Genomic DNA, 53,920 nt, shown 5'->3' on the forward strand with positions numbered 1-53,920 from the left:
CACCTCGGCGAGGAGATCGAGGAAGCCGGCGGCGAATGCCTGCTCGACATGCGGGTCCGCCCCGGCGGCTCGCACCACCAGAAACTGGTCGTCCTCCGCCACCCCGGCCGCCCCGAGCTCGACATCGCCTACGTCGGCGGCATCGACCTGTGCCGCGGCCGCAATGACGACGCCCGCCACGACGGCGACCCGCAGGCCGTCCCCATGGCCGCCGCGTACGGACCGCACCCGCCCTGGCACGACGTCCAGCTCGCCCTCCGCGGCCCGGTCGTCGGCGACGTCGAAGCGGTCTTCCGGGAACGCTGGGACGACCCCGCGCCGCTGTCCCGCAGCCCCCTCACCCGCCTGCGGGAACTCGTCCACCACGAGGACACCCACGCCGACACCATGCCCCCGCAGCAACCCGACCCCGAACCCTGCGGCACCCACACCGTCCAGCTGCTGCGCACCTACCCCAACAGGCTGTTCCAGGGCTACGACTTCGCGCCCGACGGCGAACGCAGCATCGCCCGCGGCTACCTCAAGGCGCTCCGCCGCGCCCGGGCCCTGATCTACCTGGAGGACCAGTACCTGTGGTCCCCGCGCGTGGTCGCCTCCTTCGCCTGGGCGTTGCGCACCAACCCCCGGCTCCGGCTGATCGCCGTCATCCCGACCGTCCCCGAACAGGACGGCCGGCTCACCCTCCCCATGAACCTGATCGGACGCATCAAGGCCCTGGAGGGACTGCGCCGGGCGGGCGGCCCGCGCGTCGCGGTGTACGGCCTGGAGAACCACGCCGGAACCCCGGTGTACGTCCACGCCAAGGTGTGCGTCATCGACGACGTATGGGCGTCCGTCGGCTCCGACAACATCAACCTGCGCTCGTGGACCCACGACTCCGAACTCAGCTGTGCGGTACTGGACGAGGCGGGCGACCCCCGCCCGCCGCTCGACCCCGCCGGACTCGGCGACGGCGCCCGGGGCTTCGCCCGCCGGCTCCGCCTGGAACTCGCCCTCGAACACCTCGACCGGGCCGCCGGGGCCGACCCGGCGGCCGAGGAAGCGCTGTGCGACCCGGTCACCGCGTTCGGCGCCTTCGCCGCCTGCGCGGCAGCCCTGGACGCCTGGCACGCCGCAGGGTGCCGGGGCCCCCGCCCGCCCGGGCGGCTGCGCGGCTACCATCCGCCGCCGCTGTCCGCGCCCGAACGCGTCCTCGCCACGCCCCTGCACCGGTTGCTGGTCGACCCGGACGGCCGCCCGTTCCGGCTGCGCCGCCGCAACGCCTTCTGACCACCCCCCGGCAGGGCGGGTGCTCAGGGTGCGGTGACGAGCCTGCGCACCGCCTCCACCACGGCGGCCCGGTGCCGCGCGGTGCGTCCGGCGTCCCACGGGGCGTCTACGCCGTCCGGGGCGCCCGCGCCGTCCTGGGTGCCCGCGCCGTCCTGGGCGGGTCCGCCGGTAGCGGCGAACCAGGCCTGCGCCAGGCCGTTCACCAGCAGCAGCACGTCCACCGGGTCCATTTGCGGGTCGACCGCCCCCGACGCCTGCGCCGCCCTCACCTGCGCGGCCTTGACGCGGTAGGCCTCGCTCTCCGCGGCGGCGGGCGCGGGGCGCTCCAGCTGCCTCCACAGCACCAGGCGCATCAGTTCGGGACGGGCGACGAGGTGGTCGAAGACGGCGCCGGCGTATTCCGGGAGGTCGCCGGCGGTGAACGGCACCGATTCGGCGCCCAGCTCCATGGCGCGGGTCAGCACCGCGTCGAACAGCTGCTCCTTGTTGCCGTAGTAGACGTAGATCAGCCGCTTGTTCGCCCGCGCGGACTCGGCGATGCGGTCGACCCGCGCGCCGGCGATCCCGTACTGGGCGAACTCTGTGAAAGCGGCGTCGAGGAGCCGTGCCCTGGTCGCGCTGGAGTCCCTTGCCATGCGTGCGAGCCTAGCAAGTAACTATCCGGTTATTGACAACGGGCAGGCGGTTCCTGCATGGTCTAACCAGTTAGTTACTTAGTTGCCTTCTGTGTAGGGAGCACCACCATGGAGATCCGCCAGCTCGGCACCCAGGGCCTGGAAGTCGGCGCCCAGGGCCTCGGCTGCATGGGCATGAGCGCCCACTACGGGGCCACGGACGACACCGAGTCCCTGGCCACCATCGACCGGGCGCTCGAACTCGGCGTCACGCTGTTCGACACCGCCGAGGGCTACGGCCCCTTCCGGAACGAGCAGCTCCTCGGCAAGGCCTTCGCGGGCCGGCGCGACGCGGCCGTCATCGCCACCAAGACCGGTGTCGCCTTCGGCGACGACGGCACGCTCCTCGGCCTCGACGGCAGCCCCGGCTACGTCCGCCGCTCCGCCGAACGCTCCCTGCGCCACCTGGGCACCGACCACATCGACCTGTACTACCTCCACCGCGTCGACCCCACCGTCCCGGTCGAGGAGACGGTGGGGGCGATGGCCGAACTCGTCACCGCGGGCAAGGTCCGCCACATCGGCCTCTGCGAGGCCGCCGCCACCACCATCCGGCGCGCCCACGCCGTCCACCCGCTGACGGCCGTGCAGACCGAGTACAGCCTCTTCGAGCGCGGCATCGAGCACGACGGGGTGCTGGAAACCCTCACCGAGCTCGGCATCGGCCTGGTCCCCTACGCGCCGCTCGGCCGGGGGTTCCTCTCCGGGGCGATCAGCGATCCCGCCGACTTCGCCCCCGACGACTTCCGCCGCACCGACCCCCGCTTCCAGGGGGACAACTTCACCCGGAACCTCGCCCTGGTGGAAGAGGTCCGGCGCCTGGCCGCCGACAAGGGGGTGACCCCCTCGCAACTGGCCCTCGCATGGGTCCTGCGCGACGGCGCCGTACCCATCCCCGGTACCAAGCGGCGCACGTACCTGGAGGAGAACGCCGCGGCGGGCGCCGTCACGCTCACGGCCGGCGAGCTCGCCGCGATCGACGCCGTCGCCCCCCACGGAGCCGTGTCCGGGGACCGCTACGCGCCCGAGCTGATGACCACCCTGGGCGGCTGAGCGGGCTACAGGCTGAGCGCGTCCTCCGCGGTGCCCAGCCACGGCGTGACCGAGTTCTTGTCGGGGGAGACGTTGAAGCCGGGTGTCGCCGCCTTGAGCGGCGTCTGCACCAGGTCGGACTCGGTGTTCATGGTCATGGCGATCGAGTCCACCGTCTTGCCGGTGCCGTCGGCCGGCCCGCCCATCAGCCCCGCGTACGCCGACGCGCCGGGAGCCAGCCGGATCGCGTCCTCGATGCCGGGGGCCGTGCCGCGCTCCGTGGCCTGCCCGTCCAGGTCGCCGAAGGTCACCACCGGGTGGCCCAGCACGCGGCACGCCTTGCCGCTCTTGTTGGTGATCTTCAGCAGGTAGCTGCTGGTCGTGGGCTCGGCCAGGCTCGCGGAGAACTTCACGTCGAACGTGCTGCACGGGAACACGTCGTGGTCGGGGTCGGCGGGCGTCGCCGTACCCGGCGCGGGCGGCGTCGGCGCGGGCTCGGACGGGGTCGCGACGCCCGACGGGGCGGCGGTGGGCACCGGCGACTTGCCGCCGGTCGGCGACTTGCCCCCGCCCCCGCCCGCGGCGTCGTCCCCCGTGGGGCCGCAGGCGGTCAGGACCGCCAGGGCGGACACGGAGACGAGGACGGCGGCGGTTCTGCGTACGGTGCTCATGGTGTCGCTCCCCGGACGGCGGCGCGGACGCGCCGGACTGAGCACCAGGGTCCCGCAGGAGCTTCACGGTTTCGTGACGGTGCGTCGCCGAATCCACCACGGTCCCCCGGGGCGGCGCCGGCCGCCGGGCCGGGCGGGGACGCCCCCACCGTGGAACGATCGGCACATGACTGAGAGCGCGAGCCCGTACATCGCTTCGCCCCGGGTCACGGTCCTGGGCGTCCAGGCCGGCGATCCGCCGTTCCGGATCGTGGAGATCGACGGGGAGGTGGTCAGTACGGCGACCTCGATGACGGACGTCATCCTGGTGGCGGCGGCCGCGGGAATCACCATCCACGACCTCGACGACCCGGAGACGGTCCGCTGGGTCGGCGGCGGAAAGTTCACGTGGCACCCGCGCTAGCGACTCCGCCCCGCCCAGCCCCACGGGGCTCCGCCCCGCACCCCGCGCCTCAACCGCCGGCGATGCTCGATCTTCCGGGGCGGGGCCGGCTTGCGGAGCTCTTCGAGCCCGGGCGGGGCCGGCCCGCGGGGCCTTCGAGCCCGAGCGGCGATTGAGCGGGTCGCGGCGGAGCCGTGGCTGCGCGGGCAGCGCTCCCGCCGCGCCCCCCGGGCTCAAGCGCCGGCTGGGCCGGGGGCCGGGCGGAGGTGCTTGCGCCGGCGCGGGGCTGGGGCCCGGGCCGGGGTGGTTGCGCCCTCGGGCGGAAGAGGGGCGTCCGGGGGGTTCTCTGCATACTGCTGGGCATGACCGCCCCGCTCGCCACCCGCGTCCACCTGATGATCACCTGCGTGCTGGTGGTCTGCGGCATGGTCGGCGGCGCGAGTGCAGGGCTGTACCTCGGTGGCCGGGCCACCGCCGTGGCCGCCGGAACGGCGGCCGGGCTCGGTGCCGCGCTCGGTTCGTTCCTGGCCCGCCGCCAGGTGGTCGCCTTCCTCCGCCCCGACCGCGAGACCGCGCGCGTCGACGGATACGCGGAAGGCATAGCCGACGCCGTCCTCGTCGGCATCGCCACGTACCTGGCGGCGGTCTTCCCCGCCACGCCGGACGGCGTGACCGAGGCCGAGCGCGACGTCCGCCGCAGCATCGCCTACCGGCTCGCCGCCCACGACGGCCTGCCCCTCCCCGTGCGGGTCTCCGCGGCCGCGGCCCTCGAAGCCGTCGACCGCGGAGTGGACGAGGAGAAGGCCCAAGCGGCCGTGAAGGCCCTCTCCCTCGCCGTCTACCAGCAGCGCGTCCGCGGCCGCCGCTGACACCGCCCCCGAGAAGCCCCCGCCGGACCGTCGCCGGGCTACCCGTCCGCGACGGCCCGCAGCGGGCCGAGCGCGGCCGCCCTCCTGGCCGGCACCACCGCCGCGACCGCGCCCGTCGCCAGCGACAGTACGCACACCAGCAGCAGCGTCCCCCAGGGCAGGGCGAACGCGTACTCCGCGACCGCGCCGTTGGCGAGGGCGCCCACCGCCCACGCCCCGAACACCCCGGCGGCCAGACCCAGCAGCGTGCCGAACGCGGCCACCGTCAGGGCCTCCAGCCGCACCATCCGCCGGATCCCCGACCGGTCCATGCCGATGGCCCTCAGCACCCCGATCTCCCGCGTCCGTTCCGCCACCGACATGGCCAGGGTGTTGACGATGCCCAGCGAGGTGATCACCACGCCGATGACGAGCAGCCCGTACATCAGGCTCAGCAGGTCGCCCACGGTCCCGGCCGCCTCACGGACCAGCTCGGCCCGGCTCTGCACCTTCAGCAGCGGGTTGCCGCCCACCGCCGCACGCAGCCGCTCCGACACCTCCGCCCCGGAGGTACTCCCGTCGGTGCGTACCAGGATTCGCTGCACGGCGCCGGGCGAGTGGCCGGCGCGCTGCACCTCGGCGCGCCCGCCCAGTACGTCATGCGCCACCGGATTGTCCCGGTACACGCCGACCACGGTGTACTGACGCGGCTCCCGGTCGCGCCCGAGGCGGCCTTCGAGCCGCCCGCCGGTGCGCAGGCCCTGCTCCCGGGCCACCGTCTCGGACACGGCGATCCGCCCCGGCCCGAGGTCCGCGGCGGAGCCGCTGCGGAACGTGAGCCTCATGACCGCGTCGACGGACGCAGGGTCGACCCCGGAGACGCTCCGGACGTGGCCGCCGGTGATCAGCGTGGAGTCGGCGACGGGCGCGGCGGTCCGCACGCCGGCGGTCCGGGCCACCCGCTCGACGACGTCCGGGGCGATCCCGGCCGTGGGCGTGGGCGAGCGAGTGCCGATCACGTGGTCGGCGGTCAGCCCGGCGGCGGCCTGCCGGTCCAGGGCCTGTCCGGTGGAGTGCCCGATGACGGCGAGCCCGGCGACCAGCGCGGTGCTGACCATCAGGGAGGAGGCGGTGGCGGCGGTGCGCCGGGGGTCGCGCAGCGCGTTCTCCCGGGCGAGCCGGCCCACGGCACCGGCACGGCGGGTCAGCGGACCGGTCAGGCGGATCACCGGGCCGGCGGCGAGCGGCGCCAGCAGGATCATCGCGACGGCCAGCACCCCGCAGCCCAGCAGGGCGTGTTCCAGGTTCTCCTCCGAGGCGTCCTCGGCGCTGCCGGCCAGCGACACCAGCAGCCCGGCACCGAGGACGAGCAGGGCCAGTCCCACGGCGCCGCGCGCCCGTGACGGGCCGGGAGCCGGGGCCGCTCCCGCCGAGCGCATCGCCTCCACCGGCGGTACCTTCGCCGCGCGGCGCGAGGGCAGCCACGCCGCGACCACGGTCACGCCCACACCGACGGCCAGCGAAGCGAGGACCGGGCCCGGCCCGATCACCAGCGGCCCGCGGGGCAGGGTGCCCTCCCCGCCGCCGAGCAGCCCGGGCAGTACGGCGGCGATCCCGAGGCCGAGGAGGAAGCCGGTCACGGAAGCGGCGAGGCCCAGCAGCGCGGCCTCGGCGAGCACGCTGCCGGCCACCTGGCGGCGGGAGGCGCCGAGGGCCCGCAGCAGGGCGATCTCGCGGGTCCGGCGGGTCACCAGCATCGTGAAGGTGTTGACGATCAGGAACGAGCCGATGAAGAGGGAGACCCCGGCGAAGACCAGCGGTACCTTCGTGTGCCCGCGGGTCAGGGCGTCCAGGTACACGCCCTGCTGGGCGGCGAGCGCGGCGGCGGTGACGGCTTCGGCCCGGTCGGCGGGCAGGACGGCGGCGACCCGGCGGGAGAGTTCATACGGGTCGGTGCCGGGCGCGGCGGACAGGTCGATGCCGGTGAAGCGGCCGGGGGCGGCGAACAGCCGCTGGGCGGTGGCCAGGTCGAACAGGGCGAGGGTGCCGCCCGAGGTCACCCGCGTGTCCGTGGTGTCCACGATGCCGACCAGCCGTTTGCGCATCGCGGGGCCGTCCGTGGCCAGGGTGATCGTGTCGCCGGTCCCGAACCCTCCGGCGGCGGCGGTGCCGCGGTCCACGGCGAGTTCGCCGGCGTCGCGCGGGGCGCGACCCTCGACCAGGGGGTGCCGCGCGTCCGCGCCGTCCGGCCCCGGCACGTAGGCGCCGGCCACGTTCGCCCAGGCCCTGCCGGCCCGGAGCGGGGTGCCGTCGGCCGCGGCCAGGGTGGCGGAGCCGTCGGCGGACGGGCGTACGGCGGCGACGCCCGGCACGGCCGCCAGCTTCCGTGCGAGCGCGGCGTCCAGCGCGGAGCCGCGGTCCGCGGCGGTGGACGACCCGGGCGGCGGGTCCTTGGGGGCGACGCTGACCGCGGTGTCCCCGAGGTCCTTCGACGCCGCGGCGCGGTAGGCGGCGGCGGAGGAGTCCGCGAAGACGAGGGTGCCGGAGACGAAGGCGACTCCGAGACAGGCCGCCAGGAGGGTCATGGCCAGGCGGGCCTTGTGCGCGAGGAGGTTGCGCAGGGCTGTTCGCAGCATGGGGCTTCCGGTGCGTGGGATGGGGGATGGGGATGGGGGAGTGGGACGGGGAGGAGGGGCCGGCGGGGACTGGCCGGGCCGGCCGGGCAAGGCCGGGCGGGGCAAGGACGGGCGGGGCCGGGTCGGCCGGGCGCGGGACGCGGTCAGCGGGCGGGATCCCGGGCCTCGAACCGGAGCATCCGGTCGAGTACGGCGCCGGAGTCCGGCGCGTGCAGCTCGTCGACGACACGGCCGTCGGCGAGGAACACCACCCGGTCCGCGTAAGCGGCCGCCACCGGGTCGTGGGTGACCATGACCACGGTCTGGCCCAACTCCCGTACCGAGTCCCGGAGGAAACCGAGCACCTCGGCGCCGGACCGGGAGTCCAGGTTCCCGGTCGGCTCGTCCGCGAAGACGATCTCGGGCCTGGAGATCAGCGCGCGGGCCACGGCGACCCGCTGCTGCTGGCCGCCGGACAGCTCGGCCGGCCGGTGGCCGAGCCGGCCCGCCAGCCCGACGGTGGCGACGACGGCGTCCAGCCAGGCCGGGTCGGGGCGCCGGCCGGCGATCCGCAGCGGCAGGACGACGTTCTCCAGTGCGGTGAGGGTGGGCAGCAGGTTGAAGCCCTGGAACACGAACCCGACCCGGTCCCGCCGGAGGGCGGTCAGCTCGCGGTCGTTCAGCCGGGACAGTTCGGTGTCCCCGACGCGGGCCGATCCGGAGGTCACCGCCTCCAGCCCGGCCAGGCAGTGCATCAGCGTGGACTTGCCGGAACCGGAGGGGCCCATCACGGCCGTGAAACGGGCCCGGGCGAACTCGACGGTCACCCCGTCGAGGGCGGTGACCCGCGCCTCACCCTTCCCGTACACCTTGGACAGGGCCGTGGCGCGGGCGGCGGCGGCCGGTCCAGGACCGGCGGAGGCACCGCCGGGGGAAAGCGGGGCAGAGAGCTGTGACATGGGTCCTCCGGCTGGGGTGCGAGGGCCCGCGAGCAGCGTCCCGGGCCGCGGAACCCACTCATCCTCACCGCGCTCACCTGCGGAAACATCGCCCTGTGGGTTGGCTCTGACCTCTGCCGAAGGTCGGTCCCGGCCGGGCCCGCCTCTGCCTTCCGACCCGTGCCGGCCGGGCGGTCCTCTGCCTTCGGACAGAGGGCCGTGAGGTAGGCCGTGCGGCCAGGCAGTGCGGTCGACCCGTGCGGCCAGGCCGTGCCCCGGCCCGTGCGGTCGGCGCGCGCCGTCGGTACGGCCGGCGCTGTCCGGTCAGGCCGCCGGGCCGGCCCGGTCGGCGCGCGCTCGGCCCGCCTGGTCCGCCCGGCCGGCCCACGCTGTCGGCACGGGTGCCGCTGCCGGTCGGCCTGCCTGGTCGGCCCGCTGGGAAGGCCCGGTCGGTCCCGCCGCCGTCCGGCGGTTGGCACGCCGGGTCGGCCCGTCCGGTCGGTCCGTGCCGTCGGTTCGTACGGTCAGCCCGCCAGGCCGGCGCGGTGGGCGAGCAACGCCGCCTGCACCCGGCTCGCCGAGCCCGTCTTCTCCAGGACCGCCCCGACATGGGTCTTCACCGTGCCGATACCGATCCCCAGCCGCCCGGCGATGTCCTGGTTGGACAGCCCCTCGCCCAGCATCTCGAGGACCTCGCGCTCGCGGGCGGTCAGCCGGGCGATCCGTTCGTCCCCGGCCGCCGCGGCCGCGGGATCGGTGGGTCCCGGCCCGCCGCCGCCCAGCATCCGGGCGATCACCGTCCCGGTGACGCCCGGGGACAGCACTGAGTCGCCGGCGGCGGCCGCCCGTACCGCGCTGATCAGCTCCTGGGGGCCCTCGTCCTTCAGCAGGAAGCCGGCGGCGCCCTCCCGCAGCGCCCGCAGGACGTTGTCCTCGTCGCCGAAGGTCGTCAGCATCACCACGCGCGGCGCGGGATCCAGGGCGAGCAGCGGCGCGATCGCGGCGAGTCCGTCGCACACCGGCATCCGGACGTCCACCAGCGCCACGTCGGGGCGGTGGGCGGCGGCCAGCTCGACGGCCTGCCGCCCGTCGGCGGCCTCGGCGACGACGTCGATGCCCTCGGCGTGCCGGAGGATCAGGCGGACCCCGTGCCGGATCATCGCCTCGTCGTCGGCGAGCAGGACACGGATCGGCTGGGCGGGGCGGGTCACGGGGTCTCCCAGGGAGTGGTGTCACGGACCGACGGGACGCCGAACCGGTCGATGGCGATGAGCCGTTGCGCGGCGTCGAAGCAGTAGCGGGCGATGGTGAGCCCGTCGGCGTGGCTCTCGGTCGCCCCGTTGAACGGGTAGACGCAGCCGGCCGTACCCGCTGGGCGGGGCGGCTCGCGGCCCGCGGCGGCGGCCCGGACCGCCCGGTTGTCGAGCACGCCCAGCCCGGCCACCTGCTGGTACGTCATGCCGACGCGGGGGAGCGGGCGCGGCCCGGCCTCCGGGTCCGGGGCCACGGCGTACACGAAGGCCGCGCCGAGGACCATGAGCACGGACACCGCGACCAGCCCGGCCGCACGGCTCAGCAGCTCGGCGCTCCGACGCGGCCCGTCCGCCGGTTCCGCTTCCGGCTTGGCTTCCGGTCCGGGCCCCGGGCCGGGTGCCGCCGCCGAGCTGAGATCTGTGGCCGTACCGGCCGTGGTGCGGGGCGGGCGCAGCGGCGCGGCGCCGTCGGGCCCGGATTCCGGCCCGGCAAGCGCCGGCCGACCAGTACCCGGCCCGGGTTCCGGCCCGGCGGCCGCCCGGCCGGCAGGGGTGTCCGTACCGGCCGTGGTGCGGGCCGGGCGCGGTGGCTCGGCGCCGTCAGGGCCGGATCCCGGCCTGGTCGCCGCCGTCCGGCCGGCAGTGGGGCCGGGTTCCGGCCCCGTCTTCGGTCCGGCTGCCGCCCGGCCGGCAGGGGTGGGCGTACCGGGCTGCGTGCGGGACGGGACCGGCGGCTCGGTCCCGTCGGGCGGTGCCGGAGCCGCGGCCGGGGCGGGGGGCGGCTCTGCCGGTAGCGTGGCGGATACCCGGAAGCCGCCGGTGGGCAGTGCGGCCGCCTCGAAGGTGCCGCCCAGCAGCGCGACCCGCTCCCGGAGGCCGGTGAGCCCGCGGCCGGTGCCGGGTTCCCCGGCTGCCGTTGCCGTCGCCGGTCGCGGCGGGGCTCCGTTGCGGACCGTTACTCGTACGGCCTCCCCGCCGTGCTCCACGGCCACGGCGACGTGGGCGGCGGCCGCGTAGCGGTGCACGTTGGTGAGGGCCTCGCGCACCACCCGGTGCACCGCCCTGCGGACCGGCGCCGGCCGTGCGTCGAGGTCCGGGCCGGTCCAGTCGAACCGTACGGCGACGCCCCCGCGGCGGGACTCCGCCACCAGCGCCTCGACGTCCGCGCGGGTGCCGGTGGCGTCGGTGAGGGCGTCCGGGCCGGTGTCCCGGCCCAGCGGACCGAGCACGCCGAGCGCCTGTCGCAGTTCCCTCATCGCGACCCGCGTGGTACGCCGTACCAGCAGCGCCTCCTCACGGAGCTCGGGGGCGGCCCGGTCCAGGGCCAGCTCCAGCCCGCCGGCGTGCAGTGAGATGAGGCTGAGCCGGTGGCCCAGCAGGTCGTGCATCTCCGCGGCGATCCGGGCCCGCTCGTGGGCGCGGGCCTCGCTGTCCGCGAGCAGGCGGGCCCGCTCGGCGGCGTCCCCCCGCTCGCGCAGCGCCCGCAGCAGGCGCTGCTGCTGTCCCTGCGCGGTGCCGACCAGGCCGGGCACCACCACCGCGGTGGGCGCCAGGACCAGGCCGAGCGCCAGCCCGTACGCCACCGGCCCCGGCCCCAGCCAGGGCGCGGCCGCCGTGGCGGCGCCCACCAGGCAGACCGAGGCCGCGGCGAGCAGCCGGGCGGTCCGGCGTTCCGGCTCGGTCCGCCGGGCCACGGTGTACGAGGCCGCCGCCGCCACCGGCCCGACACCGGGCGCCAGGCCGGCCAGTACGGCCAGCGTGGGCAGCACCGCCGCGGGCCACCGGCGGCACAGCGGGTACAGGCCGGCACCCACGGCGAGCAGCAGCAGCTGCACCGAGGGCCGGGGCACGTCGACCAGCGCGAGCGACACACCCAGCCCCGCGAGGGCCACGCAGGCCGTCTCCACAGTCGCCCGGCCGGCCCCGGTCAGGGGACGGGGGCCGGGCCGAAGCGCGGAAAGCGCGGAACGGATGAAAGGGACGGAACGGGGGGACCTGGCGGGACTGACTGGCGGCACGCCGACCAGTATCGGCGCCGCCGCGGCCCGAGGCATGCGACCTACGGCCGATCTCCCCGGCCCCGGCTCTGCCGGAAGACAGAGGCAGCCTTCCCCGCGGCCCGTCCGGCCCCGCCCCCGCGGCCGGCCTGCACCCCCGCCGGCCCGGCGGTGGCGAAGGGCGGCGCAGGGCATGGGGACCGAGGCCGGTCCGGGTGGCCGGCCGTTGGGGCGAGCCCTGTTCCGGGGCTTCAGCCACTCCCCGCCGGGAGCCGCCGGGGGCACCCGGCGGGCCCGGACTGCCGTCCGCCGGCCTCCGGCAACCGCCTCATCGGCCCAGGACCTCCAGGTAGTGCCGGTTGTGCATGATGCCGAGGACGTTCCCGAAGGGGTCGACCACAGAGGCGGTGACGAAGCCGGGACCGCGCTCGACGGGCTCCTCGTACACGGTGGCGCCCATCGACAGCAGCCGCTCGAAGGCGGCCCGGACTCCGTCCACGTGCCAGTACGTCACCGCGCCGCCGGGACGGGCGGGGCGGGGGTGCGGGGCGAAGTCGCTGCCGATGATCCCGAGTTCGTGCTGGTAGTCCCCGAGGCGGAACTCCACGTAGGCGAGCTGCTCGCCGACCTCGCGGCTGAAGTACGGCTCCGCTCCCAGCAGTTCGGCGTACCAGCGGGCGGCGGCCGCTACGTCCTCGGCGTGGAAGCTGACGGTGGTGAGTCCTCGCAGCATCGGGTCCCTCTTCTCGTGCGGTGGGTGACGCGATCAACGATCCGGCCTAAAGTGCTCATCCACCGAGCACTTTTCCCTACTTCGCATTCACAGGAGGCGCCGGGCGTGCGCGCGGACCGTCTGCTGGCCGTGCTGATGCTGCTGCAACGGCACGGCCGGGTCACCGCCGCCGGCCTGGCCGCCGAGTTGGAGGTGTCCGTGGCCACCGCCCGGCGGGACCTGGAGGCGCTCGCCGCCTCGGGCGTGCCCGTCTACCCGCAGCGGGGCCGGGGAGGCGGCTGGCAGCTGGTCGGCGGTGCCCGCACCGACCTCAGCGGGCTGACCGCCGCGGAGGCCCGGGCGGTGTTCCTGCTGCTCGGCCCCGGCACGGCGGTCTCCGCCGACGCCAGGGCGGCCCTGCGCAAGCTGCTGGCGGCCCTGCCGCGGACCTTCCGGGCCGAAGCCGAGGCCGCCGTCGACGCGACCGTGGTCGATCCCGTGGGGTGGGGCGGCCGGGACCGGCCGAGGCCGCCGACCGTCGATCTGCTGCAGGACGCCGTGGTCCGCCGCCGCAAGGTGCGCCTCGGCTACGCCGGCCGCTCCGGGGAGCCGACCGTGCGGCTGGTCGACCCGTGGGGCCTGATCGACAAGGACGGCACCTGGTACCTGCTGGCCGGCACCGAACGGGGGCGCCGCACCTTCAGGGTCGACCGGGTCACCGCCGCCGAGCCCACCGGGGAGCCCGCCGGGCGTCCCGACGACCTCGCGCTCGCCGCCGCCTGGGCAGAGGTAGCCGAGGAGATCGAGCAGCGGCGCGCCCGCACCTGGGCGACCGTCCGGGTCGAGGAGCGGTACCTGGCGGTGCTGCGTGACCGGTTCGGCCGGCACTGCCACCCGGGGGACCCGGACGGCCCGGGACGGCTCCGCGTCAGGCTCGGCGCGTCCAGCGCACTGGACCTGGCCCGCGAACTGGCCGGCTGGGGCGGCCTGGTCGAAGTCCTTGACCCACCCGGTGTCCGGGAGCTCCTCGCCCGCATCGGCGCCGAACTGCTCGCCGCCCACGGCCGGCCGCCGGACGCCGGCGGCTGACGCGCGGGATGGTCCCAGGTCCGTCGGGTGGCCCTCGGGTGACCGCCGTGCGCCCCAAGTACCCTGTGCCGGACTGCATTTGTACCGACCAACCATCAACTGGCCTTGCGGGGGAGCGTATGTGGGGACGGGGCACGGTCCTCGAGGACCGTTACACGTTGGCCGAGCGGATCGGCGGCGGCGGGATGGGCGAGGTGTGGCGCGCCGACGACGGCGTGCTCAGGCGCCAGGTCGCGGTGAAGGTGCTGCTGCCCGCGCTGCTCGACGCACCCGGCTTCGCCGCCCGGTTCCGGCGCGAGGCCACCGTCCTCGCCTCGCTCAGCCACCCCGGCATCGTCGACGTACACGACTACGGCGAGAGCCCGCTGCCGTCGGGCGAACGGGTCGCGTACATCGTGATGTCGCTCATCGAGGGCCGGACCCTCGGCGAGGTCCGTGCCCGGTCCGGCCCGCTGCCGGCCGCGCAGGCCCTCGACATCGCGGCGCAGGCCCTGGAGGCGCTGCACGCGGCGCACCTGAGCGGGGTGACCCACCGGGACATCAAGCCGTCGAACCTGATGCTGGCCGAGGACGGTCGGGTGACCGTCACCGACTTCGGGATCGCCCGCTCCAGCGCGGCCACCACCAGCATCACCGACTCCCACGCCGTGCTGGGCACGGCCCTCTACATGGCTCCCGAGCAGGCGGAGGGCCACGGCGCCGTCGCCGCCTCCGACCTCTATTCCATGGGCGTGGTCTGCTACGAACTGCTCACCGGAGAACCGCCGTTCACCGGCGACTCGGTGATCGAGATCGCCCTCAAGCACGTCCGCGAGCCCGCCCCCGAGCTGCCCGCCGAATTCCCCGAGCCGGTACGGGCGTTCGTCGCGCGGGCGCTGGCCAAGAAGCCCGAGGAACGGTACGCCGACGCTTCGGTCATGGCCGCGGCGGCCCGCCGGGCGGCGGCCGGCCGGCCGCTCGGCGAGCTCGACGCACCGGCGGGCCCGGTGGCCGCCGGTCCCGTGCCGGCGGCGGCCCCGGGCCCCGAGGCTCCCGCCGCGCCGGCCGGACCCGTCGCACCGGCCGTGCCCGTCGTACCCGTCGTGCCGGCCGAGGCGGCGGGCGGCCGGAAGTGGTGGCGGCGGCTGCGGGTCCCCACGGGTGTCGTCGTGCCGGTCGCCGTGTCGGTGACGGTGACCGTCACCGTGGCCGTCACCGTCCTCCAGGTCGCGCCCTGGGCGCGGGAGTCCGGGGCGCACGGCGCCGGAGCCCAGCCGTCCACCTCCGTCTCCGCGCAGGCGCCCGGCGGCGTGGTACCGCCGCCCGGCACCACCGCTCCCGGCGGGACCCAGCCCGTTCCGCCCGGGTCCGCGGTTTTGCCGCCGGCGCAGGACGCCACCGCGGGGCAGGGCGGGGGCACCGGCACCACGCCGGGTGCCTCGGGCGGGGTGGTCGGAGGCGGGGGACAGGTGCCCGGCCCGGGGCAGACCGCTCCCGGCGGTTCGCCCGGCGGAGGCGGCAGCCCCTCGGGCGGCTCCCCGTCCGGCGGCTCTCCGTCGGGTGGAAGCCCCTCCGGCGGCAGTCCCTCGGGTGGCGGCAGCCCGTCCGGCGGAGCGGTCGGCGGTTCCGGTTCCACCCCGCCCAGGGGCTGCGGCGGAGGCGTCTGGGGTGCCATCACCAACGTCGGCGACGGCCTGAAGGTCGGCCTGGCCTCCACCAGCCAGGCGTCGGGCACCAAGGTGGTCATGGGGGGGACCACGGCCTTCGGCTGGGTGTACGAGCGCAACAGCTACGAGAGCTTCCGCGTCTGCTCGCCGGGCGGCGCCCCCCTCGCCCGCGCCCTGACGCACTTCGGCGAGACCGTGCGCGTCGAGCTCGGCGGCGCGGGCGGGGGGTTGTGGTGGAACCTGGAGCGGGTCCCGTCCTCCAACGCGTACTACATCAAGGACATCGCCTTCCAGGGCGGCTGCCTCACCGCCAACGGCTCCGGCCGGCAGCTGACGGTCGTCCCCTGCGTCTCCGGCAACAAGGCCCAGCAGTGGCGCGTGCCGTAGCACCCGTGCCCGGTGCCCGAGTGCGTTCCGGCAGGTGGGTACGTGGCTCCGACCCGGGACGGTCCTGTTGGGCCGGTCGGTCGTGATCGGTCCGGTGATCGGGTGACGGTGCCGTCGACGCCGTTTCCGTGTGGTGCGGGGGGTCGTTGCGGGGGCAGGCGGTGGCCGGTGGGTGCCGGGTTCGTCGTTCCTGGCCGGATGCTGGTGGGCCGCGGACCTTCACAGGAGCAGGAGGCTTGTATGAGGACACGGGCGTTGTGGCAGCGGATGGCCGGCGTCGCCACGGCCACGGGGCTGGCCGTGGTGGTGCCGTTCGCGGTAGGTGCGACACCGGCTCATGCCCAGGCGCAACTGCGGATCACGAAGACGCACGAGGGCGACTTCGCCCGGGGCGGGCAGGGCGTCTATCGCATCACCGTCAGCAATCCGGGCTCGGAAGCCACCCGCCGCATCCTCCTCGCCGATGAGCTTCCGCTGGGACTCAGAGCTGCCGGCGTGCAGGCCGGAGCTCCGTTCACGTGCAGCATCGTGGGCAACAACACGGTGCTGACGTGCAGTGCCGATGCGCTGGGCGCCGGTCAGACCGCGACGATCCTCCTGACGGTCAACGTCGCCGAGGACGCTCCCTGCACCGTCACCAACAGGGCCGCCGTGGGTGAGGACGGCTCTCTGCCGAACCCCATCCCCGTCGAAACGGACAGTGACGTCACCAGGGTCACCGGTGGCGAATGCGGCGACGGCAACGGCAACGGCAACGGCGGTAACGGCGGGAACGGGGGCGGTTCGGGGTCGATCCTGCCGGTCGAACTCGACGGTCTCATCCCGATGTTCAACAACATCGCCATCAACAACAACATCCAGAGCCCCGGCGCCGGCAACAACACCGACCAGGACTTCGCTCTGGACAACCCCTGACGCAGCCAGGCCGACGGAGCGGCCTCCGCCGGCCTAAGAGTTGTCCCGTAAGCGGGTCCCGCTGGGCTTCAGAGGAAGCCCAGCGGGACGTCCTTCTCGATGCAGAGCCGCAGGACGCCCGCCAGCTGGCGGGCGTCCTCGATGTGCTGGAAGAGCTGGTCGCCGCCCTCCTGTGCCCACTGGTCGGCGATCGCTTCCAGCCGGACCAGAATCGACGCACACTCGGCAGGCGAAAGGTCGTCGCCACCGGCATCCGGATGATCGAGGAGTGGCTCCAGAGCGGTGGACACCTGGCTCCACGGGCGTTCGCCGCCGAAGCCCGACATCTCGGAGAGGACGAACCCCTCGGCCTCGGCCAGACGCCGCCGGAACGCGGCGAAGCCGCTGTAGGACCAGGAGACATCCGGACTGCTGTTGTCTCCGTCGCCAGGGAAAAGGACCAGTCCCATGTGCCCTCCTTGCTTGCCGAGCACACAGGATCGAGGACGCTGGGCAGCGCCTGCAACTGGAATGATCTTGGTGTGGCTGGTGTGATTACGGCGTCGGAGCCGTCCTGGATAGCCCCTTTCACCGGGCTGAGCCCGCGGCAGTTCGGCAAGCTGGTGACGGTGCTGCGACGCGGGGGCGCGGACGCGGTCCGCAAAGGCAGGCCGTGGAGTCTTCCGCTGGAGGACCGTGCCCTGCTGGTTGCCGCGTACTGGCGCACGAACCTCACGATGCGGCAAATCGCGCCGCTGTTCGGGGTGTCGAAGTCGGCGGCGGGCCGGATCATCGACCACCTGGGGCCGATGCTCGCGCTCCAGCCCCGCAAGCGGTTCGCCAAGGACACCGTGCTCATCGTCGACGGCACCCTGGTTCCCACCCGGGGCCGCACCGTGGCCGAACGGTCGAAGAACTATCGGTACTCCACCAACCACCAAGTCGTCATCGATGCCAACACGCGCCTGATCGTCGTGGTCGGCCGGCCGCTCGCCGGGAACCGCAACGACTGCAAGGCGTGGCAGGAGTCCGGCGCCAAGGCCGCCGTCGGCAAGACCCTCACGATCGCCGATGGCGGCTACCCGGGCACCGGACTCGTCATCCCGCACCGCCGCGAGCGCGGCCAGACTGAACTGCCGGACTGGAAGGAGGAACACAACAAGTCCCACAAGCAGGTCCGGGCCCGCGTCGAGCACGTCTTCGCCCGCATGAAGACCTGGAAGATCCTCCGCGACTGCCGCTTGAAGGGCGATGGCGTCCACCATGCCATGCTCGGCATCGCACGGATGCACAACCTCGCCCTCGCCGGATAGGCGAGCGGCCGCACGGGGCCCGCCATGCCCGAGGCGCATCAAAGATCATTTGCGGGACAGCCCTTAGGGGCGGATCTCCCAGGTGACCGTGGAGCGGAGCGTGCGGGAGATGTGGGGGTCGCGGACCGACGGGGTCCGGTCCTCGGCCGTCACCGACAGCCGGTGGAGGCCCCGGTCCGCGGTCCACAGGTGCCCGACCCTCGCTTCGGTCCGGCCGCGCAGCCACCACAGCTCCCAGCCGTCCAGGTACCAGCGGACGACCGGCTGCCGGCCGTCGGCGCCGGCCAGCCGGGGGACCGCGACGCGGGCGGTGTCGCCGCCCCGCAGCGGGGTGCCGGTCGGTGTCAGCGGCGTGGCGATCCGCGCGTGCTGGTAGAACCCGGCGATCATCGCCTCGACCCCGGGCAGGTTGAACGGCTTGCCCAGGCTCCGCATGGCCGAGTCGGGGGTGGGCCGGTGCAGGCCGGTGACGTAGTACCCGCCGCCCTCGTACGCGCCGACCGTGCCGCCGTCGGGTGACTCCTCGCCGAGCCAGCGGTGCCACTTGGCCCGCTGCCGGGCCATCCGGTCGGCCGTGAGGGTGGAGCTGTTGAGGTCGGCGGGCTCCCGCCCGGTGTACTGCGCGTACTCCGGGACGCCGGTGTAGAAGTACTCGTCGGCCAGCTTCCCCAGCGAGTGGCCGGTCTCGTGCACGGCGACCTGCCCCGACTTCGGGTGGCCCGCCGAGGCCGTGGATATCCCGGCGTAACCGAGCGTGTCGCTGGGCTCGTTGTAGCCGGCCCCGCCGTACTTCGCGCTGTTGGCCAGGACGAGGACCAGGTCGGCCTCCGGCGCCTTCGCCGCGTACGCGTCCACCTTCTCCTGGTCGACGCAGAGCAGCCGTTCGATGTCCGCGCACCAGAAGTACGAGCCGAGGGCGGTGTCGCGGACGGTCGCCGGGTCCGGGTCCCCGGAGACTCCCGACTCCGCGGAGACGGCGTCCACGGTCCAGACGTTGAACAGCTCCCGGTAGGTGGCGTACGGCTCGACGGCGGCGATCTCGGCCCACTTGCGCTGCGCGTCGGCGCGGAACCGGTCCAGCTCACCGGCGGTGTAGCCGTCGCCGATCACCACGACGTCGAGCCGGTCGGCGGCGGGGCCGTTCTCCACCAGCGCGCCGACCCGCCCGTCGGCGGCCCGCTCCGCCGCCGTCAGCCCCCGCCCCGCCCGGGCGCCGGCCGCCCCGGAGGACGGTACGAGGACGTGGCCCGAACCGGCGTCACCGCCACGCTCGGGGCCGGGCACCTCCACCTCCACCTGCGTGGACGCCCGCGCGGTTCCGGCCCGCGCCGCGGGCCCGGAGGCGCCGGCCTGGCCGGTGGCCAGCAGCAGGGCGGCCGTACACGCGGCCGCCACCCCGGCGCGTAAGACCGGACGGATCGTCGGCGACTTCATGAAGTCCTCCATGGAGAAGGGGGAGTTAAGTGGGTCGGTAAGCACAGTGAATCGGGTGCTTAAGCTAGGGGGCGGGCGGGGTCCGCGCAATGGCCGGCCGGCCGTGAATACTTGGGGACCGGAGCACCGAGGGGGACTTCATGGACGAACCGGCCCTGATCGGCCACCGCGTTCAGCGCCTGCGTGCCGAACGAGGCTTGACACAGCGCCAGTTGGCGGAGCCCGCGTACACCCCCGCCTACATCTCGACGCTGGAGGCGGGCAAGGTGCGACCCTCCGAGACCGCCCTGCGCTTCCTCGCCGAACGGCTCGGCACCTCCTACGAGGAGCTGGCCACCGGGCGGCCCGCCCACCTCGCCACCGAACTGCGGCTCGCCCTCGCCGAGGCCCGGCAGGAGCTGGCCGGCGGCGCGCCCGGAGCGGTCGGCGAGGTGGCCGGCCGCTACCGGCGGCTGCTCGCCGAGGCGCAACGCCTCCGGCTCGACGCCGAGCAGGCGGAAGCGCTCACAGGCCTGGGTGACTGCGCGCTGGAAACCGGCGAACTGGCCGAAGCCATCAGCCGTTTCGAGGAGGCCGAACGCCTCCTGGCCGCCGAACCCCTCCCTCGCCGCGCCCGCCCGATCCGCGGCCGCGCCGTCGCCCACCTCCTCGCCGGCGAGCTGCGCTACGCCTGCTACCTCCTGGAGTCGGCCATCGACGAGCTCGGCGCGAGCGGCCTGCCCGACCCCGAGGCGCTGGTGCTGCTCTACGCGGCCGTCATCGGTCCGTACATCGACATGGGCGCACACGCGCGGGCGGCCCACGCCGCCGAACTCGCGCTCTCACTCGCCCCGCAGGTAGGTGACCCGGCCCTGGTGGCGGGCATGCACAGGCAGGTCGCGCGGACCTTCCTCGCCGAGGGCCGCGTGGCCGACGCCGACGCCTCCCTCGCCAAGGCGCAGAGCATCTACGCCCGGCTCGACCTGCGCACCGACCTCGCGCACTGCCACTGGATGCGCGGTTACGTGCACGCGCAGAACGGCCGACTGGCCCTGGCGGAGCAGGAGTTGCGCACTGCGCGTGAGATGCTGTCGGCCCGACGCGCCGCCCTGTACACGGCACAGGTGGACGTCGAACTGGCCGACGTCCTGCGGCGGCTGGGCAGACACGACGAGGCCTCCGCGCTCCTCGCAGCCCTGCTGGAACTCGAACTCGGGCTGGGGGACCGGCGCGGCGCGGTGCACGCCGGCGGCGCACACCGGCTGCTCGGCCTCATCGCCGAGGAGCGCGGCGAGACCGAAGCGGCAGAGGAGCACTACGTGAAGGCGCTGGCGCTGCTGGAGCGCAGCGGGGCCACGGGCGACCTCGCCGACCTGTGCCGACTCCTGGGCGACCTGCTGCGACGCACCGGCCGGGTGGAAGCGGCCATGGACGCCTACCGCACCGGCCTGGGCCACCGCGCCACCCCCGGCACCACCACCCTCGGGCCGGCGCCCGCCGCACCGGCTTCCGCCGCACAGGCTTCCGCCGCACCGGCTTCCGCCACGCCCCCTCCCGGTCACGCCCCTCGCCGCACCCCCGGCGCCGTCGGCTGAGGCCGGTGTGCTCCGGTCGGGGCGGGCCTACTCCACCGCCCGGGCCCGTACGACCCGTGCCGGGTCCTGGCCGCCGCCGGACGCCAGGACGCGTACCTCGCCGTGGTCGCTGATCTCCGCCCGGACTATGCCGGTGACGTCCTCGTACACGGGATGGCCGCCGGGCCCCGCCGTACTGGTCCGGGTCATCCTGACCACGTCCTCGCCGGTGCCGTCCGCCGCCGCGAAGACCACGTCGAAGGCCTCCGCGGGCCCGTCCCCGGGTTGCTGCGCGGTGCTCATGGCGGCCTCCTGCGGATCGTCCCGGCGGTGGTTTCCCCCACCTGCCACGCTAAGCCCCGGCCGCGCCGCTGTCCTGGCCTGCCCGTGGGGGCAGCCGGTGCAGCAGTACGTCACGGAGGGTGCCGCCCTCGACGGTCAGCGTCATGAACGTGTGGTGCGGCTGCCGGCGGCGGTCCGTCGGCGAGCCGGGGTTCAGCAGCCGTAGCCCGCCCGGGGCCGTGGTGTCCCACGGAATGTGACTGTGCCCGAACACCAGTACGTCCGTGTCGGGGAAGCGGGCCGCGCACCGCCGTTCCCGCCCCGCCGCCGGGCCCGTCTCGTGGACGACCGCGAACCGCACCCCCGCCAGCTCCGCGCGGGCGATCTCCGGCAGTCTGCCGCGTAGCCCGGGCCCGTCGTTGTTCCCGTACACCGCGACCAGCCGCCGCGCCCGCGCGGCGAGCAGGTCCAGCGTGGCCTCGTCGGTCCAGTCACCGGCGTGCACCACCACATCGGCCTCGTCGACGGCCGCCAGCAGGGCTTCGGGCAGCCGCCGGGCCCGCGCGGGCACATGGGTGTCGGACGTCAGCAGCAGCCTCATGCGTCCACCGTAGGCCCGCGTGGAACACCGCGCCCCGGCCCGCGCGGAGCCCCGCGCCAGGCCCCCGACAAGCACCACACCCGGCCCCGCGGACCCCCTCCACCGGCCCCCGTCCCCGGCCGGCCCGCCGGTTTGCCGCGGTGGGGCCGGGGAACGCGGGACAGAACCGTTGCCCCGAAACCCGACGCCGAGGAGCCATGAACCCCTTTCTCCAGCTACCGGCCGTCATAGGCGGAGCGGTCCTGCTCACCCTCGCCGTGGGCTGGCTCACCGACCTCCTGCTGCGCCGCGCCGACGCCCGTCATCCCGAGACACCGCTCTGGCACATGCTGCGCCGCTGCCGGACCTCGCTGCGGGTCCTGCTCCTGGCCGCACTGCTGCGCGCGGCGTACGCGCGGACCGAGTGGCGCCCGCTGCGGGAGCACGAGACCGCCGTCGGACGGATCCTGACCCTGGTGCTGATCGGGGCGGGCGCCTGGTTCGTCGTACGCGTGGCCTCCGCCGTGGTCGAATCCTCCTACGCCCGCTACGCGCTGGGCACCCGCGACCCTTCCCGGGTCCGCCGGGTCCGCACCCAGGTGACCCTCATCATGAGGATCGTCACAGCCGTGGTCGCCGTGGTCGCCGCGGCCGCGATGCTGCTCACCTTCCCCGACTTCCGCGCCGTCGGCACCTCCGTACTGGCCTCGGCCGGCATCATCGGCATCGTGGCCGGTGTCGCCGCCCAGTCCACCCTCGGCAACCTCTTCGCCGGCTTCCAGATCGCCTTCGGCGACATGGTGCGCATCGGCGACACCGTCGTCGTCAACGGCGAGTGGGGCGTCGTCGAGGAGGTGACGCTCACCTTCCTCGCGGTACGCACCTGGGACGAGCGCCGGATCACCATGCCCGTCTCGTACTTCACCTCCCGGCCGTTCGAGAACTGGTCCCGTGGCGGCATCCAGATGACCGGCACGGTGTTCCTCCACTGCGACCACACCGTCCCCGTCCCCCTGATGCGCGAGAAGCTCAAGGAGATCCTGGACGACTGCGACACCTGGGACGGCCGCGGCTGGGACCTCGCGGTCACCGACACCACCCCGACGACCGTCGTCATCCGGGCGATCGTCACCGCGAAGGACCCGGACGACCTGTGGACCACGCGCTGCGCGGTACGCGAACGGCTCGTGGCCTGGCTGGCCGAGAAACACCCGTACGCCCTGCCCCGCGTCTCGACCTCCGCGGCCGCCCCGGCCCCCTACGAGACCTGACCGGCGGACCGCACGGCCCCCCGTCAGGACGGCGGGGGGCCTTCGCCGTGCCCGCCTTCCGCCTGCCCGTCCGCCTCGGGGGGCCCGGCCGGCGGCCGGAAGCACGCGGTGACCGCCTTGCCGCGCGGGCAGCGCTGCACGTCCACAGTGTCCGCGAGCGCGTCGACGATGCCCAGGCCGCGTCCCGACGTCGCCCCCGCCGCCGCCTGCCTCGGCCGCGGCAGGTGCGGGTCGGCGTCCGCGACGCTCACGTGCAGGCAGTCACCGTCCCAGGTGAGGACCAGCCGGGCGGTGCTCGCCGCGTGGACGTGCGCGTTGGTCACCAGCTCCGACACGGCCAGCAGGACGGAGTGCAGGGTGTCCGGCGCCTCCCGGGTCCAGGGCAGGGTCTCCAGGTGGTCCGCCGTCCAGCGGCGGGCCGCCCGGACCCCTTCGGCCACCGGAAACGAGTGCGCCCAGCCGACCGCTCGCATTCCCATCGTCCCCACCCGCCCTTCTGTCTGACGCTCTGCCAGCACGCGTATACCCGGCGCGGTCGCGCCCATCCGCTGCGGAGCCGCGCCGAACCGGTCGTCCGCACAGGTGTTTTGAAAACGCGAGCCGAGGCCAGACGAGTGGGGAACCCCAAGGTCCACGCAGCGGAGGAGAGGAGTCCACCCATGCCGAACGTGTCGCGTCTGCCCGGCCGATCGGAACACCACTGGCTGTGGCAGGAGGGCGCGGCCTGCCGCGACCTCGGCACGGAGACGTTCTTCCACCCGACGGGGGAGCGCGGCGAGGCCCGCTCCGTGCGCGACCAGGCGGCCAAGGAGGTCTGCGCGCTCTGTCCGGTACAGACGGAGTGCCTCCGCCACGCGCTGCGGGTGGGGGAGCCCTACGGAGTATGGGGCGGCCTCACCGAACGCGAACGGCGCGCCCTGGTCGGGCAGGCCGTCGGCTGACGGACCATCACCGGAGCCCGGCACCCGACGGCCTCCCCGCTCGGCCCACATTCCGGCCGCGGATGTTTGACGGGGTGTCGGGCGGCCATACGCGGCAGGAGGAAAGACATTGGCCGACAGTCCCGACAACGGCACATCGAGCAAGGCACGGAAGGCGGCGGGCACGCAGGGGCTCTCCGCGGCGGACGTCATCCAGACGGCGCTGGAGCAGCTGACGCGGCTGCTGGGCCGGCAGGCCGAAGCGGTCAGCTCCTGCCGACGCGCCGACGACGGCACCTGGACCGTGTCGGCCGAGGTCCTGGAGCTGTCCCGGATCCCCGACACCATGAGCCTGCTGGCCTCGTACGAGGTCGAGATCGACGAGAACGGCGAACTGACCGGCTACCGGCGCACCCGCCGCTACGAACGCGGGCGCGCGGACCGGGACTGACACCGCCGACGCCCCCGCCCACCCGCCCCGCTCCCACACGAGAGGGAACCGGAAACCATGACAGTCCTCCCCGCCCAGCCCATGCCGGCCTCCTCCGGAGGCGGCTCCAGCGGCCTCTACGACGTCCTGGAACTCGTCCTGGACCGCGGCCTGGTGATCGACGCGTTCGTCCGGGTCTCCCTGGTCGGCATCGAGATCCTCAAGATCGACGTACGGGTCGTCGTCGCCAGCGTGGACACCTACCTGAGGTTCGCCGAGGCGTGCAACCGCCTGGACCTGGAGTCCGGGCCGCGCAAGAACCCCGGCCTGCCCGACCTCGTGGGCCAGATGACCGAGTCCGGGGCGCGCGGAAAGGCCAAGGGCGCCCTCAGCGGCGCCGCACAGACCATCTCCGACGCCTTCGAGCAGGCCCGCTCCGAAGCCGACGAGAAGAAGACCGAGAGCAGGACGACCCGCAGGACCGGCAACAGCCGCCGGGAGGAGAAGGAATGAGCACCTACGTGTACGCCATCGCCCGCGCCTCCCAGGACCTCCCCGACACCCTGGACGGCGTCGGAGAACCGGCGCAACCGGTACGCACGGTGCGCAGCGGCCCCCTCCTGGCCCTGGTCAGCGACGCACCGGCCGAACTGCGGCCCAAACGCCGCGACCTGCTGGCGCACCAGCGGGTGGTGATCCAGGCCGGGGCGTCCGGCCCGGTGCTGCCGCTGCGGTTCGGCGGCGTCTCACCCGACGACGACACCGTGGCCGCCGTCCTCGACCAGCGCCGGAGCGAGTACCTGGAATGCCTCGAATCCCTGGAGGGCAAGGACGAGTTCAACGTCAAGGCCTCCCACGAACAGGAAGCCGTCCTGTACGCCGTGCTCTCCGCCGACCCCGCCCTCAGGGAGCGGCACGAGGCGAACCGGTCGGGCGCCGACGGCGGCACCCACGCCGCCCGCCTCGCCTTCGGCGAGCAGGTGGCCCGCGCGGTCGCCGAACGCGAGAAGGCGGACGCGGCCCTCATCGAGGCCGCCCTGACCCCGTACGCGGCGGCCCTGCGTCACGGACCGGAGAGCGGCGGCTGGCTCGCCAACCTGTCCTTCCTGGTCGAGCGGGACCGCCGGCAGCAGTTCCTGGACGCCGTGCGCGCCCTGCACGAGCAGCACGAACACCTCCAGGTGCAGGTCACCGGGCCGCTGCCCGCGTACAGCTTCGCGGAGGCCGACTGATGGGCCTGCTCGGCGAGGTGCTGCTGCTGCCGCTCGCACCCGTGCGCGGGACCGGCTGGGTGCTGCGGCAGGTGGTCGCGGAGGCCGAGCGGCAGTACTACGACCCGGCCGTCGTCCAGCGCGAGCTCGCCCGCCTCGTGGCCGCGTACGAGAACGGCGAGATGGACGAGGCCGAGTTCGACCGCCGGGAGGACGAGCTCCTGGCCCGACTGGAAGGAGGGGCGCGACCGCGATGAACCACCGAGTGGCGATGGGACTGGCCGTCGGCGCCGGCTACGTGCTGGGCCGCACCCGGAAGGCCAAGTGGGCCCTCACCGTCTGCACCCTGCTGCTGGCCCGGCGGCTGGAACCCGAGGCCGCCTCGATGGCGGCCGCCGTGCGCGGCGCCCTCGGTGACCACCCCGAGCTCGCGGAGATCCGGGCGCGGATCGGCGAGGACCTCCGCGGCGTCGGATCCGCGGCGGTCACCACGCTGCTGGAGCGGCAGCTCGGGGCGGTGGCCGACCGCCTGCACGAGCGCACCGAGGACGCCCGGGACCGCCTGGCCGCCCTCACCGGCTCGACCGGGGGCGACGACGATGGCTGAGCCCGGAACCCTCCGCGGGGGCGGCCTCGCCCACGGCCCCGGGGCCGACCGGCTCCGCCGGGAACTGGAGCGCTACCTCGTGGCCCGGACGGAGTGCGCCCTGGCGGCCGCGGGACGGCTGCTCGGCCGGTCCGCGGCCGTCCTGACCGGCCTCGCGCAGGGCGACGCCCCGCTGCTGGGCGACGTCGCCCTCGACTACGCCCGGCGGATCGTCCGGGGCCGCGGCCCTCTGCGGGCCGCCGTCGCCGTGGGCGCGTCCCGCCTGCTGCGCACGGCCCGCCGGCCGCCGCCCGCCCGGCCGTCGATCACCGTGGCCTCGGTGGACGTGGGCGTCCCCGTCCGGGAGGCCTACGACCGGTGGGCCCGCCGCCCGGACCTCGCCGGCGCGGACCTCGCCGGTCCGGGCCGGCCGCCCGGCGGCGGCACCGTCCACGTCACCGACCGGACCCCGGGCGAGCGCATCGCCTGGACCCGTGAAGGCGCCGGGGGTTCGGCGTGCTGCGTGGTGACCTTCCACGCACTCGCCGAGGACCTCACCCGGGTGCTGCTGACGGAGGAGCACCGCCCGCGCGGACCGGCCGCGCGGGTCGCGGGCCTGTGGGGTGCGCAGGACCGGCGGGCCCGCCTCGGCCTGGAGGCCTACGCCCGCTCCCTCGCCCTCCCGGGCGATCCCCGCGACGAGGGGGGTACCCCATGACCACGCCGCCCGGCCTGCCGCGGCCCTACGACGAGGGCGGCGGCGCCAACCTGGCCGACATCCTCGAACGCGTGCTCGACAAAGGCGTGGTCATCGCCGGTGACATCCGCATCAACCTGCTGGACATCGAACTCCTCACCATCAAACTGCGCCTGGTCGTCGCCTCGGTGGAACGGGCCAAGGAGATGGGGATCGACTGGTGGGAACGGGACCCCGCCCTCTCCTCGCGCGCCCGCCGCCCCGAGCCGGCCCGCGAGCTGGAGGAACTCCGGCGGCGCATAGCCGAGTTGGAGCGGGGCCGGCCCGACGCCCAGGAAGCACAGCACGAGCAGGAGCAGCAGCCGTGACCGACATCCCCCTCTTCTACGCCTACACGGTGATCGAGGCGTCCGCGGCGGACGCACTCCCCGACCTCCCGGCACCGCTCGGCGGCGGCCTGCGGCTGGTCGGCGACGGACGGCACGCCGCCGTCGTCGAGCCGGTGGACCCCCGCCACTTCGACGAGGAGCCGCTGCGCGCCGGGCTGGAGGACCTCGACTGGCTGTCCGCCGTCGCCCGCGCGCACCACGGCGTGGTGGCCGCCGTCGGCGACGTCACCACGACCGTCCCGCTGCGGCTGGCCACCGTCTGCCGCGGCGAGGACGGCGTACGCCGGATGCTCTCGGAGGCCGGCGAACGCCTCGCCGCCGCCATCGACCGGCTGACCGGGGCCCAGGAGTGGGGCGTCAAGCTCTACGCACGCCCGGACGCCCCCGGCCCGGACGCCGGCGGCACCGCGGGAGGACCGGAGGGCACGGCCCCCCCGGACGGCCCCCGAGGACCCGACGGCACGCCCCGCCCCGAGGGCACGCCCCGGCCCGACGGCGCGGACGGCACCTCCGGGCGCGGCTACCTCAGGCGGCGCCTCGACGACCGGCGCGCGCGGGAGGCATCCCGCACCCTCCTCGCCCGCACCGCGCAGGACCTCCACCGGGAGCTCTCGCGCCACGCCGCCGCGGCCGTCCTGCACCCCCCGCAGGACGGCCGGCTGTCCGGGGCGGACGGCGGGCAGGACGGCAGGCACGGCGGTCGGCAGATCCTCAACGCCGCCTACCTCGTCCCCGTCGGCGGGCGCCAGGAGTTCCTGGACGCCGTCCCCGCTCCCGGGGCACTCGGCGCCGGGCTGCACGTGGAGGTCACGGGCCCCTGGGTGCCGTACTCGTTCGCCGCCGCGCACGACGACGCGGGCCCGGCCCGATGAGCCCCGGCGAGGACCGGATCGCGCTGGTGGACCTGCTGGACCGGCTCCTCGCCGGGGGCGTCGTCCTGGCCGGCGACCTGACGCTGTCCGTCGCGGGCGTCGACCTCGTGCGCGTCGACCTCAAGGCCCTCGTCAGCTCCGTCCACGACGCCGTACCCGTGCCCTGGGAGGAGGTGACCCCATGACCCGGAAGCAGCGGGTCGAACTCGACCCCGACACCGTCGAGCGCGACCTGGCCCGCCTGGTCCTGACCGTCGTCGAGCTGCTGCGGCAGCTGATGGAACGCCAGGCGCTCCGGCGCGTCGAGACAGGCGACCTGACGGAGGACCAGGAGGAACGGCTCGGCCTGACCCTGATGCTGCTGGAGGACCGCATGGCGGTCCTGCGCGGCCGCTTCGGCCTGACCCCCGAGGACCTGGACCTCGACCTGGGCCCGCTCGGCAACCTCCTCAATCCGTGAGCGATTCGGGGGGTTTACCGCGGCGGGAGCCGGTCAGACGCGAGGACATGACTGCATCCCGAAAGCCCGCGAGTTCCAACTCCTCCTCCAACCGCTCCGGTTCCGACGGGAGCACCACCCGCGAGCGCGCCACCGGCGCGGCCCGGGCCGGAGCCAAGACCGCCGGCGAGACCGCCGGCGAGGCCAAGGAAGAGACGGCCGGCACGCTGACCGCCCTGCCCTCCCGGATAGCGGAGAAGACCGCCACCGCCGCCCAGGCCGTCCGGTCCACGGCCGGCCCGGCCGGCCCGCTGGGGTCCGTGTGGACCCTGGTCCGCGGCCGCGGGGCCGTCCCCACCGGCGCAGCCGGAGCCCTCGTCCTCGTCGCCGTCTCGTACGCGACGGGCCGGCGCGCCGGACTGCGCCGCCGGGGCCCGCTGTCCCGGCTGACCGGCGGACGGCTCTGACACCCCCGAAGCCGGGGCGGGCGGCCCTTCCCCCCGGCCGCCCGCCCCACGACCCCCGCCGGTACCGCCGGCCCCGCCGGCGGCATCCGCCCCGCCTCGCCCGCCTCCGCCACCCGGCCCACCAGGGTGTGAGCCGCCCCGTGCCGGGCAGGCGCCGGTGGTGTGCGGGGCGCGCCGCCCCGCCAGTGGGGAGAGGCGACATGACTCCGGCCGTACCGCAGGACCCGGAAGGGCTCAAGCAGCTCATCGTCCGCGAGGTGGCGCTGCTGCGCGCAGCGGCCGGCCACACGGCCGGCGTACGGACGGCGATTCCCGATGAGGACACGGAGGAGGGCACGCACGACCCGACGGTCGCCGTGGCCTGCCCCTGCGGCGGCAGCCCCGACCACGGCCATTCCTGCCCCGTCGGCGAGGGAGAGCACGACCCGTGGTCGTGCGTGTGCGCCACGCTGCCGGCCATCCCCGTCTCCGCCGCGCTGCTGGCCCCCGTCACGGACGACGACGGCCGTACCGTCGACTTCGTCATCCGGGCCGGCAACCACGTCCGGTCCGCCGCATGGCTCGACGCCCCCGACCGCCAGGTCGGCAAGCGGCTCCTCGACGTCCGCCCCGGAGCGGAGGGCGCCGGACTCCTCGACGCCCTCAAGGACGTCCTGCACACCGGCCGGGCGCTCCGCGCCTACCCCGTCGACTACACCGAGCGCCGTCCGGACGGCCTGCACCGCGCCAAGCTGCTGTACGACGCCTCCTCCTGCGCCGGCCAGGTGCTCGCCACGTGGCGACCCGCGCACAACCCGGCCGAGCTGATGTCCCTGGAAGCGCAGTACATCGCCGGCATGGGCTGGGCCTCGTTCGACCTGCTGTCGGGGGAGACCACCTGGTCCGAGGGGCTCAGCACCATCTTCCGCACCGCGCCCGGACGCCCGATGGGCCTGCTGGAACTGTGCGACTCCGTGCTCCTCGACGACGTGCCGCGCTGGGGCCGGCTGATCCGGGCGCTCCTCGACGGCGAGGAGCCGCCGGGCAGCGAGATCCGGTTCAGCGTGAACGGGGACGTCCGCACCCTCCACGTCGTCGGCCGCCCCGTGATCTCCACCGACGGCCTGCCCTGGTCCCTGCACCTGATCGCCCGCGACCTGACCACCCAGATCCGCAGCCGGCAGCGGCTCGCCGCCAGCCGGAAGCAGTCCGAGCGCCTCCGCGACGAGGCGGCCGCCGAACGGCGGGTCGCCTCTGCCCTGCGCGAAGCGCTGCTCCCGACCCACTCCTCGGAGATCGCCGGCCTCGGGTACGCGGTCGCCGCGGCCTACCTGCCCGCCGAGGAGGACGCCGCCGTCGGCGGCGACTGGTACAAGTGCCGGGCGCTCCCCGACGGCCGGGTCCTGCTCGCGATCGGTGACGCCTGCGGGCACGGGCTTCCGGCCGTCGCCCGCATGGCGCAGCAGCGGCACGCCCTGGCCGGCCTCGCGCACACCCCCGGCAGCGACGCGGGGCGGCTCACGACCTGGCTGAACGAGCTGATCTGCGCCGACTCCTCGGCCGAGACCGCCACCGCCGTCATCGGCCACATCGAGGACCACCGGCGGTTCACCTGGGCCTGCGCCGGTCACCCCCCGCCGCTGCTGCTGCACGGGGGCCGGGCCACGGCCCTGCCCGCCGGGCACCGGGGGCCGCTGCTGGGCCTGCTGCCCGGCCAGGAGTACGCGACCGCCACCGCGCACCTGGAACCGGGTGACCTGCTCGTGCTGTACACCGACGGCCTGGTCGAGCGGCGGGACGAGGACCTCGACGTCAGCATCGACTCCCTGCGCCGGCACCTGGCCGGCTGCGCGGGCCGCGACGCCCGCGAGACGCTCCGCTCGGTCGTCGCCCACTACGCCGACGGCCGGCTGGCGGACGACACCTGCGTGGTCGTGGTCGAAGTGCTCTGACCGGGGAAGGTGAGCCGCGTGAGCTGGTTCCCCAACGCCGTCGGCGCCGTCCTGGTGCTCTACGTCCTGCGGGACGTCTTCCACACGCTGTGGCACCCGACCCGCCACGGTGGCCTCAGCCGGCTGATCATGTCGTCCGCGTGGCGGGTGGCGGGCAGGATGTCGGCCCGCAGGCGGGCGTCGGGGCTGGCCGGGCCGCTCGCCATGGTGGCCGTGGTCGCGGTGTGGGCCGTGACGGTGGTGGTGGGCTGGGCGCTGGTCTACTGGCCGCACATGCCGGGCGCGTTCACCTACGCCGAGGGTCTGCGGCCCGCCGAGCACGCGGGGTTCCCCGACGCCCTCTACGTCTCCCTGGTCCACGTCTCCACGCTCGGCCTCGGCGACATCTCGCCCACCGCGGGCTGGCTCCGCGTCCTCGCCCCGCTGGAGTCCCTGGTCGGGTTCGCGCTGCTGACCGCCACCGTGTCGTGGACGCTGGGGATCTTCCCGGCCCTGGCCCGGCGCCGGGCGCTGGCGCTGCGCCTCTCCCACCTGGCGCGCACCCATCCGTCGGCGGAGCAGGTCGACACCGACGCGGGAGCCGCCGTCATCGACGGCCTCGCCGCCGCCGTCTCGGTGGTCACGGTCGACTTCATGCAGTACGCCGAGTCCTACTACTTCTACGACGGGGACGACCGCACGTCCCTGGCCGCCCGCCTGCCGGACGCCGGGAACCTGGCCGACCAAGCCTCCGCGGCCCGCCACCCGGACGTGCGGCTCGCGGCGGCCGTGCTACGGGCGGCGCTGGAGGACCTGGCCGTCACCCTCGACCGGCGCTTCCTGCACACCGGGGGGACGGCGCGGCAGGTGTTCGAGGCCTTCGCCCGCGACCACGGCCGCCACGCCGGCCCCTGACCGGTCCCGGCCGGTCCCCGCCCGGGTCCCCGGCCGGCCCCGGTTCCCGGTCCGCCGCGTCAGGCCGCGGGGAAGCGTTCCCAGACCCGGTGGGCGGGCAGCAGCCCGGCCAGCTGTCCGAGGACGCCGGGGCCGTCCTCCCCGAGTACGACGCCCTCCGCGTCGGCGGGCACGCCCGCCGCCGCCAGCAGCCGCTCGGCGCCGTCCCAGCCGCCGAGGGCCTTGCCGTGCCGGTACGCCTCGGTGAGCAGGAGCAGCACACGGGGGTCGGCGTGGTCGGCGTCCGGCGCGCCGGCCTTGGCGTCTCGGGCTCCGGAGGCGTCCGCCGCGGGTGCCGGCACCCCGGCGAACAGCAGGGCGTCGAACTCGGTGGAGCGTGCCGTCGCGAAGGTGCGCTGCACCGGCACCCGGCCGTCCGGGCCGTCGCCGCCGAGGACACCGCCGGCCGGGGCGATGACCAGGGGAACCATCCCGGCGGCGGCGACGGCGTCGCGGACGGCCCGTACGCCGTCCAGGCCGCCGGTGCCGTCGGTGACGATGCCGACGACCCGGCCGTCCACCGGCCAGGTCCGCCCGAGCTGCGACAGGGCGGGGCTGGGGCGGACGTCGGGCAGCGGCCGGGTGGCGGGCGGCACGGGCAGGCCGAGCCCGGCGGCGACCTGCGCGCACAGTTCGGTGTCGATTTCGGCGAGCACGGTCAGCTGCCGTTCCCTGATGGCCACCTCGTGGCACTTGCCCAGCTCGAAGGTGTACGCGGCGATGATGTGCTCGCGTTCCGTGGGGGACATGCTCAGCCAGAACAGGCGCGGCTGGGTGAAGTGGTCGGCGAACGAGGCCGGCGCCTCGCGGACCTTGGCCGCCTCGGGGACGGTGACCGGGGTCTCCACGAACGCCCCGGTGTCAGCCCCGGCCATGAACGGGCAGCCGCCGTCCAGACTGTTGGGGTGGTAGGGCGCCACGCCCGTGTGCACGGCCGTCTGGTGCATGCCGTCACGCAGCATGTCGTTCACGCCCGCGTGCGGGCGGTTGATCGGGAGCTGGGCGAAGTTGGGGCCTCCCAGCCGGGATATCTGGGTGTCCAGGTAGGAGAAGAGCCGGCCCGCGAGGAGGGGGTCGTCGGTGATGTCGATCCCGGGCACGAGGTGGCCGGGGTGGAAGGCGACCTGTTCGGTCTCGGCGAAGAAGTTGCTCGTGTTGGCGTTGAGGGTCATCAGACCGATCGGCTGGACCGGGGAGAGCTCCTCAGGGACGATCTTGGTGGGGTCGAGGAGGTCGATGCCCTCGAACGTCTGCTCGGGGGTGTCGGGGAAGACCTGGATGCCCAGCTCCCACTGCGGGAAGGCGCCCGCCTCGATGGCGTCGAACAGGTCGCGCCGGTGGAAGTCGGGATCGGTACCGGCGATCACCTGCGCCTCCTCCCAGACCAGGGAGTGCACGCCGAGCCTCGGCTTCCAGTGGAACTTCACCAGGCAGGTCCCGCCGGAGGCGTCGGTCAGCCGGAAGGTGTGGACGCCGAAGCCCTCCATCATCCGGTACGAGCGCGGTATGCCCCGGTCGGACATGTTCCACAGAGTGTGGTGGGTGGCCTCCGTGTGCAGGGAGACGAAGTCCCAGAAGGTGTCGTGCGCGCTCTGCGCCTGCGGTATCTCCCGGTCCGGGTGCGGCTTGCCCGCGTGGATGACGTCGGGGAACTTGATCGCGTCCTGGATGAAGAACACCGGGATGTTGTTCCCCACCAGGTCGAAGGTGCCCTCGTCGGTGTAGAACTTCGTCGCGAATCCTCGGGTGTCGCGCACCGTGTCGGCGGAGCCCCGGGAGCCGAGGACGGTGGAGAAACGCACGAAGACGGGGGTCTCCACGTCCTTGGCGAGGAACCCCGCCCGGGTCACCTCGGTGGCGGTTCCGTAACCCCTGAAGACGCCGTGGGCCCCGGCGCCGCGGGCGTGCACCACCCGTTCCGGGATCCGCTCGTGGTCGAAGTGGGTGATCTTCTCGCGGAGGTGGTGGTCCTGGAGCACGACCGGCCCCCGCGGGCCCGCCTTGAGCGAGTGGTCCGTCTCGTACAGGCGGGTGCCCTGCGCGTTGGTCAGGTAGGCGCCGCTCTGTGAGGTACGCGCCCGGTCGGCGCCGGTGGGCTGCCCGGTCGGCCCCACCGTCTCGGGGCCGGACTGGTCAGGCTTGGGCGGCAGGGGATCGTGCGGCTCGGTGGGCTCGCGCACCTCCGGGGGCACGGGAGCCGGCCGGCCCGGCACGAAGGGGCCCCCGTCCGCGGCGTGGGCTCCGGAACTGGCTGCGGCGGTGTCCGTGGGGCGGTTCTCGGCCATGGGCGTGGTCTCCAGACGTGAGCGCGTGGCCCTCGTGGGGCGGATCGCTCCCGCGCCTGCCCGGGCCGGACGGCCTGAACCCCTCGCCGGCGAATCGGGACGAACCGGATGAGGTCGCACTTCCGGATGCGCGCGTCCGGGCGCGGTGCCGGCTGCGGGGGCGGCTGCGGCCGGACGCCGGGCCGGACGCCGGGCCGGCCGGCGGGCCGGCCGGCGGCGACGGCAACGGCGACGGCGGCGGCCGGCCCGGCGTACGCCTCAGACCAGGTCGAACCGGTCGAGCTCCATGACCTTGCTCCACGCGGCCGCGAAGTCACGCACGAACTTCTCCTGCCCGTCGGCGCATGCGTACACCTCCGAGACGGCCCGCAGCTGCGAATGCGACCCGAACACCAGGTCGACCGCGGTGGCCGTCCACTTCACCTCGCCCGACACCCGGTCCCGGCCCTCGTACACGCCCTCGTCCGTGGCGGACGCCTTCCACTCGGTACGCATGTCGAGCAGGTTGACGAAGAAGTCGTTGGTCAGGGCCTCCGGGCGCTCGGTGAGGACGCCGTGCCGGGACTGCCCGACGTTGGCGTTCAGCGCCCGCATGCCGCCGACCAGCACCGTCATCTCCGGAGCGGTCAGCGTCAGCATGTTGGCCCGGTCCAGCAGGAGCGTCTCGGGCGCCAGCTTCTCCCCGGACCGCATGTAGTTGCGGAACCCGTCCGCGGCGGGCTCGAGCACGGCGAAGGAGTCGACGTCGGTCTGCTCCTGCGAGGCGTCCGTACGGCCCGGGGTGAACCGCACCTCCACCGGGTGCCCGGCGTCCCGCGCCGCCTTCTCGACGGCCGCGCACCCACCCAGGACGATCAGGTCGGCGAGGGAGACCCGCTTCCCGCCGGACTGGGACTCGAACTCCTGCCGGACCTGCTCCAGGACCCGCACCACCTCGGCGGCCCCGGCCCGCACGTTGACGTCCCAGTCCCTCTGCGGGGCGAGCCGGATCCGCGCCCCGTTCGCCCCGCCCCGCTTGTCGGTGCCGCGGAAGGTGGCGGCCGACGCCCACGCGGTGGCGACCAGCTGCGGTACGGACGGTCCCGCGGCGAGTACGCGCTCCTTCAGGCCGGCGACGTCCGCCGCCGAGAGCGTCTCCCGGCCGGCCGCCGGGACCGGGTCCTGCCACAGCTGCGGCTCGGGCACCCAGGGGCCGAGGTAGCGGGAGACCGGCCCCATGTCACGGTGCAGCAGCTTGTACCAGGCCTTGGCGAAGGCGTCGGCGAGCTGGTCCGGGTTCTCGTGGAAGCGCCGGCAGATCGGCCCGTACACCGGGTCCACCTTCAGCGCGAGGTCCGTGGTCAGCATCATCGGCGCGTGCCGCTTCGACGGGTCGTGGGCGTCCGGCACGGTGCCCTGGGCCTCCGGGTCCTCCGGGGTCCACTGGTGCGCGCCGGCCGGGCTCTTCGTCAGCTTCCACTCGTACCGGAAGAGGTTGTCCAGGTACCCGTTGTCCCACCGGGTCGGCTCGTTGGTCCAGGCACCCTCCAGCCCGCTGGTGAGGGTGTCACCGCCCTTGCCGCTGCCGTACGTGTTGTGCCAGCCGAGCCCCTGCGCCTCCACGGGGCAGCCCTCCGGCTCCGGGCCGACGTACTGCGGGTCGACCGCGCCGTGGCACTTGCCGAAGGTGTGGCCGCCCACGATGAGCGCGACCGTCTCCTCGTCGTTCATCGCCATGCGCCCGAACGTCTCGCGGACGTCCCGGGCCGCGGCGAGCGGATCCGGATTGCCGTTCGGCCCCTCCGGGTTCACGTAGATGAGCCCCATCTGGACGGCACCGAAAGGCCCGGTGAGTTCCCGGTCGCCGCTGTAACGCTCGTCACCGAGCCAGGTGTCCTCGGGCCCCCAGAAGATCTCCTCCGGCTCCCAGATGTCCTCGCGTCCGAACCCGAACCCGAACGTCTTGAACCCCATGGACTCCAGGGCGCAGTTCCCGGCGAAAACCAGAAGATCCGCCCAGGAGATCTTCCGCCCGTACTTCTGCTTGACCGGCCACAGCAGCCGGCGCGCCTTGTCCAGGCTCGCGTTGTCCGGCCAGCTGTTGAGCGGGGCGAACCGCTGCGCGCCGCTGCCGCCGCCGCCCCGCCCGTCGGCGATTCGGTACGTGCCCGCGGCGTGCCAGCTCATGCGGATGAACAGCGGGCCGTAGTGCCCGTAGTCGGCGGGCCACCAGTCCTGGGAGTCCGTCATCACCTCGAAGACGTCCCGCTTGAGGGCCTCCACGTCGAGGCTCGCGAACTCCGCCGCGTAGTCGAATTCCTCGCCCATCGGATTGGCGCGGGGCGAATGCGTGTGCAGGACCTGGAGGTCCAGCTGGTTCGGCCACCAGTCCTGGTTCGTCCTGGGCCGCGTCGGCTCGGGGGCCGGGGAGGGGATTGCCGGGTTCTCGCTTTCGCTGCGGGACACGAGCGTCCTTCTTCCTGTCTCGGGGTTTTCCGGCCGACGCGGCACCAGAAGGCCGGCGAGACGTCCGTCCCCACACCCGGCGCCGACGATTGAGCCGTCTAGGCGTCCGTTATGGTCGCGCACCGGGGACCGCGGAGCTTCGACAACACGCTCACTCCGGAAAACCCGCCCGGGCGGCGCGCGGCGCCACCCGGGCGGGGGCGGCGTTCCCGCCCGACCGGCGCTCGAGCGGGCCCGGCGGGGGCGCCGCCCGGCTCGTGTGGGGCGCCGCCCCATACCCCGCGCCTCAATCGCCGGCGGGGCTGAAGGTGCCGGGCCGCAGCGCGAAGCCGGGGCGGCACTTCCAGCCCGAGGGCGGCCAGCGGGGCTCCCGCCCAGCGCGTGGGCCGGGGCCGCAGTTCCAGCCCGAGCGGCGTTTGAGCGGGCCCGGCGGGGGCGCCGCCCGGCTCGTGGGGCGCTGCCCCGCACCCCGCGCCTCAATCGCCGGCGGGGCTGAAGGTGCCGGGCCAGAGCCCGAAGCGGGGGCCGCGCCTCCAGCCCGAGGGCGGCCAGCGCGGCTCCGGCCGGGCGCGTGGCCGGGGCCGCGCTTCCAGCCCGAGGGCGGCCAGTGGGGGTCCGGCCGGGCGCGTGGCCGGGACGGGCCGGTGTGGTCCGCCCCCGGACCCGGCGGAACCGGGTGCCCGGGGGCGGCGGCCGCTGGTAGCGTGGTCGGATGATCAGTGTGCGCCGCGCCGGTCCGGGGGACGGAGACGCCCTCGGCGAGATCCACGCAGCGGCCTGGGAGGCCGTCTACGCCCCGTTCTTCGAACCCGCGTTCGCCGCACGGGCGGTGGGCGACAGGCGCACCCGCTGGCACGACCGGGTCACCCAGGACACGACGACGATCCTCGTCGCCGAACTCGACCACCGGCCACGGGCCTTGTCCGCGTTCGGCCCGTCCGCGGCCCGTCCCGGGCACGCGGAGATCCTCAGCTTCTACAACCACCCCGACGGGTGGGGAAGCGGAGCCGCCCCCGCCCTGATGGCGGAGACGCTGGCCCGCCTGAGGGCCGACGGCTTCGCGCGGGTGCACCTGTGGACCCTGCGCGACACCCCCCAGTCGCGGCGGTTCTACGCCAAGTGCGGGTTCACCGAGAGCGGTGCCGTGCGCGGCTGCGACTTCGGCGACGGGAAGCCCCTGACCCAAGTGGAGTACGAACGCCCCTGCTGAGGTGCGGGCGCAGGCGTGGCGGGGCTCAGCCCTCGTAGGGCCTGGCGGCGCGGCCTTCGCGGAGGGTGTGCCCCCACCAGGCCAGCTGGTCCAGCATCACGCCCGCGGCCTTGGCCGTGCCGTCCTCGTCGTACGGGCGGCCGTTCTCGTCGAACCGCTCCCACGCCGTGTGGAAGCTGACCGTGTCCCGCAGCGTGACCACGTGCAGCTCGGCGAAGACCTGCCGCAGCTGCTCCACCGCCCGGTGGCCGCCGGCCGCCCCGCCGTAGGAGACGAACCCCAGCGGCTTGGCCCGCCACTCCCGGTAGGCCTGGTCGACGGCCAGCTTGAGTGCGGCCGGGTAGCCGTGGTTGTACTCGGGCGTGACGACGACGAAGCCGTCCATGCCGTCGATGCGCGCGGCGAGCCCCGGCTCATCGGCGGGCGTCGCCCCCGAGGGGTCCAACTGGCCGGTCAGTTCCCGCAGTACCGCCGGTTCGGCGAGGTCGAGGACATGGACCTCCATGTCCTCGCGCTTGCCGATCTCCGAGAGGAACCACCGCGAGACCGTGTCGGCGAAGCGGGCGGGGCGCACGCTGCCGATGACGACGCCGATCCTGAGGGGGTGCTGGGACATGGGCTTCCTCGATCCGGTGGGGCCGCGGGGGAGCGGGGGCGCGCCGGAGCCGGCGCACCGTCATCTCCCTTGTCGGCGACGGGTGTTCTGACCCGCTGCGGGGTCACACGAGTAACCTAGGACCTCAAGTCCGCTTGAGGTCAAACACCGGCGGAGGGCGGCTCCCGCCGGGGCAGCGGACGATGAGGAGCGCGTCCACGTCCTCCGCGCCCCGCCCCGTGGACTGCGGCGGTCGGCTGCCCGGGCGGCTTGTCCGCCGGGGCCGAGCAGCGGCCGGGGCCGGCGACCGGGCCGACGCGCGCTGTGCCGTGCCGCCCACCAGCACGATGCGCTCAGCCCGGCGGACTTCCGGGCCGCCCTCGGCACCGGCTGAGGCGGCCGCGCGACCGGACGTCGCCGCCCGCCCGCAGCGGAGCGCGGTCCCCGCCCCCGCGCCTCCCTCCTCGGCCGGGGCCGCCCGCCTCGCCGCGGGTGGTGCGGAACCCCGCCAAGCCCCGCCGCATCACGCGCGGTTGCGGGCCGCTCAGTGTGCCGTGGGTAATGTTCCCGTGTCGACGGGTCGTGGCGGCTCGCCGACACCGAACTGCCCACCGAGGTCCTGGCCGAGGTCGGCGTCGCCGTCATCCCCGCTGCCGGCGTGCTCGCGAACCCGTCGGGGCCGCCGCCCGCTTCTGCGACGGACGGGCCGCCGGGGCCCGGCGTGCCGTGCCACCCGAACCGACTCCCGTGATGGAGGAGAAGAGCATGATCCGCGCCGGACGGCTCAAGCACGTCCAGACCATGGCCGACCTGGCCGACGCCCTCGGCAAGAAGCTCACCACCCTCCGGAACCAGAAGCCGTACGCCGCCGAAGACCACCCGGCGCCGATCAGCTCGCCCAACTCCCGGGCCCAGCTATGGGACGCAGAGCAGACCAGGGCCTACTACGCGGGCGAGCCGGTCCCCGAGCTGCCCGGCGTGGACGACGACGAGGACCTCCTGGACCGCCACGAGGCCGCCGAGCTGCTCGGCGTCAGCCCCGTGACCTGGAACTCGTACAAGAACGCCCCGGACCTGGTCGCCGGCGTGGTCCTCGTGCCCGAAGGCCGCAAGGGCACCGAGCACTGGCCCCGCCGCCTGGTCCTCGCGTACAAGGACGGTCGCCCCGGCCGCGGTGCCGGCGGCGGCCGCCGTGCGGGCAGCGGCGACACGATCCCCCGCGACCGGATCCTGCCGCGGATCGCCGAGCTCCTGGACGCCGACCCCGCCATCACCGTGGACGCCGTCGCCGACACCCTGGGCATCACCAAGTTCCCCACCGCCCAGTCCGGCCTGGCCACCCTGCGCGGCCGGCGGATCGCCGACCTCGTCGAGGCCGAGCCCGACCTGGACCCGAAGGCCGCCGCCCGCCGGCTGGGTTACCCCGCCGGCACCCACCGCGGTGCCATCGCGAGGGCCGAACGGGAGCTGTACGCCCGCAGCGTCAAGCCGTACCTGCAGCGGACCGCGGCCCTCTTGGCCGAGGCGGGCATCGCCCGGCAGGCCGACGTGGAGATGCGCCGGCTCGACGGACAGCCCCTCGCCGCTGTCGTGTGGCTCGAAGCCGGTCAGCCGGCGCCGGCCCTGGTGTGGGACGAGCGCTTCGGGTGGCGGACCGCGACCAACCGCCGGCATCCGATCGGCAGGCCCACCGGGACCGCCCCCGAGGGTGAGGGGATCCGCCACCTGGGCAGCGGGCCGCGGCCCGAGCCCGGAGAGCTGGTCGCCGCCCTGCGTGAGGGACGCGAGGGCGCCGAGCGCCCCCACAGCCCGCTCTGAGCCGGGCCGTCGGGCCGTGAGGGCCGGCCGGGCGTCCCCTACGCGTCGGCGATGCCCCGCTCGTGCCGGTCGACCGCCTCGCGCACGGCGTTGACGAAGGCGTTCCAGAAGTGCGCCTGGTGGCCGGGGCCCTTGCCGGCGGTCGCCCGGCGGTCGGCGGCTCCCGAGATGTCCTCGAACATGGCGTGGCGCAGTTTGGTGGAGATCTCCAGCTGCGCACCGGCCCCGGTGCGGGTGCGGTTGACGATGTTGTCGACGTCGTCGCCGTTCAGCGGGCTGTCGACGCCCGCGAGGACCACGGTCACGTTGAGGGCCGGATCCGTGTGACCGGTGGTCAGCCCGTGCCGCTTGAACGCCGCCCGCAGGTTCCTCATGAGCCGCTGGTCCCGGCCGCCGATGAGGATCTTCTTCTCGTCGGGGTTCTCGCCCGGGCCGTCGGGGAGGAAGCCGTGCAGGGAGACGGCGTACATGTTCTCGCCGCAGACGGCCAGGGCGGCCGGGTCGTCACAGTTGGTCGAGGTGACGTGGAGTTCGTTCGAAAGGGCCAGTCCCTCGAACATCCAGTAGTCGCGCTGCGGCACGCCCGGGACCTTCATCGCCTCCATGTCGACGGGGTCGACGGTGGTGCCGACCTCGTCCTCACGGAACGGCTTGTAACCGGCGATGGCCAGGCACAGCTCACTGGTCCCGGCCTCGATGCCGCCGCCGTGCGGCGCGATGATCGCGGTGCTGCGGACGGGGGCGCTGCCGTGTCTGAGGTTGTCGGAGAGCGGGGGACGGGGGTGCGTGCGGAAGCGCCGCATCCAGTGCTCGCCCTCCCGGTACTTGGGGTTGCTGTAGAGGACCGTGTTGGAGGCCTGCTCGGGCACCTCGGCGGCGACGGCGGTGACGGCACCGCTCCCGGCCACGTCGTTGAGCAGGGGCAGGGTCGCGGCCGCGGCGGCCATGGACGTCAGCAGGGTACGTCGGCTGGTGAAGGTCATGCGGCGATCATGCACGAGGTCACGGCGGCCACCGGCGGCGGGTGCCCTTCAGTGCCCGACCGTGTTCATCAGCACGATCGCCGCCAGGTCCGCGAGGATGACCGTGATCACGGTGACGACCATGAGCCAGGCCCGGCCCGACTCGTCCAGCCGCACGGCCGGGTCAGCGCTCCTCGTCGCGGGCCTGCTCGTCCTCGCGGCGCCGGGTGATCTCGTCCGGGCCCTTGCCCTGCGGGTTCTTCCCGGCGGAGGGGTCGCCGCCGGTGTCCCCGCCCGCGCGGGCCCGCTCCTCGCCGCGGTCCTCGCCCCGCCTCCGGTGCTCGTCCCGCTCGCGGCGTCTGTCCTGCTTACCGCCCATGCCGGTGACTCCTTCCGTGCGCGTGCCGTCCAGGCTCCTGCCGACGACGCTGCCACGAAAGGCGGGAGATCGCATCACGCCCGGCTCCGGCCCGGGCGGGAACCGGGCCGGGCGAATAATCGCAGGCCAGGGACGCGGCCCCGCTGTACGGTGGCCCGATGGCAACGATCAGGCAGTTCCAGGTCACCTTCGACTGCGCGGAGCCCGAGCGCGTCGCCCGCTTCTGGTGCGAGGTGCTCGGCTACGAGGTACCGCCGCCGCCGCAGGGCTCCGCCACGTGGGAGGAGTTCCACCGCTCGCTGCCGCCCGGGGAGCGCGGGGCGTGGTTCGCGGCCGTCGACCCCGCGGGTGTCCGGCCTCGGCTGTTCTTCCAGCGGGTTCCCGAGGGCAAGGTCGCCAAGAACCGGATGCACCTCGACGTGCGGGCCGGCGCCGGCCTCGTCGGCGAGGAGCGCCTGGCCGTGCTGGAGGCCGAATGCGCACGTCTGGTCGCGCTCGGCGCGGTACGGCTGCGGCTCCTGCCCGCCGACGAGGAGAACGAGTCGTGCATCGTGATGCAGGACGTCGAGGGCAACGAGTTCTGCCTCGACTGATCCTGGCGGAGCGATGGGCCGGCCGGGGGAACGACACGGCGTCCAGGTGACCTCGGGCGGGTCGTCCCGGTTAGTGGGGGCATGGCTCACCACAACCTTTCCCGCGTCGCCGCGGGCGCGGCCCTCGCCGTCGTCCTCGGACTGGTCTCCGCCCAGGCCGCCCAGGCCGCCGAGCGCCCGGCCGACCCGCTCGGCTCCCTCGTCGGCCCCCTCAGCCTCGACAACCTCCTCTCGCTCGGCTTCCTCAAGCCCACCGTCCGGGATGCCAAGCGCCAGGTCTCCGGCCTGACGTCCGGCCTGTCCCCGGCCCCGTCCAACTCCACCGCCCTCGGCGGCCTGTTGAAGTGACCACCGGCTCCCCGGAGCCGTCGTGGGGTGGCCCGTCCACGCGCGGCTCTCCGCCGCCCGGTCGGCCGGGCCTTCCCCCCCCGCCGGGGCGAGCGGCGGCGCGGCCCCGTCCGCGGGCGGTGGACCGGCTGCTGGGCGCTCTCGCCGCCCACCGTCCGGCAGGCCCGCACGTCGCGAGGACCCGGCCCGACTGCCCGGCGAAGGGCCCGTCGAACTGCCCGTCGCCTACGGCGGAATGCTTCACCCCGGTTGACCCGGCCCTCCCCGGGCTTCCCGCTTTCCACTGGTCAGTGGCGTGAGTTGGGTGTTCCGCCGATAGGCCCGGGCTCGCTTGGTCGGGACGGCGCCTTGCCCGCTGCGGCACCGACCGACTGGACTGCCGTGGTCAACCGGCACGGAAGGAAGCGAAGGGCACCATGCTCGACGGCTGCACGCCCTGGCCCGAGGAATTCGTCGACCGCTACTGGGCGGCCGGCCACTGGCGGGGCTACACGCTGGACAACCTGCTGCGCGGCTGGGCCCTGGAGTACGGACCTCGAACCGCCCTGGTGCACGGTGACACCCGCCTCACCTACGCGAACCTGAACCGCCGCGTCGACCGCCTGTCCGCCGGGATCCGGCTGCGCGGCATCCGGCCCGGGATGCGGGTCGTCGTCCAGCTGCCCAACGTCCCCGAGTTCGTGGTCACCGTGTTCGCGCTGATGCGCGCCGGCGCCGTCCCCGTGCTCTGCCCGCTCTCCCACCCCGCCGCGGAACTCCCCGAACTGGTACGGGTCACACAGGCCGTGGGCTACGTCGCCCCCGCGACGCACCAGGGCGTCGACCACATGGCGGTGGCCGCGGACATCGCGGCGCGATGGCCCTTCCTGCGGCGGGTGTTCACCCTGGAGGAGCCGGGCTCGGCCTCCCCGTACGGGGGCCTCACCACCGACCCGGCGGGCTGCCAGTACGCCCCGCTGGGCTCCGTCGACGCGCCGCCGGAGCCGGCCCTGATCCAGCGCGCCGACCGGCCGGCGTTCCTCCTGCTCGCCGACGGCGGCGGCACCGCCGGGACCGGGCTCGTGCCGCGCACCCACGACGACTACGCCTACCAGGCGCGGGCCGCCGCGGAACGGGTGTCGCTCGGCGGGGACGACGTCTACCTGGCCGCCCTGCCCGCCGGCTCCGGCCTCGCCCTCGGCTGCCCCGGCATCATCGGCACCCTCTCCGTCGGCGGCACCGTCGTCCTGGCCGACCCCGCGGACCCCGGCGCCTGCCTGCGGGCCCTTCGGCGGGAGCGGGTCACCCTCACCTCGGTCGGACCGGCCACCGCCGAGCGCTGGCTGGAGGCGCTGCCCGCGGCCGGCGCCGGACCGGGTGGCCTGCGGCTGGTGCAGATCGGCTCCGAGGCGAGCGTGCCGCCCGTGCCGCGGACCACCGCCGACCGGCTGGGCGCCGCCCTGGGCTGCGACGTGCAGCAGGCGTTCTGGATGGCCGAGGGCCCGCTGCTGCTCACCCGTGCCGCCGCCCCGGGCTGCGGCGACACCGTGCCGGCCGAGCCGGGTCACCACCCGCTGTCGCCGGACGACGAGATCCGCCTCGTCGGCGCCGACGGCAGGGACGTGCCCGAGGGGGAGGCCGGCGAACTCCTGGCCCGGGGGCCGTACACGGCGCGCGGCTACTACCGGTCGTCCGGCCACGACGCCCGTTCCTTCACCGCCGACGGCTACTTCCGTACCGGCCGCCTCGCCCGCCGCGCCCCGGACGGCGGCCTGGTGGTGACCGGCCGCTGCGGCGAGCTCCCGACGGGCTGACCCCCTGATCGCCAGTCGTTCGCTCGCGCCTCGGCCAACTCCCGTCGAGCGCCGCGTGGTTACGGATCGTCAGTGGTCACCGGTGCCGAACGCCCCCGCCCGCGCGGACGCGGCCGCCGCCCCCGCGGCCCGGCGGGGCAGGTCCGGGTCGGGCGCCGCCCGGAGCAGGAGCAGCTCGTGGTACAGCGGGGCGGTCGCCGCGATCAGCAGCGCCCGGGCGTCGACCGGCCCGGGGAGCTCGCCCCGCTGCCCGGCGCGGTCGGCGACGACCGCGCAGCGCGCGTAACGGTCCTCCCAGAAGCGGGACAGGGCCGCGGCGGCGTCGGCCGACCGGAAGGACGCGGCGATCAGGGCCGTGGTCAGGTTCGGCCCGCTGTCCGCCAGCGCGTCGTACACCTCCTGGTTGAGGGCGGTCAGGTCGCCCACCAGTGATCCGGTGTCGGGCGGGCCCCACGCGTCGTCCGCCGCGGCGTCGAGTACGTCCGCCAGCAGACCGCCGACGTCCCGCCAGCGCCGGTAGACGGTGGTGCGGTGCACCCCGGCCCGGGCGGCGACCGCGTCGACGGTCAGCGCGTCGTACCCGCCCGCCAGGAGCACCTCGCCCACCGCCGCCAGGACCTGAGCGCGGACCCGGGCGCTGCGGCCGCCCGTGCGCCGCCGGACGGTGGCCGGTTCGGCCTGGCCCGAATCCTCCGTTGCGTGCTTCTCGGTGGTCATGCAACGATCTTAACAAGTAACGCAACAGTCGTCGCTTTAAGGAGCCTCCGATGCTGACCCTCCGCCCGTCCCGCCCCGCCGACGCCCCCACCCCGAACGCCATCGAACCCCTGGAGCCGCTCCATGACCGCACAGCTCACCGCCCTTGACCTGACCAAGTCCTACGAAGGCCGCCTCGTCCTCGACTCCGTGTCCTGCTCCGTCACCGACGGCACGCGCCTGGGCATCGTCGGCGAGAACGGCTCCGGCAAGTCCACCCTCCTCCGGTTGCTCGCCGGGGCCGAGCGCCCCGACCGCGGCGAGATCACCGTCCGCGCCGACGCCGGTGTCGGTTACCTCGCCCAGGAGGAGACCCTGCCCGACGGGCTGACGGTCGCCCGGCTCATCGACCGGGCCCTCGCGCCGCTCCGCGCCATGGAACGCCGGATGAGGCTGCTGGAGGCCCGGATGGCCGGGGGCGACACCACCGACGAGGTCCTCGCCGCCTACGCCGACCTGCTCACCGCCTACGAACTGCGCGGTGGCTACGAGGCGGACGCCCGCGTGGAGCGCGCCCTGCACGGCCTCGGCCTGCCCCTGCTGCCCCGCGACCGCACCGTCGGCGGCCTCTCCGGCGGCGAACGCGTCCGGCTGCGACTGGCCGCGCTGCTCGCCGCAGAACCCGGGGTGCTGCTCCTCGACGAGCCCACCAACCACCTCGACGACGCCGCCCTGACCTGGCTCGAAGACCACCTGCGCGCGCGCCGCGGCATCACCGTGGCCGTCTCCCACGACCGGCTCTTCCTCGAACGCTTCGCCACCGTCCTCCTGGAGGTCGACGGCGACCTGCACCGCACCGTCCGGTACGGGAACGGCTACGCCGGCTACCTCGCGGGGCGGGACGCCGACCGGGAGCGCCGCGTCCGGGCCCACGCCGACTGGACGGCGGAGGTGGCCCGGCTGCGCGAGTCCGCCGCGGTCACCGCCCGCCGGGTGGCCCCCGGCAGGGCGATGAAGGACGGCAACAAGATGGCGTACGACCGCGCCGCCGGCCGGGTGCAGCAGTCCCTGGCCGGCCGGGTCCGCAACGCGGAGGAGCGCCTGTCCCGGCTGCTCGCCCGGCCCGTCGCCGCCCCCGCGGACCCGCTGCGCTTCTCGGCCGTACCGCGCTCCACCGGCGCGGACCGGGGGAGCGGGCCCGTCCTCACCGCCGAGGCGGTGGCCGTCGAGGGCCGGCTGGCACCGTTCGGCCTCACGCTGCGGCCCGGCGGGCGCCTGCTGGTCACGGGCCCCAACGGGGCGGGCAAGAGCACCCTGCTGGGCGTCCTGGCCGGCACGGTGACGCCCGACCACGGCCGGGTCGCGCGCCGCGGCCGGACCGGCCTGCTGACCCAGCACACGGACCCGGGCCCGCCCGGGCGGCCGCTGCTCGCCGCCTTCGCCGAGGGCCGCCCCGGAACCCCGGAGGAGCACGCCCGGCAGCTGCTGTCCCTCGGTCTGTTCGCCCCGGCCCGGCTGGCGACCGCGGTCGGCGCCCTGTCAGCCGGGCAGCGCCGCCGCCTGGCCCTGGCCCGGCTGGTGACCGAACCGGCCGACGTACTGCTGCTGGACGAACCGACCAACCACCTTTCCCCCGCGCTGGCCGAGGAACTCCAGGCGGCCCTGGACGCCTTCCCCGGCGCGGTGGTGGTGGTCAGCCACGACCGCCGCCTGTGCGCCGACTGGTCCGGCGACCGTCTGGAACTGCGCGCCCCCGAGGCGGTGTTCGCATGAGACCGGCGATACGGCCACCCGCCGCGCCCGCGACACCCGCGCCCGCGCCCGCGAACACCGCACCACCGGACACCCCGTCCCCGGCCACCTCACCGCCCGCCCCACGGACCGCCGCCGTGCCGTCCGCCGCACCCGAGGAACTCCGCTTGACGAACACCGGCGCCCGCCTGCTCCGCACCGTGCCCACCCCCGCCGGCTCGGGCCCGTACGCCCTGACCGCCGGTCCGGACGGCAACCTGTGGTGCACCCTCGTGCACTCCGGGCGGATCGCCCGCCTCACCCCCGGGGGTGAGGTCGACACGTTCGGCCTGGACGCGCCCGGCTGCCGCCCGTCGCTGATCACCACCGGCCCCGACGGAGCCCGCCACGAGGTCGGCGGCTGCCACCGCCGCCGGGTCGGCCTCCTCGGGGGTGACCACCTCCGCGCCGCCCAGTACCGGGGCCATGGCTTCGGCGACCCGGCGCGTGTTTCCGTGCGACACGGAGGTGCACACCATGACTGTCCTCATCCTGACGGTCCCTTCTCTCGCTGGCCGTGGCGGCCGTAGCGAGGACCGGGCAGCGCCGCCGGATGTGACGCCCCGCCGCGGACCGCGCCTCACGCCCCCCGTGGGCGGGCGAGCTCGGCCTGGCCGAAGAGGAGGGCGTAACCCTCGGGGAGGTCCCGCAGGACGCGGGCGAGGACCTCGGGGCCGGCCAGGCGGGCGACGGCGGAGAGGACGGCGCCGGTGTCCCAGCGGGCGACGGCCGGGCTGACGCCGCTGTCGGCCGCGAGGTCCTTGACGAAGCCCCAGGCCGTCCGGGCGGGGGTGCGCGGCGTTTCCGAGCTGAAGGGCAGGGCCGCCTCCAGGGGGAGCTTGTCGGCGAGTTCGGCGCGTGCCGTGCCGGTGACCTGGCGGCCGAGGGCGGCCATCACGCGCTGGATCCGCTCGTGGGCCTTGTCCCTGGTGGGGTAGGCGCCTTCGTAGCGCACGCTCTCCAGCATCCGGTCGTAGGCGTGGGCGCGGGCGTAGGTGTCGGGGTCGGTGTCGGCGGGGGAGGGGGCGGTGGCCTGCCGGAGGACGGCGGGCTGGTCGAGCATGGGATGCGGCCTTTCGTCTCGTGGGCGTGCGGTACGTGGCGGCGCGCGCCGTCGCTCCTCGCGGTCAGGCGGCCTGCGGACGGCCGAACAGCAGGTCGTATCCGGGCGGGAGTTGTAGCAGTACGCGCCGCATGAGGTCCTCGTCGAGGGAGTCGGCGACGACGCTGAGGACGGCGCTGACGTCCCAGCCGGCCGTCTGCTCCGTCGCCCCCTCGATCCAGGCGGCCGTGGCCCGTACGAACCGCTGGGGGTCGAGGGGTTCGGCGGCCTGCAGGGGGTTCAGCAGGATGAGGGCGTAGCTCTCGGGCAGGCCCGCGGCGACCTGCGCGCGGTCCTCGCCGACCAGGTGGGCTCCGAGCAGCGCGAGGACCACGCGTGCGGCACGGTCGGCCTCTTCGGGGCTGCGGTACTCGCCGCGCTCGCGGACGCGCTCGACGAACGTCTCCCATCGCAGGGTCATGGCGGATCCTCCAGGGACGCGCCCCGGTGGGCTTCCGGTTCCGGAGCCGCGGGGAGGCTCCGGGGCTCCGGAACCGGAAGCCCCCGGGTCAGCCGCTGATCTGCTTCCGGGCGCCGTCGCCGATCGCGATCTTCCGCGGCTTGGCGCGTTCCGCGATCGGGATGCGCAGGGTGAGGACGCCCGCGTCGTAGTCGGCGTCGATGCGCTCGGTGTCGAGGGTGTCGGCCAGCATGACCTGCCGGGAGAACACCCCGAGCGGACGCTCGGAAAGCTCCATCTGGGCCTGCTCCGACTTCGCGACGGGCCGGCGCTCGGCCTTGACCGTCAGCATGTTCCGCTCCACGTCGATGTCGATGGCCTCCTTGGCCACGCCCGGGATGTCGAAGGCGATCACGTACGCGTCGCCGTCGCGGTAGGCGTCCATCGGCATGAGCGAGGGCTTGGACCACGTGCCCGGGCCGAGGAGCTGCTGGGCGAGGCGGTCCATCTCACGGAAGGGGTCGGTGCGCATCAGCATGGGAGAACACCTCCGGTTCGTATCTGCGGCTAATGCCAGTGCGCTTCGGCTGACACCGTTGTAACATGTCATCGAAACGATGACAAGCCCAGCCGTCACCCTGTGGATGACGCCGTCGCCCACCGGAAAGGAGGCGCGACCCGTCGCACGGTGTGGCGCGCCGGCCCCCGACCGGGAGGTATCCGTGACCGACCCCCAGCCGCCCGCCGGGCCCCCCGGCTCCCCGGCCTCCTTCCTGGCCGCCGCGGCCGCCCTCGACGCGATCGACCGGGCCGTGCACGAGGCCCACGGCCCGCGGGCCGACAGCCCGGACGACGCCCAGGACGCCCTCGCCGCCCTGATCCTGCTCCGCGAGGTCCGCCGGCAGCTCGCCTCCTGGGAGAGCGGCCTGATCGAGACCGCCCGCGAGGCGGGCGCCAGCTGGGCCGAGCTCGCCGGACCCCTCGGGGTGGCCAGCCGTCAGGCGGCCGAGCGGCGCTACCTCCGGCTGCGGCCCGGAGTCGAGGGGAGCACCGGTGAACAGCGCGTGCAGGCCACCCGTGACCACCGCGCGGCGCAGCGCAGCGTCGACACCTGGGCCCGCGAGAACGCCGCCGAGCTGCGCCAGCTCGCCGGACAGGTCAGCGCGCTCACCGGCCTCGACCGGCCGGGCAGCGCCTCGATCGGCAGGGTCCGCCGCGCGCTCGCCGGGGACGACGCCTCCCGTCTGCTCGGCCCGCTGGCCGCCGCCGAACCGCACGTACGGCCCGGCCGCCCCGACCTCGCCGACCGCATCGGCGCCCTGACCCGGGACACCGCCCGCGTCCGCGAGGCCAGCGACCGGCGGCGCCAGGGCGGCGAACCCGGCACGTGAAGCCGGCGGCCGGGGTGCCGCCCGGGGCGCGGCCCGGCGGCATACCGGCGACCGGTGCGGGTAAGCGCTGCTACCGAACGCGAAGCGTCGGGCTCCACCGCCCGGCGCGACCGAGTCACCCGAGGAGATGCCGATGGACGCCATCGTGCTGCTGCGCGAGGACCACAAGACGGTTGAGAAGCTGTTCAAGCGGTTCGAGAAGACAGGTGACGAAGACCTCCGCGAGCGGCGCGAGATCGTCGACGAAGTGATCGCGGAACTGACCGTGCACGCCTGGATCGAGGAGCAGGTCTTCTACCCCGCGGCCCGCGAGGCCGCGCCCGACACCACCGATCACGTCCTGGAGAGCGTCGAGGAACACCACGCCGTCGTGTGGATGCTCTCCGAGCTGAAGGAAATGGACGCGGCCGACGAACGCTTCAAGGCGAAGATGAGCGTCCTCATGGAGAACGTCCGCCACCACGTGGAGGAAGAGGAGAAGGAGTGGTTCCCCGACGTCCGCAAGGCGATGGGCCGCAACCGGCTCGTGGAGCTGGGCCACGCCCTGGAAGAGGCCAAGGAGAAGGCCCCGCGCGAGCCCCTCGCCGTGCCCAGCGCCACCAGCTGAGCCGCGCGGCCGCAGGCCCGAAGTCGCTTTCCACTTGCGCAAGTGGAAAGTGATCCATATTCTTTCCGTCATGGAAAGTGATTTCTCCGCACGCCGGGCGCTCGCCGTCGCCGAGCGCGGCGCCGCCGCCCCGTGGATCGACTACCCGCCCACGCCCCGCTGGTACTGCCCCGGCGCCGGAGCCTGGGCCGCCGCGCTCGTGCTGGCCCTCGTGGAACTGCGCGGCTGGTGGCTGCTCCTGGCGCTCGGCGCGCTGGCGGCCGTCGAGTGGGCGTTCCTGCTCTGGTACCGGCGGCTGCGCGCGGCCTGGCCGAGGACCGACCGGGCCCCGGCCGAGTTCCGGCCCGCGATCCGGACGCTGCTGCTGGGCGGGGCGGCTCTGACCGCGGCCGTGGTCCTGCTGGCGGTCTCCGTCGGCTCGGCCGTGGCCGTGCCGCTCACCTTCGCCGGCGTCACGGCGGGCCTGGCGTGGTACGAGAAGGCCTACGCGCGGGCCGCGGCACGCACCCGCGAGCGCGTGGCGGCCGGGAGCGGGGCGTGAACCTCGCCGACCTGGACCCGGTCATCCACGCTCCCAAGCGACTGGCCGCGATGGCGGTCCTGGCGGCCAGCGAGCGGGCCGACTTCGCCTTCCTGCGCGAACACCTGGGCATCAGCGACTCCGACCTGTCCAAACAGATGACCGCCCTGGAGAACGCCGGCTACGTCCAGGTCAGCAAGTCCGGACGGGGCCGGGGCGGCGCCACCTGGTACCGCATGACCGGGCCCGGCCGGCGGGCCTACGACCGGCACGTCCAGGCCCTCAACGCCATCGTCGCAGGCAGCACCGGCAGCACCGGCAGCACCGGCAGCACCGGCAGCACCGGCAGCACCGGCGCCGCCTGACGTGCGGCAGGTCAGGCCGCCGCCGCGCCCACGCGGCGGTCAACCACGGGCCCGCGCCTGCCGGAAGCGCTCCAGGCCCTCCGCCAGCGTCACGATCGGAGCGGGGTAGCCGCCGGCGTCCCGCTCCCCCTCCGGCAGCTTCCACGGCTCGTGCACCGACCCGCCCGCCACGCCCCGGAGTTCGGGCACCCACCGGCGTACGTACGTCCCCTCCGGGTCGTAACGCCGCCCCTGGAGCACCGGGTTGAGGACCCGGTTGGGCCGGGAGTCGGTGCCGGTCCCCGCCACCCACTGCCAGTTCAGCTGGTTGTTGGCCACGTCCCCGTCCACCAGCAGGTCCAGGAAGTGACGGGCCCCCTCACGCCAGTCCAGGTACAGGGTCTTCGTCAGGAACGACGCCGTCAGCAGCCGCCCCCGGTTGTGCATCCACCCCTCGTGCGCCAGCTGCCGCATGGCGGCGTCCACCACCGGATAGCCGGTGCGGCCCTCCTTCCACGCCGCCAGGTCCGCCCCGGCCGCCGTCCCCGTCCGCCAGCGGTCCTGCCGGGGCCGGTAGTCCTCCGACGAGACCGACGGCCGGGCGTTCAGCAACTGGTGGTTGAAGTCCCGCCAGCACACCTGCCGGACGAACGCCTCCGCGCCCGGCCCGCCCAGTGCCCGCGCACGGTGCACCGCCTCCGTCGCCGAGACCGCCCCGAAGTGCAGGTACGGGGAGAGCCGCGAGGTCACGTCCCCCGCCATGTCGTCGTGCCGGTCCCCGTACGCGCCGACGTGCCGCGACAACCACGCCGACATCCGCTTCCGGCCCTCCCGCTCGCCGCCCACGGCCAGCCCCCCGGACACGGACGCCACCCCCGCCCGGGCGGGCACCGCCTCCGAACGCACCCCGGCGGGCACCGCGACCGCGCGCGGCGCCCCGGCGGGGGACCGCAGCGGCTCCGCCGACCAACGGCGGTAGTACGGCGTGAACACCGCGAAGTGGTCCGAGCCGCTGGGGGTGACCCGTCCCGGCGGCAGCACGGTCACCACGCCGTCGTGGACGGCCAGCCGGCGCCCGTCGCCCTCCAGCGCCCCGCGCAGCCGGGTCTCCCGCCGGTGCGCGAAGGCGCTGCACCCTGCCGCCACGTGCACCTCTCCCGCGCCCGCCTCCCGGGCCACCCGGAGCACCTCGGCCACGGTGTCGCCGTGCCGGACCACGAGCCGGCCGCCGCGTTCGCGCAGCCCGGCGTCGAGGTCGGTGAGGCAGTCGGCGAGGAAGGCCAGCCGGTTGGGCGACGCGAACCCCGCCCCGTCCACCGCGGGGTCCCGCACGAACAGCGGCACCACCTCGTCCGCCGACGCGAGCGCGGCCCGCAGCGGCGGATGGTCGTGCAGCCGCAGGTCCGAGGTGAACAGGACGACGGCCACGCGCGCGCCGGCGCCGGCGTTCCGGTGCGCGGTCACGTCAGTCGAACACCACGCAGGCCGCGGCCGGGACGTTCAGCCGGCCGGCCCGCCGCAGCCTCCCCGTGAGCGGGTCCGCGTCGAACCAGGTCACGTCGCCGGACCACTCGTTGGACACGTACAGGCGGCGCCCCGACGGGTCGGCCACCAGGTCGCGCGGCCAGTTGCCGCCGCACTCCGCGACGTCCGTCAGCCGCGGCTTCTCCGGCCCGTCGGCCAGCGACAGCGTGGCGACGAGATCGCTCCCGCGGACGGCCGCCCACACGAAGCGCCCGTCCCCGGAGACCACCGCCACCGACGGGTACTCCCGGGGGAGGGCCGGGGTGTCCGCGGAGGCCGCGACGGCCGCCCCGGCCCCGCCGGTCCCCGCGGGCGGACCCGCCGGTTCGGCCAGGCGCAGCGGGACCTCGGCGACCGCGTCGAGCCGCCCGGACCCGGCGCTCCAGCGGCACACGGTCAGCTGGGGTTCCAGCTCGTGGACCACGTAGACCACGTCACCACCGGGATGGAAGACCAGCTGACGGGGCCCGCTCCCGGAGCGCAGCACGGTCTCGGAGTGCGACCGGAGCTCACCCGTGGCGCGGTCCAGCGCGCAGACCCGCACCGAGTCCGTGCCCAGGTCCACGCTCAGCACCCAGCGCCCGGACGGGTCGGGAAGCACCTGGTGGGCGTGCGGGCCGGCCTGCCGCTCCCGGTCGGGCCCCGAACCGTGGTGCGCGAGTACGGAGGCGGGCCCGGCCGGTCCGCCGTCGGCTCCGACGGGCAGGCTGCTGATGCTCCCGGAGGTGTAGTGGGCGGTCAGCAGCCGGCCGTCGGCCGTGCTCAGGTGCGTCGGGCCGCTGCCACCCACCGCCACCGGCCGGCCGATCGCCGCCAGGCCCTCGGGAGTCGGCCGGTAGGCGGCCACCAGGCCCTCGTCGGTCTCGCTCACCGCGTACAGCACGCCGCGGCCCGCGTCCCAGACCAGGCAGGAGGGGTTCGGCGGGCCACCGGTCACACCCAGGGGCGCCAGGGCGCCGGTGGCCGGATCCACGGTGGCGGTGGTGATGCCGAGACCGCCGCCCGTGGTGAACGAACCGATGTAGGCGCGCCGCCGCCGGCCGCCCCCGCCCCTGCCGTCACTGCCGGCCGTGTCCCTCGCGCCGCCCAAGGATGCCTCCGCCGTTCCGCTCTCCGGTTCCACGTCGTGCGCCAGCGAACGTACAGGGCGCACCGGCCGCGCGCCGACCGCCGGGGGCGTGTTCCGGACGTGGCGCGCTCCGCGTACACCGGATGGACCGGCGCCGTGACATGTGCCCGGCGAATCGCTGACATCCGTCACTTTCCGCCGCACCTGTCCCGGCCGACCCTGGAACCACAGGGGTCGAACGGCCCGGACCGAGGGGGGAACGTGACGGCGACGGAGCGGATGACGGGGACGGTGACGGCCAGGCCGGCCAGGACGCGCATGGTGCGGGTGTGG

At 75.0% G+C, this 53,920-nt stretch carries 59 protein-coding genes (2 of these 59 only partly in view); 36 read left to right on the forward strand and 23 right to left on the reverse strand.

Annotated features, from left to right (window positions below; genetic code table 11):
* Window positions 1-1,269: the 3' portion of a phospholipase D family protein gene (locus ACFY61_RS14725; RefSeq protein ID WP_389471551.1), read on the forward strand. 363 nt of this gene lie to the left of the window's left edge; 1,269 of the gene's 1,632 nt are visible here — the last part of the coding sequence; its start codon lies beyond the left edge, outside the window; the stop codon is at window positions 1,267-1,269.
* A gap of 23 nt (window positions 1,270-1,292) precedes the next feature.
* Here ACFY61_RS14725 and ACFY61_RS14730 read toward each other — a convergent pair whose 3' ends face one another.
* Window positions 1,293-1,904, reverse strand: coding sequence for a TetR family transcriptional regulator (locus ACFY61_RS14730; RefSeq protein ID WP_389471553.1), 612 nt, complete (start codon window positions 1,902-1,904; stop codon window positions 1,293-1,295).
* 108 nt (window positions 1,905-2,012) lie between these two features.
* Between ACFY61_RS14730 and ACFY61_RS14735 the strand changes: the two genes are divergently transcribed.
* Complete coding sequence (locus tag ACFY61_RS14735; RefSeq protein WP_389471556.1) at window positions 2,013-2,996, forward strand: aldo/keto reductase; 984 nt, start codon at window positions 2,013-2,015, stop codon at window positions 2,994-2,996.
* 5 nt (window positions 2,997-3,001) lie between these two features.
* Here ACFY61_RS14735 and ACFY61_RS14740 read toward each other — a convergent pair whose 3' ends face one another.
* The gene (locus tag ACFY61_RS14740) at window positions 3,002-3,646 is read right to left on the reverse strand and encodes a DUF4232 domain-containing protein (RefSeq protein WP_389471559.1); all 645 of its coding nucleotides are present in this window, start codon (window positions 3,644-3,646) and stop codon (window positions 3,002-3,004) included.
* A 166-nt stretch (window positions 3,647-3,812) separates the two neighbouring features.
* On the opposite strand from ACFY61_RS14740, the gene ACFY61_RS14745 reads away from it, so the two are divergent.
* Both ACFY61_RS14745 and ACFY61_RS14750 read left to right on the forward strand, forming a co-directional pair.
* Entirely contained in the window at window positions 3,813-4,049 is a 237-nt protein-coding gene (locus ACFY61_RS14745; protein WP_389471561.1) for a hypothetical protein, read from the forward strand.
* A gap of 341 nt (window positions 4,050-4,390) precedes the next feature.
* Complete coding sequence (locus ACFY61_RS14750) at window positions 4,391-4,897, forward strand: hypothetical protein (protein WP_389471563.1); 507 nt, start codon at window positions 4,391-4,393, stop codon at window positions 4,895-4,897.
* 38 nt (window positions 4,898-4,935) lie between these two features.
* Here the strand turns inward: ACFY61_RS14750 and ACFY61_RS14755 are convergent, their stop codons facing one another.
* The 5 genes from ACFY61_RS14755 to ACFY61_RS14775 all read right to left on the reverse strand — a co-directional run bounded on the left by ACFY61_RS14755 (window position 4,936) and on the right by ACFY61_RS14775 (window position 12,412).
* Window positions 4,936-7,512 carry an FtsX-like permease family protein gene (locus ACFY61_RS14755; protein WP_389471566.1) on the reverse strand — a complete coding sequence of 859 codons (2,577 nt, stop codon included), beginning with the start codon at window positions 7,510-7,512 and terminating at the stop codon, window positions 4,936-4,938.
* A 143-nt stretch (window positions 7,513-7,655) separates the two neighbouring features.
* A complete protein-coding gene (locus ACFY61_RS14760) occupies window positions 7,656-8,450 on the reverse strand; it encodes an ABC transporter ATP-binding protein (RefSeq protein ID WP_389471568.1) in 795 nt (264 codons plus the stop codon).
* Window positions 8,451-8,953: 503 nt separating this feature from the next.
* Window positions 8,954-9,640 carry a response regulator gene (locus tag ACFY61_RS14765; protein ID WP_389471569.1) on the reverse strand — a complete coding sequence of 229 codons (687 nt, stop codon included), beginning with the start codon at window positions 9,638-9,640 and terminating at the stop codon, window positions 8,954-8,956.
* Window positions 9,637-11,574 carry a histidine kinase gene (locus ACFY61_RS14770; RefSeq protein WP_389471572.1) on the reverse strand — a complete coding sequence of 646 codons (1,938 nt, stop codon included), beginning with the start codon at window positions 11,572-11,574 and terminating at the stop codon, window positions 9,637-9,639. The genes ACFY61_RS14765 and ACFY61_RS14770 overlap by 4 nt, the downstream gene beginning before the upstream one ends.
* 433 nt (window positions 11,575-12,007) lie before the next feature.
* Window positions 12,008-12,412 (reverse strand): VOC family protein, encoded by a 405-nt coding sequence (locus tag ACFY61_RS14775; protein ID WP_389471574.1) that lies wholly within the window; start codon window positions 12,410-12,412, stop codon window positions 12,008-12,010.
* Between the two features lie 105 nt (window positions 12,413-12,517).
* On the opposite strand from ACFY61_RS14775, the gene ACFY61_RS14780 reads away from it, so the two are divergent.
* The 3 genes from ACFY61_RS14780 (at window position 12,518) to ACFY61_RS14790 (ending at window position 16,428) form a co-directional block, all read left to right on the forward strand.
* Window positions 12,518-13,480: a helix-turn-helix transcriptional regulator gene (locus tag ACFY61_RS14780; protein ID WP_389471576.1), complete on the forward strand. Its 963-nt coding sequence runs from the start codon at window positions 12,518-12,520 to the stop codon at window positions 13,478-13,480.
* A 158-nt stretch (window positions 13,481-13,638) separates the two neighbouring features.
* Window positions 13,639-15,513, forward strand: coding sequence for a protein kinase (locus tag ACFY61_RS14785; RefSeq protein WP_389471578.1), 1,875 nt, complete (start codon window positions 13,639-13,641; stop codon window positions 15,511-15,513).
* A gap of 240 nt (window positions 15,514-15,753) precedes the next feature.
* Complete coding sequence (locus ACFY61_RS14790) at window positions 15,754-16,428, forward strand: hypothetical protein (protein WP_389471580.1); 675 nt, start codon at window positions 15,754-15,756, stop codon at window positions 16,426-16,428.
* Window positions 16,429-16,496: 68 nt separating this feature from the next.
* On the opposite strand, the gene ACFY61_RS14795 is transcribed toward ACFY61_RS14790, so the two are convergent.
* Window positions 16,497-16,877, reverse strand: coding sequence for a hypothetical protein (locus tag ACFY61_RS14795; RefSeq protein WP_389471583.1), 381 nt, complete (start codon window positions 16,875-16,877; stop codon window positions 16,497-16,499).
* 72 nt (window positions 16,878-16,949) lie between these two features.
* Here ACFY61_RS14795 and ACFY61_RS14800 point away from each other — a divergent pair, with 72 nt between their 5' ends.
* On the forward strand, window positions 16,950-17,720 hold the full coding sequence (locus ACFY61_RS14800) for a transposase (protein WP_389471585.1): 771 nt from the start codon (window positions 16,950-16,952) through the stop codon (window positions 17,718-17,720).
* Between the two features lie 63 nt (window positions 17,721-17,783).
* On the opposite strand, the gene ACFY61_RS14805 is transcribed toward ACFY61_RS14800, so the two are convergent.
* Window positions 17,784-19,154 carry a M64 family metallopeptidase gene (locus ACFY61_RS14805; protein WP_389471587.1) on the reverse strand — a complete coding sequence of 457 codons (1,371 nt, stop codon included), beginning with the start codon at window positions 19,152-19,154 and terminating at the stop codon, window positions 17,784-17,786.
* Window positions 19,155-19,294: 140 nt separating this feature from the next.
* On the opposite strand from ACFY61_RS14805, the gene ACFY61_RS14810 reads away from it, so the two are divergent.
* Window positions 19,295-20,728, forward strand: coding sequence for a helix-turn-helix domain-containing protein (locus tag ACFY61_RS14810; protein WP_389471590.1), 1,434 nt, complete (start codon window positions 19,295-19,297; stop codon window positions 20,726-20,728).
* 27 nt (window positions 20,729-20,755) lie between these two features.
* On the opposite strand, the gene ACFY61_RS14815 is transcribed toward ACFY61_RS14810, so the two are convergent.
* A complete protein-coding gene (locus ACFY61_RS14815; RefSeq protein WP_389471593.1) occupies window positions 20,756-21,010 on the reverse strand; it encodes a DUF6296 family protein in 255 nt (84 codons plus the stop codon).
* A 49-nt stretch (window positions 21,011-21,059) separates the two neighbouring features.
* On the reverse strand, window positions 21,060-21,590 hold the full coding sequence (locus ACFY61_RS14820) for a metallophosphoesterase family protein (RefSeq protein ID WP_389471596.1): 531 nt from the start codon (window positions 21,588-21,590) through the stop codon (window positions 21,060-21,062).
* A gap of 197 nt (window positions 21,591-21,787) precedes the next feature.
* Between ACFY61_RS14820 and ACFY61_RS14825 the strand changes: the two genes are divergently transcribed.
* Window positions 21,788-22,840, forward strand: coding sequence for a mechanosensitive ion channel family protein (locus tag ACFY61_RS14825; RefSeq protein ID WP_389471598.1), 1,053 nt, complete (start codon window positions 21,788-21,790; stop codon window positions 22,838-22,840).
* Window positions 22,841-22,863: 23 nt separating this feature from the next.
* Here ACFY61_RS14825 and ACFY61_RS14830 read toward each other — a convergent pair whose 3' ends face one another.
* Window positions 22,864-23,319 carry an ATP-binding protein gene (locus ACFY61_RS14830; RefSeq protein WP_389471600.1) on the reverse strand — a complete coding sequence of 152 codons (456 nt, stop codon included), beginning with the start codon at window positions 23,317-23,319 and terminating at the stop codon, window positions 22,864-22,866.
* 180 nt (window positions 23,320-23,499) lie between these two features.
* Between ACFY61_RS14830 and ACFY61_RS14835 the strand changes: the two genes are divergently transcribed.
* The 14 genes from ACFY61_RS14835 to ACFY61_RS14900 all read left to right on the forward strand — a co-directional run bounded on the left by ACFY61_RS14835 (window position 23,500) and on the right by ACFY61_RS14900 (window position 31,676).
* Entirely contained in the window at window positions 23,500-23,781 is a 282-nt protein-coding gene (locus ACFY61_RS14835; RefSeq protein ID WP_389471602.1) for a WhiB family transcriptional regulator, read from the forward strand.
* 109 nt (window positions 23,782-23,890) lie between these two features.
* Entirely contained in the window at window positions 23,891-24,211 is a 321-nt protein-coding gene (gvpO, locus tag ACFY61_RS14840) for a gas vesicle protein GvpO (protein WP_389471604.1), read from the forward strand.
* Window positions 24,212-24,268: 57 nt separating this feature from the next.
* Window positions 24,269-24,703 carry a gas vesicle structural protein GvpA gene (locus tag ACFY61_RS14845; protein ID WP_389471607.1) on the forward strand — a complete coding sequence of 145 codons (435 nt, stop codon included), beginning with the start codon at window positions 24,269-24,271 and terminating at the stop codon, window positions 24,701-24,703.
* Window positions 24,700-25,422: a GvpL/GvpF family gas vesicle protein gene (locus ACFY61_RS14850; RefSeq protein WP_389471610.1), complete on the forward strand. Its 723-nt coding sequence runs from the start codon at window positions 24,700-24,702 to the stop codon at window positions 25,420-25,422. The genes ACFY61_RS14845 and ACFY61_RS14850 overlap by 4 nt, the downstream gene beginning before the upstream one ends.
* Entirely contained in the window at window positions 25,422-25,658 is a 237-nt protein-coding gene (locus ACFY61_RS14855; RefSeq protein ID WP_389471613.1) for a gas vesicle protein GvpG, read from the forward strand. The genes ACFY61_RS14850 and ACFY61_RS14855 overlap by 1 nt, the downstream gene beginning before the upstream one ends.
* Window positions 25,655-26,008, forward strand: a complete 354-nt coding sequence (locus ACFY61_RS14860; protein WP_389471616.1) for a hypothetical protein — start codon at window positions 25,655-25,657, stop codon at window positions 26,006-26,008. Before ACFY61_RS14855 ends, ACFY61_RS14860 begins: the two co-directional genes overlap by 4 nt.
* Complete coding sequence (locus ACFY61_RS14865) at window positions 26,001-26,705, forward strand: cyclase/dehydrase (protein ID WP_389471618.1); 705 nt, start codon at window positions 26,001-26,003, stop codon at window positions 26,703-26,705. The genes ACFY61_RS14860 and ACFY61_RS14865 overlap by 8 nt, the downstream gene beginning before the upstream one ends.
* Window positions 26,702-27,052: a gas vesicle protein gene (locus tag ACFY61_RS14870; RefSeq protein WP_389471621.1), complete on the forward strand. Its 351-nt coding sequence runs from the start codon at window positions 26,702-26,704 to the stop codon at window positions 27,050-27,052. The genes ACFY61_RS14865 and ACFY61_RS14870 overlap by 4 nt, the downstream gene beginning before the upstream one ends.
* Window positions 27,049-27,945 carry a GvpL/GvpF family gas vesicle protein gene (locus ACFY61_RS14875; protein WP_389471623.1) on the forward strand — a complete coding sequence of 299 codons (897 nt, stop codon included), beginning with the start codon at window positions 27,049-27,051 and terminating at the stop codon, window positions 27,943-27,945. The genes ACFY61_RS14870 and ACFY61_RS14875 overlap by 4 nt, the downstream gene beginning before the upstream one ends.
* Complete coding sequence (locus ACFY61_RS14880) at window positions 27,942-28,130, forward strand: gas vesicle protein (RefSeq protein ID WP_389471624.1); 189 nt, start codon at window positions 27,942-27,944, stop codon at window positions 28,128-28,130. Before ACFY61_RS14875 ends, ACFY61_RS14880 begins: the two co-directional genes overlap by 4 nt.
* Complete coding sequence (locus ACFY61_RS14885; RefSeq protein WP_389471626.1) at window positions 28,127-28,405, forward strand: gas vesicle protein K; 279 nt, start codon at window positions 28,127-28,129, stop codon at window positions 28,403-28,405. Before ACFY61_RS14880 ends, ACFY61_RS14885 begins: the two co-directional genes overlap by 4 nt.
* Before the next feature lie 47 nt (window positions 28,406-28,452).
* Window positions 28,453-28,851 (forward strand): hypothetical protein, encoded by a 399-nt coding sequence (locus tag ACFY61_RS14890; protein ID WP_389471629.1) that lies wholly within the window; start codon window positions 28,453-28,455, stop codon window positions 28,849-28,851.
* Between the two features lie 200 nt (window positions 28,852-29,051).
* Entirely contained in the window at window positions 29,052-30,782 is a 1,731-nt protein-coding gene (locus ACFY61_RS14895; protein WP_389471632.1) for a PP2C family protein-serine/threonine phosphatase, read from the forward strand.
* Between the two features lie 18 nt (window positions 30,783-30,800).
* Entirely contained in the window at window positions 30,801-31,676 is an 876-nt protein-coding gene (locus ACFY61_RS14900; protein ID WP_389471634.1) for a potassium channel family protein, read from the forward strand.
* Between the two features lie 59 nt (window positions 31,677-31,735).
* On the opposite strand, the gene ACFY61_RS14905 is transcribed toward ACFY61_RS14900, so the two are convergent.
* Window positions 31,736-34,000, reverse strand: a complete 2,265-nt coding sequence (locus tag ACFY61_RS14905; RefSeq protein WP_389471636.1) for a catalase — start codon at window positions 33,998-34,000, stop codon at window positions 31,736-31,738.
* Window positions 34,001-34,258: 258 nt separating this feature from the next.
* A complete protein-coding gene (katG, locus tag ACFY61_RS14910; protein WP_389471637.1) occupies window positions 34,259-36,445 on the reverse strand; it encodes a catalase/peroxidase HPI in 2,187 nt (728 codons plus the stop codon).
* Between the two features lie 712 nt (window positions 36,446-37,157).
* Here katG and ACFY61_RS14915 point away from each other — a divergent pair.
* Window positions 37,158-37,655 (forward strand): GNAT family N-acetyltransferase, encoded by a 498-nt coding sequence (locus ACFY61_RS14915; RefSeq protein WP_389471640.1) that lies wholly within the window; start codon window positions 37,158-37,160, stop codon window positions 37,653-37,655.
* 25 nt (window positions 37,656-37,680) lie between these two features.
* Here ACFY61_RS14915 and ACFY61_RS14920 read toward each other — a convergent pair whose 3' ends face one another.
* On the reverse strand, window positions 37,681-38,271 hold the full coding sequence (locus ACFY61_RS14920; RefSeq protein WP_389471642.1) for an NADPH-dependent FMN reductase: 591 nt from the start codon (window positions 38,269-38,271) through the stop codon (window positions 37,681-37,683).
* Window positions 38,272-39,015: 744 nt separating this feature from the next.
* Here ACFY61_RS14920 and ACFY61_RS14925 point away from each other — a divergent pair.
* Window positions 39,016-40,068 carry a hypothetical protein gene (locus ACFY61_RS14925; RefSeq protein ID WP_389471645.1) on the forward strand — a complete coding sequence of 351 codons (1,053 nt, stop codon included), beginning with the start codon at window positions 39,016-39,018 and terminating at the stop codon, window positions 40,066-40,068.
* A 38-nt stretch (window positions 40,069-40,106) separates the two neighbouring features.
* On the opposite strand, the gene ACFY61_RS14930 is transcribed toward ACFY61_RS14925, so the two are convergent.
* Together ACFY61_RS14930 and ACFY61_RS14935 are read right to left on the reverse strand one after the other, a co-directional pair.
* Window positions 40,107-41,051 carry a poly-gamma-glutamate hydrolase family protein gene (locus tag ACFY61_RS14930; protein WP_389471646.1) on the reverse strand — a complete coding sequence of 315 codons (945 nt, stop codon included), beginning with the start codon at window positions 41,049-41,051 and terminating at the stop codon, window positions 40,107-40,109.
* Between the two features lie 163 nt (window positions 41,052-41,214).
* Window positions 41,215-41,409 carry a hypothetical protein gene (locus tag ACFY61_RS14935; RefSeq protein ID WP_389471649.1) on the reverse strand — a complete coding sequence of 65 codons (195 nt, stop codon included), beginning with the start codon at window positions 41,407-41,409 and terminating at the stop codon, window positions 41,215-41,217.
* 158 nt (window positions 41,410-41,567) lie between these two features.
* Here ACFY61_RS14935 and ACFY61_RS14940 point away from each other — a divergent pair, with 158 nt between their 5' ends.
* The 3 genes from ACFY61_RS14940 to ACFY61_RS14950 all read left to right on the forward strand — a co-directional run bounded on the left by ACFY61_RS14940 (window position 41,568) and on the right by ACFY61_RS14950 (window position 44,143).
* A complete protein-coding gene (locus ACFY61_RS14940; protein ID WP_389471652.1) occupies window positions 41,568-42,002 on the forward strand; it encodes a VOC family protein in 435 nt (144 codons plus the stop codon).
* Between the two features lie 81 nt (window positions 42,003-42,083).
* Window positions 42,084-42,350: a hypothetical protein gene (locus ACFY61_RS14945; RefSeq protein ID WP_389471655.1), complete on the forward strand. Its 267-nt coding sequence runs from the start codon at window positions 42,084-42,086 to the stop codon at window positions 42,348-42,350.
* A gap of 416 nt (window positions 42,351-42,766) precedes the next feature.
* Window positions 42,767-44,143 (forward strand): AMP-binding protein, encoded by a 1,377-nt coding sequence (locus tag ACFY61_RS14950; RefSeq protein WP_389471658.1) that lies wholly within the window; start codon window positions 42,767-42,769, stop codon window positions 44,141-44,143.
* A 69-nt stretch (window positions 44,144-44,212) separates the two neighbouring features.
* Here the strand turns inward: ACFY61_RS14950 and ACFY61_RS14955 are convergent, their stop codons facing one another.
* Window positions 44,213-44,860 (reverse strand): TetR/AcrR family transcriptional regulator, encoded by a 648-nt coding sequence (locus ACFY61_RS14955; protein WP_389471661.1) that lies wholly within the window; start codon window positions 44,858-44,860, stop codon window positions 44,213-44,215.
* A 123-nt stretch (window positions 44,861-44,983) separates the two neighbouring features.
* On the opposite strand from ACFY61_RS14955, the gene ACFY61_RS14960 reads away from it, so the two are divergent.
* Together ACFY61_RS14960 and ACFY61_RS14965 are read left to right on the forward strand one after the other, a co-directional pair.
* Entirely contained in the window at window positions 44,984-46,612 is a 1,629-nt protein-coding gene (locus tag ACFY61_RS14960) for an ABC-F family ATP-binding cassette domain-containing protein (RefSeq protein WP_389471663.1), read from the forward strand.
* 146 nt (window positions 46,613-46,758) lie between these two features.
* Window positions 46,759-47,160 carry a hypothetical protein gene (locus ACFY61_RS14965; RefSeq protein ID WP_389471665.1) on the forward strand — a complete coding sequence of 134 codons (402 nt, stop codon included), beginning with the start codon at window positions 46,759-46,761 and terminating at the stop codon, window positions 47,158-47,160.
* A gap of 50 nt (window positions 47,161-47,210) precedes the next feature.
* On the opposite strand, the gene ACFY61_RS14970 is transcribed toward ACFY61_RS14965, so the two are convergent.
* The 3 genes from ACFY61_RS14970 to ACFY61_RS14980 form a co-directional block, all read right to left on the reverse strand.
* Window positions 47,211-47,693 carry a DUF2267 domain-containing protein gene (locus ACFY61_RS14970; RefSeq protein ID WP_389471666.1) on the reverse strand — a complete coding sequence of 161 codons (483 nt, stop codon included), beginning with the start codon at window positions 47,691-47,693 and terminating at the stop codon, window positions 47,211-47,213.
* Between the two features lie 64 nt (window positions 47,694-47,757).
* A complete protein-coding gene (locus ACFY61_RS14975) occupies window positions 47,758-48,153 on the reverse strand; it encodes a DUF2267 domain-containing protein (RefSeq protein ID WP_389471669.1) in 396 nt (131 codons plus the stop codon).
* 88 nt (window positions 48,154-48,241) lie between these two features.
* A complete protein-coding gene (locus ACFY61_RS14980; protein WP_389471672.1) occupies window positions 48,242-48,670 on the reverse strand; it encodes an Hsp20/alpha crystallin family protein in 429 nt (142 codons plus the stop codon).
* A 184-nt stretch (window positions 48,671-48,854) separates the two neighbouring features.
* Here ACFY61_RS14980 and ACFY61_RS14985 point away from each other — a divergent pair, with 184 nt between their 5' ends.
* From ACFY61_RS14985 to ACFY61_RS15000, 4 genes are all read left to right on the forward strand, one after another.
* A complete protein-coding gene (locus ACFY61_RS14985) occupies window positions 48,855-49,523 on the forward strand; it encodes a hypothetical protein (protein ID WP_389471674.1) in 669 nt (222 codons plus the stop codon).
* 133 nt (window positions 49,524-49,656) lie between these two features.
* Window positions 49,657-50,130, forward strand: a complete 474-nt coding sequence (locus ACFY61_RS14990) for a hemerythrin domain-containing protein (RefSeq protein WP_389471676.1) — start codon at window positions 49,657-49,659, stop codon at window positions 50,128-50,130.
* A 70-nt stretch (window positions 50,131-50,200) separates the two neighbouring features.
* Window positions 50,201-50,671, forward strand: coding sequence for a hypothetical protein (locus ACFY61_RS14995; protein ID WP_389471678.1), 471 nt, complete (start codon window positions 50,201-50,203; stop codon window positions 50,669-50,671).
* On the forward strand, window positions 50,668-51,015 hold the full coding sequence (locus tag ACFY61_RS15000; protein ID WP_389471680.1) for a winged helix-turn-helix domain-containing protein: 348 nt from the start codon (window positions 50,668-50,670) through the stop codon (window positions 51,013-51,015). The genes ACFY61_RS14995 and ACFY61_RS15000 overlap by 4 nt, the downstream gene beginning before the upstream one ends.
* Window positions 51,016-51,054: 39 nt before the next feature.
* On the opposite strand, the gene ACFY61_RS15005 is transcribed toward ACFY61_RS15000, so the two are convergent.
* Complete coding sequence (locus ACFY61_RS15005; RefSeq protein ID WP_389471683.1) at window positions 51,055-52,458, reverse strand: cryptochrome/photolyase family protein; 1,404 nt, start codon at window positions 52,456-52,458, stop codon at window positions 51,055-51,057.
* A gap of 1 nt (window position 52,459) precedes the next feature.
* Entirely contained in the window at window positions 52,460-53,608 is a 1,149-nt protein-coding gene (locus tag ACFY61_RS15010) for a lactonase family protein (protein WP_389471685.1), read from the reverse strand.
* A 240-nt stretch (window positions 53,609-53,848) separates the two neighbouring features.
* Here ACFY61_RS15010 and ACFY61_RS15015 point away from each other — a divergent pair, with 240 nt between their 5' ends.
* On the forward strand, window positions 53,849-53,920 hold the 5' portion of the coding sequence (locus ACFY61_RS15015) for a hypothetical protein (RefSeq protein WP_389471687.1). It continues 561 nt past the right edge of the window; 72 of the gene's 633 nt are visible here — the first part of the coding sequence; the start codon lies at window positions 53,849-53,851; its stop codon lies beyond the right edge, outside the window.

The sequence above is a fragment of the Streptomyces sp. NPDC012888 genome, assembly GCF_042900645.1.
In the GTDB taxonomy this organism is placed as follows: domain Bacteria; phylum Actinomycetota; class Actinomycetes; order Streptomycetales; family Streptomycetaceae; genus Streptomyces.

Coding starts and splice junctions, on each gene's coding strand:
- ACFY61_RS14755 (WP_389471566.1), bottom strand. CDS start 7,512: ATGCTGCGAACAGCCCTGCGCAACCTCCTCGCGCACAAGGCCCGCCTG.
- ACFY61_RS14930 (WP_389471646.1), bottom strand. CDS start 41,051: ATGACCTTCACCAGCCGACGTACCCTGCTGACGTCCATGGCCGCCGCG.
- ACFY61_RS14815 (WP_389471593.1), bottom strand. CDS start 21,010: ATGAGCACCGCGCAGCAACCCGGGGACGGGCCCGCGGAGGCCTTCGAC.
- ACFY61_RS14855 (WP_389471613.1), top strand. CDS start 25,422: ATGGGCCTGCTCGGCGAGGTGCTGCTGCTGCCGCTCGCACCCGTGCGC.
- ACFY61_RS14925 (WP_389471645.1), top strand. CDS start 39,016: ATGATCCGCGCCGGACGGCTCAAGCACGTCCAGACCATGGCCGACCTG.
- ACFY61_RS14920 (WP_389471642.1), bottom strand. CDS start 38,271: ATGTCCCAGCACCCCCTCAGGATCGGCGTCGTCATCGGCAGCGTGCGC.
- ACFY61_RS14970 (WP_389471666.1), bottom strand. CDS start 47,693: ATGCTCGACCAGCCCGCCGTCCTCCGGCAGGCCACCGCCCCCTCCCCC.
- ACFY61_RS14745 (WP_389471561.1), top strand. CDS start 3,813: ATGACTGAGAGCGCGAGCCCGTACATCGCTTCGCCCCGGGTCACGGTC.
- ACFY61_RS14915 (WP_389471640.1), top strand. CDS start 37,158: ATGATCAGTGTGCGCCGCGCCGGTCCGGGGGACGGAGACGCCCTCGGC.
- ACFY61_RS14795 (WP_389471583.1), bottom strand. CDS start 16,877: ATGGGACTGGTCCTTTTCCCTGGCGACGGAGACAACAGCAGTCCGGAT.
- ACFY61_RS14850 (WP_389471610.1), top strand. CDS start 24,700: ATGAGCACCTACGTGTACGCCATCGCCCGCGCCTCCCAGGACCTCCCC.
- ACFY61_RS14905 (WP_389471636.1), bottom strand. CDS start 34,000: ATGGCCGAGAACCGCCCCACGGACACCGCCGCAGCCAGTTCCGGAGCC.
- ACFY61_RS14955 (WP_389471661.1), bottom strand. CDS start 44,860: ATGACCACCGAGAAGCACGCAACGGAGGATTCGGGCCAGGCCGAACCG.
- ACFY61_RS14810 (WP_389471590.1), top strand. CDS start 19,295: ATGGACGAACCGGCCCTGATCGGCCACCGCGTTCAGCGCCTGCGTGCC.
- ACFY61_RS14950 (WP_389471658.1), top strand. CDS start 42,767: ATGCTCGACGGCTGCACGCCCTGGCCCGAGGAATTCGTCGACCGCTAC.
- ACFY61_RS14980 (WP_389471672.1), bottom strand. CDS start 48,670: ATGCTGATGCGCACCGACCCCTTCCGTGAGATGGACCGCCTCGCCCAG.
- ACFY61_RS14730 (WP_389471553.1), bottom strand. CDS start 1,904: ATGGCAAGGGACTCCAGCGCGACCAGGGCACGGCTCCTCGACGCCGCT.
- ACFY61_RS14945 (WP_389471655.1), top strand. CDS start 42,084: ATGGCTCACCACAACCTTTCCCGCGTCGCCGCGGGCGCGGCCCTCGCC.
- ACFY61_RS14995 (WP_389471678.1), top strand. CDS start 50,201: ATGGAAAGTGATTTCTCCGCACGCCGGGCGCTCGCCGTCGCCGAGCGC.
- ACFY61_RS14760 (WP_389471568.1), bottom strand. CDS start 8,450: ATGTCACAGCTCTCTGCCCCGCTTTCCCCCGGCGGTGCCTCCGCCGGT.
- ACFY61_RS14870 (WP_389471621.1), top strand. CDS start 26,702: ATGACCACGCCGCCCGGCCTGCCGCGGCCCTACGACGAGGGCGGCGGC.
- ACFY61_RS14790 (WP_389471580.1), top strand. CDS start 15,754: ATGAGGACACGGGCGTTGTGGCAGCGGATGGCCGGCGTCGCCACGGCC.
- ACFY61_RS14845 (WP_389471607.1), top strand. CDS start 24,269: ATGACAGTCCTCCCCGCCCAGCCCATGCCGGCCTCCTCCGGAGGCGGC.
- ACFY61_RS14990 (WP_389471676.1), top strand. CDS start 49,657: ATGGACGCCATCGTGCTGCTGCGCGAGGACCACAAGACGGTTGAGAAG.
- ACFY61_RS14975 (WP_389471669.1), bottom strand. CDS start 48,153: ATGACCCTGCGATGGGAGACGTTCGTCGAGCGCGTCCGCGAGCGCGGC.
- ACFY61_RS14880 (WP_389471624.1), top strand. CDS start 27,942: ATGAGCCCCGGCGAGGACCGGATCGCGCTGGTGGACCTGCTGGACCGG.
- ACFY61_RS14750 (WP_389471563.1), top strand. CDS start 4,391: ATGACCGCCCCGCTCGCCACCCGCGTCCACCTGATGATCACCTGCGTG.
- ACFY61_RS14860 (WP_389471616.1), top strand. CDS start 25,655: ATGAACCACCGAGTGGCGATGGGACTGGCCGTCGGCGCCGGCTACGTG.
- ACFY61_RS14735 (WP_389471556.1), top strand. CDS start 2,013: ATGGAGATCCGCCAGCTCGGCACCCAGGGCCTGGAAGTCGGCGCCCAG.
- ACFY61_RS14825 (WP_389471598.1), top strand. CDS start 21,788: ATGAACCCCTTTCTCCAGCTACCGGCCGTCATAGGCGGAGCGGTCCTG.
- ACFY61_RS14885 (WP_389471626.1), top strand. CDS start 28,127: ATGACCCGGAAGCAGCGGGTCGAACTCGACCCCGACACCGTCGAGCGC.
- ACFY61_RS14820 (WP_389471596.1), bottom strand. CDS start 21,590: ATGAGGCTGCTGCTGACGTCCGACACCCATGTGCCCGCGCGGGCCCGG.
- ACFY61_RS14830 (WP_389471600.1), bottom strand. CDS start 23,319: ATGGGAATGCGAGCGGTCGGCTGGGCGCACTCGTTTCCGGTGGCCGAA.
- ACFY61_RS14935 (WP_389471649.1), bottom strand. CDS start 41,409: ATGGGCGGTAAGCAGGACAGACGCCGCGAGCGGGACGAGCACCGGAGG.
- ACFY61_RS14865 (WP_389471618.1), top strand. CDS start 26,001: ATGGCTGAGCCCGGAACCCTCCGCGGGGGCGGCCTCGCCCACGGCCCC.
- ACFY61_RS14940 (WP_389471652.1), top strand. CDS start 41,568: ATGGCAACGATCAGGCAGTTCCAGGTCACCTTCGACTGCGCGGAGCCC.
- ACFY61_RS14895 (WP_389471632.1), top strand. CDS start 29,052: ATGACTCCGGCCGTACCGCAGGACCCGGAAGGGCTCAAGCAGCTCATC.
- ACFY61_RS14805 (WP_389471587.1), bottom strand. CDS start 19,154: ATGAAGTCGCCGACGATCCGTCCGGTCTTACGCGCCGGGGTGGCGGCC.
- ACFY61_RS14890 (WP_389471629.1), top strand. CDS start 28,453: ATGACTGCATCCCGAAAGCCCGCGAGTTCCAACTCCTCCTCCAACCGC.
- ACFY61_RS14835 (WP_389471602.1), top strand. CDS start 23,500: ATGCCGAACGTGTCGCGTCTGCCCGGCCGATCGGAACACCACTGGCTG.
- ACFY61_RS14960 (WP_389471663.1), top strand. CDS start 44,984: ATGACCGCACAGCTCACCGCCCTTGACCTGACCAAGTCCTACGAAGGC.
- ACFY61_RS14740 (WP_389471559.1), bottom strand. CDS start 3,646: ATGAGCACCGTACGCAGAACCGCCGCCGTCCTCGTCTCCGTGTCCGCC.
- ACFY61_RS14775 (WP_389471574.1), bottom strand. CDS start 12,412: ATGCTGCGAGGACTCACCACCGTCAGCTTCCACGCCGAGGACGTAGCG.